The organism is Lentzea waywayandensis (assembly GCF_900115955.1).
Taxonomy (GTDB): domain Bacteria; phylum Actinomycetota; class Actinomycetes; order Mycobacteriales; family Pseudonocardiaceae; genus Lentzea; species Lentzea waywayandensis.
Genome location: NZ_FOYL01000002.1, coordinates 111469 through 168581, shown reverse-complemented (window position 1 = coordinate 168581; position 57113 = coordinate 111469). Strand labels below are relative to the sequence as shown.

56 protein-coding genes (2 of these 56 only partly in view) are annotated in these 57113 nt (G+C 69.6%); 34 read left to right on the top strand and 22 right to left on the bottom strand.

The genetic code is table 11. The annotated features are described in order from the left end of the window. The 5 genes in view from BM417_RS05710 to BM417_RS05690 are tightly spaced (at most 17 nt apart) and all read left to right on the top strand, a layout consistent with a single transcriptional unit that may run on beyond the window. On the top strand, positions 1 to 345 hold the 3' end of the coding sequence (locus BM417_RS05710; RefSeq protein ID WP_093588733.1) for a carbohydrate ABC transporter permease. 447 nt of this gene lie to the left of the window's left edge; only the last 345 of its 792 coding nucleotides appear in the window; its start codon lies beyond the left edge, outside the window; the stop codon is at positions 343 to 345. Between the two features lie 17 nt (positions 346 to 362). Beyond that, positions 363 to 1184: a hypothetical protein gene (locus BM417_RS05705; RefSeq protein WP_093588732.1), complete on the top strand. Its 822-nt coding sequence runs from the start codon at positions 363 to 365 to the stop codon at positions 1182 to 1184. Between the two features lie 3 nt (positions 1185 to 1187). Continuing rightward, complete coding sequence (locus BM417_RS05700) at positions 1188 to 3620, top strand: glycoside hydrolase family 127 protein (protein WP_093588731.1); 2433 nt, start codon at positions 1188 to 1190, stop codon at positions 3618 to 3620. 11 nt (positions 3621 to 3631) lie between these two features. Further along, positions 3632 to 5044, top strand: a complete 1413-nt coding sequence (locus BM417_RS05695; RefSeq protein WP_093588730.1) for a glycoside hydrolase family 43 protein — start codon at positions 3632 to 3634, stop codon at positions 5042 to 5044. Beyond that, positions 5023 to 7836 (top strand): discoidin domain-containing protein, encoded by a 2814-nt coding sequence (locus BM417_RS05690; RefSeq protein WP_093588729.1) that lies wholly within the window; start codon positions 5023 to 5025, stop codon positions 7834 to 7836. Before BM417_RS05695 ends, BM417_RS05690 begins: the two co-directional genes overlap by 22 nt. Here the strand turns inward: BM417_RS05690 and BM417_RS47610 are convergent, their stop codons facing one another. Further along, a complete protein-coding gene (locus tag BM417_RS47610; protein WP_093588728.1) occupies positions 7837 to 9384 on the bottom strand; it encodes a hypothetical protein in 1548 nt (515 codons plus the stop codon). It abuts the gene before it with no gap. 281 nt (positions 9385 to 9665) lie between these two features. Between BM417_RS47610 and BM417_RS05680 the strand changes: the two genes are divergently transcribed. Then, the gene (locus BM417_RS05680; protein ID WP_093588727.1) at positions 9666 to 10226 is read left to right on the top strand and encodes a CBS domain-containing protein; all 561 of its coding nucleotides are present in this window, start codon (positions 9666 to 9668) and stop codon (positions 10224 to 10226) included. A 364-nt stretch (positions 10227 to 10590) separates the two neighbouring features. Here the strand turns inward: BM417_RS05680 and hypF are convergent, their stop codons facing one another. From hypF to BM417_RS05650, 6 genes are read right to left on the bottom strand one after another with little or no spacing between them, the layout of a single operon-like run. Further along, positions 10591 to 12789 (bottom strand): carbamoyltransferase HypF, encoded by a 2199-nt coding sequence (hypF, locus tag BM417_RS05675; RefSeq protein ID WP_093588726.1) that lies wholly within the window; start codon positions 12787 to 12789, stop codon positions 10591 to 10593. Then, entirely contained in the window at positions 12786 to 13418 is a 633-nt protein-coding gene (locus BM417_RS05670; protein ID WP_093588725.1) for a DUF6084 family protein, read from the bottom strand. The genes hypF and BM417_RS05670 overlap by 4 nt, the downstream gene beginning before the upstream one ends. Next, the gene (locus BM417_RS05665; RefSeq protein ID WP_245821723.1) at positions 13418 to 14065 is read right to left on the bottom strand and encodes a DUF5947 family protein; all 648 of its coding nucleotides are present in this window, start codon (positions 14063 to 14065) and stop codon (positions 13418 to 13420) included. The genes BM417_RS05670 and BM417_RS05665 overlap by 1 nt, the downstream gene beginning before the upstream one ends. Continuing rightward, a complete protein-coding gene (locus BM417_RS05660; protein WP_093588723.1) occupies positions 14062 to 14568 on the bottom strand; it encodes a hypothetical protein in 507 nt (168 codons plus the stop codon). Before BM417_RS05660 ends, BM417_RS05665 begins: the two co-directional genes overlap by 4 nt. Then, on the bottom strand, positions 14565 to 16328 hold the full coding sequence (locus BM417_RS05655) for a nickel-dependent hydrogenase large subunit (protein WP_093588722.1): 1764 nt from the start codon (positions 16326 to 16328) through the stop codon (positions 14565 to 14567). Before BM417_RS05655 ends, BM417_RS05660 begins: the two co-directional genes overlap by 4 nt. Next, the gene (locus BM417_RS05650) at positions 16325 to 17338 is read right to left on the bottom strand and encodes an NADH-quinone oxidoreductase subunit B family protein (protein ID WP_093588721.1); all 1014 of its coding nucleotides are present in this window, start codon (positions 17336 to 17338) and stop codon (positions 16325 to 16327) included. Before BM417_RS05650 ends, BM417_RS05655 begins: the two co-directional genes overlap by 4 nt. Before the next feature lie 198 nt (positions 17339 to 17536). Between BM417_RS05650 and BM417_RS05645 the strand changes: the two genes are divergently transcribed. The 11 genes from BM417_RS05645 (at position 17537) to hypB (ending at position 24897) form a co-directional block, all read left to right on the top strand. Further along, entirely contained in the window at positions 17537 to 18067 is a 531-nt protein-coding gene (locus BM417_RS05645) for a helix-turn-helix domain-containing protein (RefSeq protein ID WP_245821722.1), read from the top strand. A gap of 160 nt (positions 18068 to 18227) precedes the next feature. Next, on the top strand, positions 18228 to 18836 hold the full coding sequence (locus BM417_RS05640; protein ID WP_093588720.1) for a D-sedoheptulose-7-phosphate isomerase: 609 nt from the start codon (positions 18228 to 18230) through the stop codon (positions 18834 to 18836). Next, on the top strand, positions 18833 to 19051 hold the full coding sequence (locus BM417_RS05635; protein WP_093588719.1) for a HypC/HybG/HupF family hydrogenase formation chaperone: 219 nt from the start codon (positions 18833 to 18835) through the stop codon (positions 19049 to 19051). The genes BM417_RS05640 and BM417_RS05635 overlap by 4 nt, the downstream gene beginning before the upstream one ends. After that, positions 19048 to 19674: a D-sedoheptulose-7-phosphate isomerase gene (locus BM417_RS05630; RefSeq protein ID WP_093588718.1), complete on the top strand. Its 627-nt coding sequence runs from the start codon at positions 19048 to 19050 to the stop codon at positions 19672 to 19674. Before BM417_RS05635 ends, BM417_RS05630 begins: the two co-directional genes overlap by 4 nt. Further along, complete coding sequence (locus BM417_RS05625; RefSeq protein WP_093588717.1) at positions 19671 to 20918, top strand: hypothetical protein; 1248 nt, start codon at positions 19671 to 19673, stop codon at positions 20916 to 20918. The genes BM417_RS05630 and BM417_RS05625 overlap by 4 nt, the downstream gene beginning before the upstream one ends. After that, entirely contained in the window at positions 20915 to 21403 is a 489-nt protein-coding gene (locus tag BM417_RS05620) for a hydrogenase maturation protease (RefSeq protein WP_093588716.1), read from the top strand. The genes BM417_RS05625 and BM417_RS05620 overlap by 4 nt, the downstream gene beginning before the upstream one ends. A gap of 9 nt (positions 21404 to 21412) precedes the next feature. Next, complete coding sequence (locus tag BM417_RS05615) at positions 21413 to 21685, top strand: HypC/HybG/HupF family hydrogenase formation chaperone (protein WP_093588715.1); 273 nt, start codon at positions 21413 to 21415, stop codon at positions 21683 to 21685. Positions 21686 to 21698: 13 nt separating this feature from the next. Then, positions 21699 to 22817: a hydrogenase formation protein HypD gene (hypD, locus tag BM417_RS05610; protein WP_093588714.1), complete on the top strand. Its 1119-nt coding sequence runs from the start codon at positions 21699 to 21701 to the stop codon at positions 22815 to 22817. Further along, positions 22814 to 23893, top strand: coding sequence for a hydrogenase expression/formation protein HypE (gene hypE, locus BM417_RS05605; RefSeq protein WP_093588713.1), 1080 nt, complete (start codon positions 22814 to 22816; stop codon positions 23891 to 23893). The genes hypD and hypE overlap by 4 nt, the downstream gene beginning before the upstream one ends. Next, the gene (locus tag BM417_RS05600; protein WP_093588712.1) at positions 23894 to 24259 is read left to right on the top strand and encodes a hydrogenase maturation nickel metallochaperone HypA/HybF; all 366 of its coding nucleotides are present in this window, start codon (positions 23894 to 23896) and stop codon (positions 24257 to 24259) included. Next, on the top strand, positions 24229 to 24897 hold the full coding sequence (hypB, locus tag BM417_RS05595) for a hydrogenase nickel incorporation protein HypB (RefSeq protein WP_093588711.1): 669 nt from the start codon (positions 24229 to 24231) through the stop codon (positions 24895 to 24897). The genes BM417_RS05600 and hypB overlap by 31 nt, the downstream gene beginning before the upstream one ends. A 1-nt stretch (position 24898) precedes the next feature. Here hypB and BM417_RS05590 read toward each other — a convergent pair whose 3' ends face one another. Further along, the gene (locus BM417_RS05590; protein WP_093588710.1) at positions 24899 to 25876 is read right to left on the bottom strand and encodes an MEDS domain-containing protein; all 978 of its coding nucleotides are present in this window, start codon (positions 25874 to 25876) and stop codon (positions 24899 to 24901) included. Positions 25877 to 26322: 446 nt separating this feature from the next. Between BM417_RS05590 and BM417_RS05585 the strand changes: the two genes are divergently transcribed. After that, positions 26323 to 27438 (top strand): lycopene cyclase family protein, encoded by a 1116-nt coding sequence (locus tag BM417_RS05585; protein ID WP_093590696.1) that lies wholly within the window; start codon positions 26323 to 26325, stop codon positions 27436 to 27438. A gap of 112 nt (positions 27439 to 27550) precedes the next feature. Here the strand turns inward: BM417_RS05585 and BM417_RS05580 are convergent, their stop codons facing one another. Genes BM417_RS05580 through BM417_RS05565 form a run of 4 tightly spaced genes read right to left on the bottom strand, consistent with a single transcriptional unit; the run spans position 27551 to position 31161 of the window. Further along, the gene (locus tag BM417_RS05580; protein WP_177320306.1) at positions 27551 to 28648 is read right to left on the bottom strand and encodes an ABC transporter permease; all 1098 of its coding nucleotides are present in this window, start codon (positions 28646 to 28648) and stop codon (positions 27551 to 27553) included. Beyond that, positions 28645 to 29814: an ABC transporter permease gene (locus tag BM417_RS05575; RefSeq protein WP_177320305.1), complete on the bottom strand. Its 1170-nt coding sequence runs from the start codon at positions 29812 to 29814 to the stop codon at positions 28645 to 28647. The genes BM417_RS05580 and BM417_RS05575 overlap by 4 nt, the downstream gene beginning before the upstream one ends. A gap of 2 nt (positions 29815 to 29816) precedes the next feature. Beyond that, positions 29817 to 30740 carry an ABC transporter ATP-binding protein gene (locus tag BM417_RS05570; RefSeq protein WP_093588707.1) on the bottom strand — a complete coding sequence of 308 codons (924 nt, stop codon included), beginning with the start codon at positions 30738 to 30740 and terminating at the stop codon, positions 29817 to 29819. After that, positions 30697 to 31161: a universal stress protein gene (locus BM417_RS05565; RefSeq protein ID WP_093588706.1), complete on the bottom strand. Its 465-nt coding sequence runs from the start codon at positions 31159 to 31161 to the stop codon at positions 30697 to 30699. Before BM417_RS05565 ends, BM417_RS05570 begins: the two co-directional genes overlap by 44 nt. A 226-nt stretch (positions 31162 to 31387) precedes the next feature. Here BM417_RS05565 and BM417_RS47605 point away from each other — a divergent pair, with 226 nt between their 5' ends. From BM417_RS47605 to BM417_RS05545, 5 genes are all read left to right on the top strand, one after another. Beyond that, entirely contained in the window at positions 31388 to 31540 is a 153-nt protein-coding gene (locus BM417_RS47605) for a hypothetical protein (RefSeq protein WP_177320304.1), read from the top strand. 98 nt (positions 31541 to 31638) lie between these two features. Beyond that, on the top strand, positions 31639 to 33012 hold the full coding sequence (locus BM417_RS05560) for an amino acid permease (RefSeq protein ID WP_245821720.1): 1374 nt from the start codon (positions 31639 to 31641) through the stop codon (positions 33010 to 33012). Further along, positions 33009 to 34253: an arginine deiminase gene (locus tag BM417_RS05555; RefSeq protein WP_093588705.1), complete on the top strand. Its 1245-nt coding sequence runs from the start codon at positions 33009 to 33011 to the stop codon at positions 34251 to 34253. The genes BM417_RS05560 and BM417_RS05555 overlap by 4 nt, the downstream gene beginning before the upstream one ends. A gap of 13 nt (positions 34254 to 34266) precedes the next feature. Continuing rightward, a complete protein-coding gene (gene argF / locus BM417_RS05550) occupies positions 34267 to 35259 on the top strand; it encodes an ornithine carbamoyltransferase (RefSeq protein WP_093588704.1) in 993 nt (330 codons plus the stop codon). Further along, entirely contained in the window at positions 35259 to 36179 is a 921-nt protein-coding gene (locus BM417_RS05545; RefSeq protein ID WP_093588703.1) for a carbamate kinase, read from the top strand. Before argF ends, BM417_RS05545 begins: the two co-directional genes overlap by 1 nt. Before the next feature lie 142 nt (positions 36180 to 36321). On the opposite strand, the gene BM417_RS05540 is transcribed toward BM417_RS05545, so the two are convergent. Then, positions 36322 to 36822, bottom strand: a complete 501-nt coding sequence (locus tag BM417_RS05540) for a MarR family winged helix-turn-helix transcriptional regulator (protein WP_245821719.1) — start codon at positions 36820 to 36822, stop codon at positions 36322 to 36324. 20 nt (positions 36823 to 36842) lie between these two features. Here BM417_RS05540 and BM417_RS05535 point away from each other — a divergent pair, with 20 nt between their 5' ends. The 9 genes from BM417_RS05535 (at position 36843) to BM417_RS05495 (ending at position 43608) form a co-directional block, all read left to right on the top strand. Further along, positions 36843 to 37529 carry an NADPH-dependent F420 reductase gene (locus BM417_RS05535; RefSeq protein WP_407656083.1) on the top strand — a complete coding sequence of 229 codons (687 nt, stop codon included), beginning with the start codon at positions 36843 to 36845 and terminating at the stop codon, positions 37527 to 37529. 38 nt (positions 37530 to 37567) lie between these two features. Beyond that, positions 37568 to 38545 (top strand): NADPH:quinone reductase, encoded by a 978-nt coding sequence (locus BM417_RS05530; RefSeq protein ID WP_093588701.1) that lies wholly within the window; start codon positions 37568 to 37570, stop codon positions 38543 to 38545. 41 nt (positions 38546 to 38586) lie between these two features. After that, a complete protein-coding gene (locus tag BM417_RS05525) occupies positions 38587 to 39027 on the top strand; it encodes a hypothetical protein (RefSeq protein WP_093588700.1) in 441 nt (146 codons plus the stop codon). A gap of 101 nt (positions 39028 to 39128) precedes the next feature. Further along, entirely contained in the window at positions 39129 to 40256 is a 1128-nt protein-coding gene (locus BM417_RS05520) for a sensor histidine kinase (protein WP_093588699.1), read from the top strand. Then, positions 40253 to 40921, top strand: coding sequence for a response regulator (locus BM417_RS05515; RefSeq protein WP_093588698.1), 669 nt, complete (start codon positions 40253 to 40255; stop codon positions 40919 to 40921). Before BM417_RS05520 ends, BM417_RS05515 begins: the two co-directional genes overlap by 4 nt. 99 nt (positions 40922 to 41020) lie before the next feature. Continuing rightward, complete coding sequence (locus tag BM417_RS05510) at positions 41021 to 41695, top strand: DUF2306 domain-containing protein (protein WP_093588697.1); 675 nt, start codon at positions 41021 to 41023, stop codon at positions 41693 to 41695. Then, positions 41692 to 42678, top strand: coding sequence for an NAD(P)-dependent alcohol dehydrogenase (locus BM417_RS05505; protein ID WP_093588696.1), 987 nt, complete (start codon positions 41692 to 41694; stop codon positions 42676 to 42678). Before BM417_RS05510 ends, BM417_RS05505 begins: the two co-directional genes overlap by 4 nt. 54 nt (positions 42679 to 42732) lie before the next feature. Beyond that, positions 42733 to 43176, top strand: a complete 444-nt coding sequence (locus tag BM417_RS05500) for a YdeI/OmpD-associated family protein (RefSeq protein WP_093590687.1) — start codon at positions 42733 to 42735, stop codon at positions 43174 to 43176. Positions 43177 to 43317: 141 nt separating this feature from the next. Continuing rightward, complete coding sequence (locus BM417_RS05495; protein WP_093588695.1) at positions 43318 to 43608, top strand: DUF4342 domain-containing protein; 291 nt, start codon at positions 43318 to 43320, stop codon at positions 43606 to 43608. 110 nt (positions 43609 to 43718) lie between these two features. Here the strand turns inward: BM417_RS05495 and BM417_RS05490 are convergent, their stop codons facing one another. After that, a complete protein-coding gene (locus tag BM417_RS05490) occupies positions 43719 to 45131 on the bottom strand; it encodes an aldehyde dehydrogenase family protein (RefSeq protein WP_093588694.1) in 1413 nt (470 codons plus the stop codon). Positions 45132 to 45193: 62 nt separating this feature from the next. Between BM417_RS05490 and BM417_RS05485 the strand changes: the two genes are divergently transcribed. Continuing rightward, positions 45194 to 45787: a TetR/AcrR family transcriptional regulator gene (locus BM417_RS05485; protein WP_093588693.1), complete on the top strand. Its 594-nt coding sequence runs from the start codon at positions 45194 to 45196 to the stop codon at positions 45785 to 45787. A gap of 2 nt (positions 45788 to 45789) precedes the next feature. On the opposite strand, the gene BM417_RS05480 is transcribed toward BM417_RS05485, so the two are convergent. The 5 genes from BM417_RS05480 to BM417_RS05460 all read right to left on the bottom strand — a co-directional run bounded on the left by BM417_RS05480 (position 45790) and on the right by BM417_RS05460 (position 51760). Beyond that, on the bottom strand, positions 45790 to 47004 hold the full coding sequence (locus BM417_RS05480) for a putative glycoside hydrolase (protein WP_093588692.1): 1215 nt from the start codon (positions 47002 to 47004) through the stop codon (positions 45790 to 45792). Between the two features lie 144 nt (positions 47005 to 47148). Continuing rightward, positions 47149 to 47859, bottom strand: a complete 711-nt coding sequence (locus BM417_RS05475) for a type 1 glutamine amidotransferase domain-containing protein (RefSeq protein WP_093588691.1) — start codon at positions 47857 to 47859, stop codon at positions 47149 to 47151. 230 nt (positions 47860 to 48089) lie between these two features. Continuing rightward, positions 48090 to 49040, bottom strand: a complete 951-nt coding sequence (ppk2, locus tag BM417_RS05470; protein WP_407656082.1) for a polyphosphate kinase 2 — start codon at positions 49038 to 49040, stop codon at positions 48090 to 48092. 82 nt (positions 49041 to 49122) lie between these two features. After that, entirely contained in the window at positions 49123 to 49926 is an 804-nt protein-coding gene (locus BM417_RS05465; RefSeq protein WP_143138524.1) for a lipoyl protein ligase domain-containing protein, read from the bottom strand. A 25-nt stretch (positions 49927 to 49951) separates the two neighbouring features. Continuing rightward, on the bottom strand, positions 49952 to 51760 hold the full coding sequence (locus BM417_RS05460; RefSeq protein ID WP_093588688.1) for a sigma-70 family RNA polymerase sigma factor: 1809 nt from the start codon (positions 51758 to 51760) through the stop codon (positions 49952 to 49954). A gap of 234 nt (positions 51761 to 51994) precedes the next feature. Between BM417_RS05460 and BM417_RS05455 the strand changes: the two genes are divergently transcribed. After that, positions 51995 to 54778 (top strand): AfsR/SARP family transcriptional regulator, encoded by a 2784-nt coding sequence (locus BM417_RS05455; protein ID WP_245821718.1) that lies wholly within the window; start codon positions 51995 to 51997, stop codon positions 54776 to 54778. Here the strand turns inward: BM417_RS05455 and BM417_RS05450 are convergent. The 3 genes from BM417_RS05450 to BM417_RS05440 all read right to left on the bottom strand — a co-directional run. Continuing rightward, on the bottom strand, positions 54756 to 55166 hold the full coding sequence (locus BM417_RS05450) for a Calx-beta domain-containing protein (RefSeq protein ID WP_093588687.1): 411 nt from the start codon (positions 55164 to 55166) through the stop codon (positions 54756 to 54758). The genes BM417_RS05455 and BM417_RS05450 overlap by 23 nt on opposite strands. 61 nt (positions 55167 to 55227) lie before the next feature. Next, positions 55228 to 56169: a hypothetical protein gene (locus BM417_RS05445; RefSeq protein WP_143138523.1), complete on the bottom strand. Its 942-nt coding sequence runs from the start codon at positions 56167 to 56169 to the stop codon at positions 55228 to 55230. Between the two features lie 84 nt (positions 56170 to 56253). Then, positions 56254 to 57113: the 3' portion of a DUF6891 domain-containing protein gene (locus BM417_RS05440; protein WP_093588685.1), read on the bottom strand. Its footprint extends 58 nt past the window's final position; 860 of the gene's 918 nt are visible here — the last part of the coding sequence; its start codon lies beyond the right edge, outside the window — the gene reads right to left on this strand; it ends in the stop codon at positions 56254 to 56256.

Below are 57113 nucleotides of genomic sequence, written 5' to 3'. Positions count from 1 at the left end.
CCGATCGAACTGGAGGAGTCCGCGCGGGTCGACGGCTGCACGAGCTTCGGCACACTGGTTCGCATCATGCTCCCGGCGGTCCGGCCGGGTCTGGTCACCGTGGGCCTGTTCGCGTTTCTCACCTCGTGGAGCGAGTTCTTCGCCCCTCTGATCCTGCTGAACTCCACCGGCAAGTTCACCGCGATCCTCGCCGTGGTCAACATGCGCACCGCGAGCCACGGCTCGATCGACTACGCCGCGCTGGAGGCCGGTGTGGTCTTCATGGCGGTGCCCTGCCTGGTGCTCTTCGCCTTCCTGCAACGAAGTTACGTGCGCGGATTCACTTCCGGCGCATTGAAGGGCTGACGAAAGGAGAGACAAGGATGTCTCGATTGTGGAAGGGGCTCGTGGCCGCGATCTTCGCGGCGGTGATGGCGGCGAGCGTGGCGGCTCCGGCGAGAGCGGACACGTGGAACCCGCCCGCGAACCTCGTGACCCCGCTGAACCAGGTGTGGCAGCACGTGGAGTCCACGTACGGCGACCTCTACGGCTTCCGCAACTACGGGTGGGACCAGGTCTTCGTCAACGGCGGTTACCTGAACTTCTGCGTGCGCTGGGACTCGCCCGCCTCGGTGACGGCGGCGCAGCGCGACGCTATCCACGCCCAGCTGTCCCGTCAGTACAAGAAGTGGATGGACGTGATGGCGGGCCACAACAACTGGCCGTACGCCACGGTACCCATCAAGGTCGTCGGCTGGGCCGTGCGCGACCGGGCCCAGCTGAAGTGGACCGACAACTCCGTCGACATCTACGTCAACGACATCAGGGAGAACGCGCCGCAGTGCTCGGAAGGGTGCGGCAGGTTCTTCAACCGCAACGGGTCCTATCCGCGCTGCCCCGGTGGCGTCGCGCGGCACTACGACCAGTCGTTGTGGCTCACGGCCGGCTTCGGCGGCGGCGCCGGCGGTGACTGGGGTCAGCGGATAGGCAGCGAGTACTACCTGGGCAACCTGAACTCGTCGGACGTGCACATCCTGCTGCACGAGATAGGCCACACGTTCGGCCTGGACGACTTCTACGACTGGACACCGAGCGGTGTCGGCGGGTTCATCATGAAGGCCGGTAGCTCCACGGTGATCACCGAGTTCGACAGGTGGATGCTGCGCGACTGGTGGCGGCACCTCAAGAACCGTTACGGGCGCTGAACCATGATCACTCCTTCTCGGCGCACGGTTCTGCGTGCGGGCGCGTTCGCCGTTGCGGCGGCGGCGTTGCCCGCACGCGCGGTCGCCGCGGCACGCCCCGACTTCGGGGTGTCCGCCGAACTGTTCGGACTCGGGGCGGTGTCCCTGCTGCCGGGACCGTTCCGCGACAACACCACCCGCACCCACGCCTATCTGAAGTTCCTCGACCCCGATCGCCTCCTGCACACGTTCCGCCGCAACGTCTCGCTGTCGTCCGGTGTGGTCCCCTGTGGAGGGTGGGAGTCACCCACCACGGAACTGCGCGGCCATTCCACCGGGCACGTGCTGACCGCACTGGCACAGGCGTTCGCCGCGACCGGTGACACGGCGTTCGCGACGAAGGCGAACTACCTGGTCGAACAGCTGGCGATCTGCCAGGACCGGGCCCGGGCCGCGGGGTTCAGCTCCGGCTACCTCTCAGCGTTCCCGGAGTCGTTCATCGGCAGGGTCGAGGCACGGGAACAGGTCTGGGCGCCCTACTACACCCTGCACAAGATCATGGCGGGCCTGCTCGACGTGCACCTGCTGATCGGCAACGCGCAGGCGCTGACCGTGCTCACCGGCATGGCGGCGTGGGCGGCCTGGCGCAACGGCAGGCTGACCCAGGCCCAGCGGCAGAACATGCTCGACACCGAGTTCGGCGGCATGAACGAGGTGCTCGCGAACCTCTACCAGGTCACCGGCGATCCGCAGCACCTCACGACCGCCCAGTACTTCGACCACGCGGAGATCTTCGACCCGCTGGCGCAGAACCGCGACGCGCTGAACGGTTACCACGCCAACACCCAGATCCCGAAGGCGATCGGCGCGATCCGCGAGTACCACGCCACGGGCACGGCCCGGTATCGGGACATCGCGAGCAACTTCTGGGAGATCGTCACCGGCGCGCACAGCTACGCGATCGGCGGCAACTCCAACGGCGAGTACTTCAAGGCACCCGGCCGGATCGCCGCCGAGCTCTCGGACACCACGTGCGAGTCCTGCAACTCCTACAACATGCTGAAGCTCACCGCGCAGCTGTTCCGCGGCAACCCCGCGGACGCGCGGTACTTCGACTTCTACGAGAAGACCCTCTACAACCACCTGCTGGGCGCGCAGAACCCGAACTCGGACCACGGCCACCACAGCTACTACACACCGCTGCGACCAGGTGGCATCCGCACGTACAGCAACGACTACGACGACTTCACCTGCTGCCACGGCACCGGGATGGAGACCGACACCTGCCACACAGGACGCGTCTACGCCCACTCCGGAACCACGCTCTACGTCAACCTCTTCATCGCCTCGACGGTGACCTGGCGCGGTTTCACCGTGCGGCAGGAGACCTCGTTCCCGGAGACCGGCGGCACGAGGCTCGTCGTCACCGGTTCCGGAACGATCGACCTGCGAGTGCGGATCCCGTCCTGGGCGTCCGGCGCGCAGCTGCGCGTCAACGGCGTACCGCAGGATTCGGTCAGTCCGGGAACCTACGCGCGCATCAACCGCACCTGGTCGAGCGGTGACGTCGTCGAGGTCGGCCTTCCGATGACCCTGAACCGGGAGTCCACTCCGGACAACCGGGCGGTGCAGGCGGTCAGGCACGGACCGATCGTGCTGGCGGGCGCCTACGGCACGAACAACCTGCAGACGATGCCCGCACTGCAACCCTCCACCATCAAGACGACATCCACACCGTTGCAGTACACGGCTTCCGCGAGCACCGGCCAGGTGACGTTGCTGCCGTTCTACAAAGTCCACGGCCAGCGATACACGGTCTACTGGACCGTCGCCGCGGAGACTCCGCCGTTCATCGCCCACTATCCGTTCGACGGCAACGCCAACGACGTCACGGGCAACGGCCTGAACGCCGTTCTCGCGGGTGGCGCGGCGTGGACGGCCGGGCGCACCGGGCAGGCGGCCGACCTGTCCGGCTCCGGTGCGCACGTGCAACTGCCCGCCGGTCTCCTCGCCGGCGCGGCGGCGTTCAGCATCGCCACCTGGGTACGGCTGGACTCGGTCACGACCTGGTCGCGGGTGTTCGACTTCGGCAGCGGAACCGGTGCCTACGCCTTCCTCACCCCGCTCAGCTCGGCGGGCGGAGCGAGGTTCGCGATCACCGCCGGAGGTGCGGGTGCGGAGCAACGCATCGACGCGGCGGCACCTCTGTCACAGGGTGTGTGGACACATGTGGCGGTGACGCAGAACGGCGACCTCGGTGTCCTTTACCTCAACGGTGCCGAGGTCGCCCGGAACACCGCACTCACCCTGCGCCCTGGGAACACCACGCAGAACTGGATCGGACGCTCCCAGTACGCGAACGACCCGTATCTCGACGGCGCCGTGGACTCGTTCCGGGTCTACGGCCGCGCCCTCAGCGCCTCCGAGGTCGCGAACCTCCACTCCACCGGTACGTAGAAGGAGGATCGATGCGCGCCACCCTGCTGGGCGCCGCGATCGCACTCGTCGCGGGCGTTGCCGTCGCAACGCCCGCGCACGCGGCCAACCCGATCATCACCTCGATCTACACCGCCGACCCGGCCCCGCTGGTCGTCGGCGACACGATGTACATCTACGCCGGACGCGACGAAGCGGCGTCCGGCGGGTCGAACTTCCTCATGCGCGAGTGGCGGGTGCTGTCGTCGACCGACGCGGCGAACTGGACCGATCGCGGCGTCAAGGCGAACACCGGCACGTTCCGCTGGGCCGGCGCGGACGCCTGGGCCAGTGAGGTCGAGCCCCGGGGCGGCAAGTACTACTGGTACACCTCCGTCAACGGCAACGGTGCCGGCTGGATGGACATCGGCGTCGCGGTCGGCGACAGCCCGCTCGGGCCGTTCACCGACGCCAAGGGCGGGCCGCTGGTCAGCGACAGCACGCCGAACTCCTCTGGGCTCAACATCGACCCCACCGTCTTCACCGACGACGACGGCCAGGCCTACCTGTACTGGGGCGGCTACTGGGGTGTGCGGGCGGCGAAGCTCAAGCCGAACATGATCGAGCTGGACGGCCCGGTCGTGACTCCGCAGGGGCTCGCGAACTACTGGGAGGCGCCGTTCCTGTTCAAGCGCAACGGCCTCTACTACATGATCTACGCGGCCAACGACACCAACGGCTGCGTCACGTCGTCCAGCTACGCGTGCCAGCGCTATGCCACCGCCACCAACCCGATGGGGCCGTGGACGCACAGGGGAGTGGTGCTCGGGCAGGTCTCGTCGACCACCAACCACGCGGGCGTCGCCCAGTTCAACGGCCAGTGGTACATGGTCTACCACAACGCGAACGCGCCGGGCGGCGGCAACTTCCGCCGGTCCGTGGCGGTGGACCTGTTGCGCTTCAACGCCGACGGCACCATGCAGCGGGTCACCCAGACCACCGCCGGTCCGCCGCCGAACCCAGGTACCGGTACAGGCGGCAACATCGCCGTCGGTGCGACAGCCGCAACGTCTTACGTATCGCCGTGGGAGACGCTCTCCGCGGTCAACGACGGCGGAACACCCGCGAGTTCGGCGGACCGCTCGAGTCCGGTGTACGGCAACTGGCCCGAGCAGGGCACGCAGTGGCTCGAGTACACCTGGCCGTCCGCGAGATCGGTCAACCGCACGGCCGTCTACTGGTTCGACGACGACCAGGGGATCGACCTGCCGGCGTCGTGCCGCGTCCAGTATTGGACCGGCAGCGCCTACGCCGACGTGCCCGGCCAGTCGTCCTGCTCGACGGCGGCGAACACCTTCAACACCGTCACGTTCCCCACCGTGTCCACGACCCGGTTGCGGTTGGACATCACCGCCAGGGCCGATCATTCGACGGGAGTCCTGGAATGGCAAGCCTTCGCCGCCTGACGGCACCCGCGCTGGCGCTGGCGCTGATCGCGGGGCAGACCGTGCCCGCCTCGGCCGCACAGCCCATCGGTTATCCGACGTTCACGGGTCCGTCCATCCCCGCGCCGCCGGTCGGGTACAGCACCGGCAGCACCATGCGCGCGATCTACGACGCGGAGAGCGCGGGCACCGACTTCTGGATGGACCGGCTGCTCGCCCGGCCCGGCAACGACCCGGCGGGCAACTTCCTGATGACCCGCGGCCGCGGGTTGTTCATGTACACCCACAACCCCGGCGTGATCGGGTTCGGCGGCAGGTCCGCCTACTGGGACGACCTGAGCGGCCAGAACGCGTACTCCGTCGCGGTGTCGCCGGGCAACTTCACCGAGCAGTCCGGCAGCCGGGTCCAGAAACCCAGTCACTACAGGGGTGTCTTCACCAGCGGGTCGATCCGGGTGGAGATGACGAAGTTCATCACGCACAACAACGTCGCCGTCACGAACCTGGCGATCGTCAACACGGGTGGTGCGGCCGCGACGGTGCAGTTGCGCGCGACCTCGCCCTACGCGACCACGGCGAGCGGCAGCGAGCTCACGGGCAGCAGGCCGGTGAAGAACAACCTCACCATGATCCGGCCACGCCTGTCCGGTGACGGGTTCGGCGTGAACAACGGCGGCCTGGACCGCTCGGTCACGGTCGGCGCCGGGCAGACCGTCACCACCAAGGTCGCCATGGGTTTCCTGACCACCGAGATCCCGGAGTCGTCGACCGAGTACCAGGCGTATCGCGGCTACTCGCCCGAAACCGCGTTCGCCACCCACGTGCGTGCCTACAACCGTTGGTGGGCAGACAACATCCCGTACATCGACGTGCCGGATGCCGCGATCAAGAAGAACATCTACTACCGCTGGTGGCTGATGCGCTTCAACCACCTCGACGTCGACATCCCCGGCCAGGACTACCAGTTCCCGATCTCCGTCGAGGGAGCCACGGGATACAACAACGCGATCGTGCTGACCCAGCCTATGCACATCGACGACCTCAAGTACCTGCGAGATCCCGTCTACTCCTACGGGCCGTGGCTCTCGGCCGGGCAGACGTCCCGTGGTGGCCGGTTCATGGACAACCCCGGCGACCCGGAGAACTGGTCTAATTCCTACACGCAGTACATCTCCGAGGCCGCGTGGCGCAGCTACCAGATCCACGGCGGCCAGCCGTCGATCGCCGCCCTGCTCGCCCGGTACGCGGAAGGCGACGCCAAGGGCCAGCTCTCGTTCTACGACACCAACAACAACGGAGTCATCGAGTACGACTGGGGCGCGCTCACCGGCAACGACGCCGACGCGGTGTCGTTCGACTGGAGGGCGGGCCGGCTCGACCGCGCGGAGACGGCGTACGTGTGGAGCGGAGCCGTTGCCGCACAACAGGCCTACGCGCTGGTCGGCAACACCGCCAAGGCCTCCGAGATGCAGGCGCTGGCCGACCGCATCCGTTCCGGCGTGATCACCACGCTGTGGAACCCGTCCAGGCAGCTGCTGGAGCACAAGCACGTCGCCACCAACACGCACGTCCCGTGGAAGGAGATCAACAACTACTATCCGTTCTCGGTCGGCCTGATGCCGAACACCGATCAGTACAAGCAGGCGCTGCGGCTCTTCGCGGACGCCGCCGAGTACCCGGTGTTCCCGTTCTACACCGCCAACCAGCGTGACAAGGCGGCGGCAGCGGCGGCTGGCCACCCCGGCTCGAACAACTTCTCCACGATCAACTCGACCGTGCAGTTCCGGCTCTACTCGTCGGTGCTGCGCAACTACCCGAACCAGTGGATGTCCGCGGACGACTACAAGAAGCTGCTGTACTGGAACGTCTGGGCGCAGTACATCGGCGGCAACACGCAGTGGCCCGACGCCAACGAGTTCTGGGCCGACTGGAACGGCAGCACGATCCAGTACCGGTCGTGGATCCACCACAACATCCTCGGCAGCGGAAACTGGACCGTGATCGAGGACGCCGCCGGTCTGCGGCCGCGCACCGACGGGCTGATCGAGCTGTCGCCGATCAACATCGGCTGGTCGCACTTCGCGGTCAACAACGTGCGGCACCGCAACGCGGACCTGAGCGTCGTGTGGGACGACCCCGCGGACGGCGTGACGCGCTACAACGGTGTTCCGCAGGGCTATTCCGTCTACCTCAACGGAACGCGTGCCTTCACCGTGGACCGCCTCACCCGCGTGCTCTACAACCCGGCGACGGGTCAGGTCACCCTGCCGTCCGGCGGCTCGGTGGTGTTCCAGACGGCGGTCGGGGGTGTGCAGGCTCCGCGCGACGTAGTCCAGAGCAGCGCACGGATGGTCGACGTGTTCGCCAAGGCAGGCGTCGACCTGACCTCCACGCGGCCGAACCTGGCCCAGGGCGCGGCGGTGTCGGCCTCCTACACCGCGTCAGGCACCTCGACGGGGGCGGCCGTGGACGGCTTCCCGATCAACGATCCGATCTGGGGCAGTTCCGGCTCGCCCAACGGCACGGACTGGTTCGAGGTCAACCTCGGACAGCAGCGCACGACCGGTGAGGTGCGGCTGTACTTCCGCGACGACCGGGCCGGCAACCGCTACCGGGCGCCCTCGTCCTACCAGGTCCAGTACTGGAACGGCAGCGCGTGGGCCGACGTGCCCGGGCTGGCCAGGACGCCGGCCTCGCCGCGGGCCAACTACAACCTCGCCCAGTTCAGCCCGATCAGCACACAACGGCTGCGAGTGGTGATGACCCACGCCTCCGGATTCCGGACCGGCCTGACGGAGATCAAGGTCCACTGATCACCTGGCGGAACCCCGGTGTTCACCCGCCGGGGTTCCGGCGATCGCCGGGTCGCGGCCGGCCCACCAGCCGGCCGCGACGACCAGGACCAGGCAGCCCGCCGCGAGGATCAGACCGAGTTGGATCGCGGTCCCGCGTTCGGGAGGCAGGCCCAGGGTCCAGCCGAAGAAAGGTCCGAGGAACGCCAGGCCGGTCAGCACGGCGGCGGCGTCGACCACCGCCGCGCGTGACCGGCGCACCGCTCCCTGCGCCATCGTGAGACTGATGCCGATGCCGGTCAGACACAGCGGGAGCAGCAGTTTGGGCATGGTCGACGTCCCGGAGCCGGAGGTGAAGAACACCACCGCGCCCGTGATCGGGATGGCTGCCAGAAAGAGGAAGACGAGCGGTAGCACCACGACGAGCACGTGTCCGAGCCTGGCGCGGGTCCGGCGGGCCGCGACCGACATCCCGATCAGCAGGGCGAGCAGGGTGATCATTCCGGCGTCGATCAGGTCGTCTCCGATCACCTGACCGAACCCGGTGAGCGGCGCGGGACGGATGTCCAGCCCGGTCGCCGCGATCACGACCGGCACGCGTCGCCACACGCCGTCGGCGCCGCGAACCGCGAGCCCTTCGACACCGTTGGCCACGATCACTTCGTGTCCACCTGGGACGGCGCGGACCAGGACGTCCACGCTGGCGATCTTGGACACCCGGTCCACCCCGCCAGGAAACGGGTGCTGGCGCTTGACGAACTCCCACCGGGCGGCCGGCACTTCCCAGGCAGTGCGCCAGGTCCGACCGGCGTCGGTCGTTTCGTCGACGCCCAGTAGCCGTCCGCCGCGTGGTGTCCCTTCAACGAGGTCGAGGTCACCGCCGCCGTGCACCTGATAGCAATGTGCGGCGTCATCGGGTACGCAGGCTTCAAGCTGCTGCCGCTCCGGCAACTGTCCGGACGGCGTCTCCGGCAGCGGCGTCCAGTCGCCGACACCGGAGTCGGAACCGTAGAACCGCTCGCCCACCTCGATGATCACCTGCCCGCCCACGATCTGGACGGAGTCCACCGACGGAAGCGTGTCGGAGGGCGCGGAAGTCGCGGCGACCGCCAGCACCGCGAACGGCATTGCGAGCACCACCCGCAACCGGTGAGCCGGGTGGTCCGGCAGTGGCGGGGCCGCCGCCGCCCGCCGCCAGGCCCACCAGGCGAGGCCCAGCGCGGGCAGCGCGACCAGGTCGCTCGGGTCGGCCAGAACGACCGAAGGTCCGTTGACGACAGACCACGCCGCCGACGCGACCTCGGCTCCCGTGCTGGTCAGCTTGACCCACGCGAATCCGGCTCCCGTCAGCAGCGTCGCCGCAGCGGCGCCGACCTGGCCGGCGCGGAACAGGCCGAACAACAGCCCCAGCACCGCCGGCGCCACCACCAGTCCGGCGAAGTCACTGAGTTTGCCGGTGACCAGGCCCGGCCACGCCTGTTTGAACACGTGGTCGTTGAGCAGCAGGACCGCAGTGGCCCCCATGGTCAGCGGATGCGCCACCCAGCGCAGGAGAACCCCAGCTCGCATGAGGCCAGCCTGCGTTGCCGTGATCACGGCAACGACTCAGCCCGGCGCCAGATCGGCCTAGGTGACCTCTCGGAGCAGACGTCGTCGTCGGCGGCGCGGAACTGTGCCGCTGCCTCGTCCGTGGCGGCGCTTCTGACAGGAATCGCTCTGCCGGGCAGAGCGTCGAAGTGTGCCCGCGCGGGTGCTGCGCGCCGACTGGCGGTGAAGCGAGGACCTATGTCACCGCGGAGGCGTGGCCAACCGCTCTGCCACGGCGCACTCAGAGGACAGAGTCTCGACGTATGAACGCAGCAGATGTGATGACCAGCCCGGCGGTCGTCGTGAACCCCGCAACAGCCGTCCGTTCGGCCAGCGCCGTACTCGGTGAGCACGGGTTCTCCGCCCTGCCGGTGGTGGACGACGAAGGCAGACTGGTCGGGATCGTGTCCGGTGCCGACCTTCTGCTGGCGGGCACGACGCCCGCGATGGCGAACGGGCCTGTCTCCCGGGTGATGCGCCGGCCGGTGATCAGCGCGTCGACCACGGCCACTCCCTCGGAACTGACCGCGACGATGCTCTCGCAGCGATTGCGGTGCCTGCCGATCGTGACGAACGGACAAACGCTCGTGGGCGTCGTCAGCCGCAGCGACCTGCTGCGCATCCTCACCCCGGAAGACGCGGTACTCGCGGCACGGGTCGAGATCGCCCTGCGGGCTTACAGCGGCGCTCCACGATGGACGGTGGAGGTCGACGACGGGGACGTGAACGTGTCCGGTCCGTTCGCGGACGAGGCCGAACGGAAGATCGTGGAAGCGCTGGTGCGGACGGTGCCCGGAGTGCGGAAGTCGGCCGTCGCGTCCTGACGACGGTGGGACGAAGATCCTGTGGTCCGCAGGGTTGCGGACGCTGCCAACCGCGACGCCGAACTCCATGAGCGAATCGACGTGGTCTCCGTGCGGCAAATGGGCGGGCACCAGGCGAGCTGTCCCGTCGTGGTCGTGAAGGCGGCAGAGCAGGCGACTCGAGGTAGAGGCGCGGACGATGGCGCCCCCAAGCACATGCCGACGGCTTCGACACCGCCGTTGTTCCACGGTCTCAAGGTCCAGCACGTGCGCGACGACGAGTTCAGGTGGGTCCAGCGCAGAATCGTGAGAGCCCGCATCGGCGCTCTGGCAGATGTTTCCTCACTCGCACACCATCGCCGAGTCAGCGAGGCGAGGCCGCCGCTCACCCGCCTGTGCGGCGGGCGGCGACGACGGCCTGGCCCAGGCTGATGCCACCGTCGTTCGCCGGCACCCGCTGATGAGTCAGGACGCGGAACCCGCGCCGGCGCAACCCGGCTGCGGTTCTCCGCAGCAGCAGCGCGTTCTGGAAGACGCCACCCGACAGTGCGACCGTCTGCAAGCCGGTGTGCTCCCGCAGCCGCGCGCAGCAGGTCACGACGGCATCGGCGAGGCCGTTGTGGAACCGTGCCGCGATCACCGCGCGATCGACTCCCGCGTGCAGGTCGGCCACGATCGCGTGCAGCAGATCCTCGCCGTGCACCACCAGGTCGTGGACCGCCGCCGGATAACCCTCCGAAGTGGACGGATCCGCGCACTGCTCCAGTTCGATCGCCGCCTGGCCCTCGTAGGTGATCTCGTCTCGCACGTCCAGCAGCGCGGCGGCGGCGTCGAACAACCGGCCGGCGCTGGACGTCAGTGGCGCGTTCACTCCGTTGCGGGCCATCGCCACTACTGCGGCCCATTGCGTCTTGTGGCGTCGTGTTACCGGTAGGTCTGCGTTCGGCAGGTATGCGGCTGCCATCCGCCACGGTTGCCTGACCGCCGCATCGCCGCCCGGCAGGGGGACGGGGCGCAGGTGTCCTGCCCGCTCGTACCCGGACAGGTCGGCGACCAGGAACTCGCCGCCCCAGATCGTGCCGTCGGGTCCGTAGCCGGTGCCGTCGAACGCCACTCCGATGACCGGGCCCGTTTCGCCGTTGTCCGCGAGGCAGGACGCGATGTGGGCGTGGTGGTGCTGGACACCGATCAGGTCGACGTCGTCCAGTTCACCGGCGTATCTGGTGGAGAGGTAGTCGGGGTGCAGATCGTGCGCCACGACCCGCGGGGTGATGCCGAACAGGCGCTGGAAGTGCTGGACGCTCTCGGTGAACGACACGTATGTCTCGTGATCGGTGAGGTCGCCGATGTGCTGAGACAGGAACGCGTGCGAACCCTTGGTGAGGCAGAACGTGTTCTTGAGTTCCGCGCCGCAGGCCAGCACCGGCTGGGGACAGGACAGCGGCAGCACGAGCGGTTCGGGTGCGTAGCCTCTGGAACGGCGCAGCACCGTGCCCGCGCGCACGACCGAGTCGTCGGCGCGGATGTGGATGGGGCGGTTGTGGGTCAGCACCGCGTCGGCGATGCCTGCCAGCCGGTCCGCATCGCGGTAGGCGATGGGTTCGTCCGAGATGTTGCCGCTGGTGAGCACGATGGGCTCGCCCAGGTCGCGCAGCAGCAGGTGGTGCAGCGGGGTGTAGGGCAGCATCAGCCCGAGTTCGCTCGTGGCGGGAGCCACCGCGGCGGAGATCCGTGCGTCGGCACGGCGTGGCAGCAGGACGATCGGACGGCGAGGGCCGGTCAGCTCGCGTTCGCCGATCTCGTCCACCTCGCAGAGTTCGGTCGCCTGTCGCAGGTCGGCGACCATCACCGCGAACGGTTTGTCCGCACGGTGTTTGCGGGCGCGCAACACCGCGGGGGCCGTGGGGTGTGCCGCGAGCACCGCGAGATGGAAGCCACCCAGCCCCTTGATCGCGAGCACCTGCCCGTCGGCGAGCCGGGCGACGGCGTCGCCCACCGGGTCGGTGCTGCCCCCGAGTTCGAGGCGAGGCCCGCAATCGGGGCAGCACGTCGGCTCGGCGTGGAACCGCCGGTCGGTGGGATCGGTGTACTCGGCCCCGCACGCCGCGCACATCGGGAAGTCCGCCATGGTGGTCCGCGGCCGGTCGTACGGCACCTCGCGGACGATGGTGAACCGCGGTCCGCAGTGCGTGCAGTTGACGAACGGGTACCGGTAGCGGCGATCTGCGGGGTCGAACAACTCGCGCAGGCAGTCCGCGCACGTGGCGAAGTCCGCTGACACCAGGGCGCCGTGCGCACCGCCGTCCCGGCTGGCGGCGATCTCAAACCCGTCGGCTCCGCGGGCCGCGCAGGCCGTGACGTGGACTCGGTCGATCCGCGCCAGCGGAGGGGGGTCGCGGGGGAGTGCGGACAGGAACTCGGTCACGTTCTCCTGTGTGCCCTCGATCTCGATGAACACCCCGGCGACGTCGTTGCCGACGCGGCCGGACAGCCGCAGCCCGGTGGCGAGCCGGTGCACGTACGGGCGGAAGCCGACTCCCTGGACGACGCCGGCGACCCGGAGATCCCTGCCGACGCGGCTCACCCGTCGGTGGCCGCGAGCATGGCGGTCATCGCGTCGTCCCAGGTGGCGAAGGCGTGCTCGGATCTGAAGCGCTGCAGGGCGTCCATCGTGTCGCGCCGGACCCGCAGCCACGCGCTGCCGGGGAAGTGCAGGTCGACGGTTTCCCGCCACACGCTGACCGGCAGTGCGAAGGAGGCCTCGTTGCTCCACGGCACCTGCCACACCCGCAGGTTGCCGTTCTGGCTGCCGAACACCGTGCCGCTGAACAACAACAGCAGCGGGATCTGGCCGTTGTCGAGCGCGTTGAAGTACTTGGTCGACGCGACCTCGAGGTCGTAGGTGCACGGCACGTCGAGGTCGACGAACGTGCTTCCGGTGAAGCCCGGCACCATGGTCGAGAGAGTCGCGAACGACACCGGCTTGAGGGTCTTCGTCCAACGTCCCGTGTCCCCGAAGAGATCGCTCAGGCGTTGTGCCTCGCCCGCCGAGTACGTCCTGCGTTGCGGTTCGATGCGGATCTGGCAGCGCAACGCCACCGCCTCGACGGGTGCGCCGGACCTCTCGACGACCCGCAGCCGCAGCGTCAGCCCCGGCACGGCCGCGTACCGGGTGGGCCAGGCGCCCTCGCACTCGAAGTGCAGCATGTCCATCAGCGCGCTCCTCCCGGCAGCCCGCCCGCCTTGGCGCGGATCTCCGCGAACAGCTCGTCGATGTGGTCGCGCACCTGGTCGCCACCGTCCATTCCGGACCAGTACAGCCGGACGGTGCCGACGAGCCGGTAGCACACGTCGATCGGCACCAGGTAGCAGTCGACGTCGTTCGCCCCGCGGCGGAAGAGGATCGCCTCGACGTCGGACTCCGCGGCCGCCACCAGGGGATGCGCGGCGGCGAACTCCGTCCAGAAACCGGGGTTCAGCGGCCGTTCGGTGGCCCCGGCGGGACTGGGGTGGAACGCGGTGATCCCGGCGTCGGCGCGGAGCACGAACGCCGAGCTCACCGGGATGTCCAGCCTCTCCCATTCGACCGGGGTGACCGGTCGCAGCGGATCCGCCAGGTAGCGCTCCGGCACCGCCCGGTACCTGCTGCGCCGAGCCGCGCCCTTGGTGAACAACAGGAAGCAGGCGCGGCACGCGCACATCAGGCTGCGGCGCCTGGTGTCCACGACGTGGCCGTGGCGTGCGGCGACAGGGGTTCCGCACATCTCGCACTGTTCCAGCTGGCGCATCTGCGCGGAACGTTGCTCCAGCAGGGTTCCTGGTGGGCGGGCGAAACGCTGAAGTCCGTGGCTCCCGTTCATGACGCGACCTCCAGCCGCCACCCTGGCGGTGGCCGCATACCGATCTGCAGCAACGTGTCAGGAGCGGCGGTGACGACCTCCACCCTGGTGGCCTCCGGCACCGCGTCGAGCACCGCCTGTTCGACCGTGCGCGCCGCCGCGGACCGGTGGCAGCCGCTCGCGGTGAGCCGGATGCGGACCACCCCGTCGGCGTCGATGCCCAGATTCTCCAGCGGGCCGAGGGCACCGAGCCCGTCGAGCACCCGACGGATGCGCGCCGATGCGTCGCGCGGGTGCAGGTCGTGCAGCAACAGCAGGTCCTCCAGCAGGTCGTCCTCGGCGATCCGGGCGACCAGCGCGGGGTCGTGCTCGCGCAGGATCGCGAGAACGCGTGCGAGTCCTTCGCCGTACAGAGCCATCAGCAAACGGACGAGCTCTTCGGCGGAGTCCCTGGCCGGCCCGGACCGCAGGGTGCCGAGCAACTCCTCGATGCGGTCGCCCGCCGCGCGGACGTCGTGGTTCACGACTCACCGCTGAAGGCGTGCGGGGTGTGGATCCTGGTCAGCGTCTTGCCCGCGCCGACCGTCATGTGGACACCGCAGGGCATGCACGGGTCGAAGCTGCGGATCGCGCGCATGATGTCGATGCCCTTGAAGTTCTCCTGGGAGTTCTCCTCGAAGATCGGCGTGTTCTGCACGGCGTCCTCGAACGGGCCGGGCGTGCCGAAGCTGTCGCGCACACTGGCGTTCCACGGCGTCGGCGGATACGGCTGGTAGTTCGCGATCCTGCCGTCCTTGATCACCATGTGGTGCGACAGCCCGCCGCGCACCGCCTCGGTGAACCCGACGCTGAACGCGTCATCGGGCACGGTGAACTCCGACCACGTGTCGGTCCGGCCGCCGCGGACCTCGGCCAGCGCCCGTTCGGAGAAGTGCAGGGCCATCGCCGCCGTGTAGGCCTGGAAGTAGGTGCGGGCCCGGTTGCGCTCGATCGCGTTGCTCCACCGCGGAATCCGCCATTCGAAGGTGGTCTCGGGCTTGGTCATGGTGCGCGGCAACGTGATCTGCACGCTGTGGCCGGTCGACTTCACGTAGTCGGTCTGCACCAGGCCTGCCAGCGCGGTGGTCCAGAGCCGGGCGAGCGGGCCGCCGCCGGTGTCCAGCGGGAGGTGGTCCGTGCCGTCGAACCACCGCGGTGACATCGTCCAGGAGTACTTGTCGCCGAAGTCGCGCTTGCCCGGCTTAGGGATGGTGTGCTGGTTCCAGGGGTGCCGCGCGTCGACCGGGTTGCCGAGCTCGTCGTGCGTGACGAACCGGTCCATGCCCTCCCAGTCGTCGTAGAAGGAGGAGCCGAGCAGGATCCGCATGCCGAGGTTGATGTCGACGAGGTCGGTCGTGACGAGCTTGCCGTCCACGACGATGCCTGGGGTGATGAACATCTTGCGGCCCCACGTCGCCATGTTGCGATACGTGAAGTCGCAGTGCTCGGGATCGTTGAGGCCGCCCCAGCACGCCAGCAGCACCCGCCTCCTGCCGACCTCCTCGTAGCCGGGCAGCGCCGTGTAGACGAAGTCGAAGAGATCGTCGTGCATCGGCACGACCTTCTTCATGAACTCCACGTACCGCATCAGCCGGGTGAGGTAGTCGGTGAACAGCTGCATCGTCGCCACCGTGCCGACGCCGCCGGGGTACAAAGTGGACGGATGGACGTGCCTGCCCTCCATGAGGCAGAACATCTCCCTGGCGTGCCGGGACACCTGCAGCGCCTCGCGGTAGAACTCGCCCTCCAGCGGGTTGAGCGAGCGCATGATGTCGCCGATCGTGCGGTACCCGTGCTCACCGGCGTGTGGCGCCTCGGTGCGGTTGGCCAGGTCGAGCACGCCGGGATTGGTCTCGCGGACCATCTTCTCGCAGTAGTCCACGCCGACCAGGTTCTCCTGGAAGATGTTGTGGTCGAACATGAACTCGGCGGCCTCGCCCAGGTTGATGATCCACTCCGCGAGGTGCGGCGGCCGGACGCCGTAGGCCATGTTCTGCGCGTAGACCGAGCAGGTGGCGTGGTTGTCACCGCAGATGCCGCAGATGCGGCTGGTGATGAAGTGCGCGTCCCGCGGGTCCTTGCCCTTCATGAAGACGCTGTAGCCGCGAAAGATCGACGACGTGCTGTAGCACTCCACCACGCGCTTCTGCGCCCAGTCGATCTTCGTGTGGATGCCGAGGCTGCCCACGATCCGGGTGATCGGGTCCCAGGTCATCTCGACCAGGCCGGGTTTGTCGGAGCTCATCGCGCCACCCGGATCTCCCGCAGCACGCGGATCGCGGTGCCGGACACGGCGCGGACGGGCGCGGGCGTGTTCCCGCCGGCCGGATGTTCCATGAACGGCATGAACTTGTCCGGGAAGCCGGGCATGGTGCAGGCGATGCAGATGCCGCCGACGTTGGGGCAGCCGCCGATGCCGTTGATCCAGCCGCGCTTGGGCACGTTGCACTTGACGACCTGGCCCCAGCACCCGAGTTTCACCAGGCACTTGGGCGATCCGTGCCGTTCGGCGAACTCGTCCTGCTCGTAGTAGCCCGCGCGGTCGCACCCCTCGTGCACCGTCGTCTCGAACAGCCAGCGCGGCCGCAGCGCCTCGTCGAGGTCGATCGCGGGCGCGCGGCCGGCGACCTGGTAGAGCAGGTGCAGGATCGTCTCCGAGAGGTTGTCGGGCTGGACGGGACAGCCGGGCACCACCACGATCGGGATGCCGTCCTTGGACTTCCAGTCCCAGCCGAGGTAGTCCGGCACGCCCATCGCACCGGTCGGGTTGCCCGCCATCGCGTGGATGCCGCCGTAGCCGGCGCAGGTACCGACGGCGAGCACCGCGGTGGCCTTGGGCGCCAGGCGGTCGAGCCACTCGCTGGTCGTCACCGGCTGGCCGGTGCCGGGGTCGGTGCCGAAGCCGCACCAGTAGCCCTCGGTCTTGTTCGTCTCGTCCGGCACCGAGCCTTCGACGACGAGCACGAACGGGTCGAGCTCACCGCGGTCGGCCTTGTGCCACCACTCGATGAAGCTGTCCGCGCCGCTGTCGGGACCGCACTCGAAGTCGAGGAACGGCCAGTGCATGGCGATTCGGGGCAGTCCGGGCAACCCGCCGAGCACTATCTCCTCGATGCTGGGCTGCGTGGCCGCGGTCAACGCCACGGATTCGCCATCGCAGCCGAGGCCGCCGTTCAACCACAGCACGTGCACGACGGGTTCGGGGTCGACCGGGGCCTGTGGTCTGTCGCCGGGCTCCTGCTCGGCCCTGGTCATCTCGGTTCACCTCCGCTGGAAACGCCGCGGAGAAGCAAGAACGGTGATTTTATTCTTGCCGGGTCCGGGGCGAGGCAACGCTAGACCTTTCCGTGCATCCAGGGCAAGACTGAACTGTCATTGGACTGGACAATGCTGACCCGCTGGGGAATTCGGGCGGAGGGGTAGGCTCGTACGTCGCGGGAAGGGATTGGTGGCGTGGCTGAGTCGATCGAGATCATGCCGATCGTGGTGCTCACGCGCGTGTTCCGCGCCAGGCCGTCCTCGGTGTCGGAAATCCACGAGTTCCTGCGCGATTGTTTGGCCGAGGCGCCGTTGTCCGAGGTGGACAACCGTGAGCTGGGCAGGACGGTCCTGCGGGTGCTGCTCGAGGCCGCCGGCCCGTCCGGGCAGATCCAGGTTTCCTGCCGGACCTATCCCGACCGGGTCGAGTTCGACGTGCTGCCGTCGGAGACCGCACACCTTCACTCGGATGGCCGCCCTCCGGACGGGTCGACTACGACCAGGTCAGAAGTGTCCCGGGCGACGGATCCGGTCGCCGCGGTGGAGAGCTTCGCCGAGTGGATCACCGAGGTGCTGCGCCGCGAGGGGATGACCAGGGAGGCGGCCGCGAAGCAGCTCGGAGTGTCGGTCAAGACCGTGAGTCGCTGGGCGGGCGGCGAGACCGAACCGAGGCTGCGTGAGCTGCGCCGAGTCCAGGACAGGTTCGGCGACTTACCGTTTCGCTGAGCGCCGAAAAACGTGGCCGGTCTTTTCTGAAAGTTCTTCAGGTGTGACCAGGGGATTTCTTTGTCACCCGGAATACTGGCGCTCTTGCGTGCCCGTACGGTCGTGAAGTAGAAATCCTCCCTGCGGTTGCGGAATCCGCTCCGACATCGAAGAAGGGCTCGTGGCAAAACCTTCGACTACAGATCGTGCCGACCGATTCAACGAATTGTCACTACGTCGAACCGGTCCTCTGATCGACCTCGCCGAGCAGGCCGGTGAAATCACGCGAACCTGTCGTCGGATGGCTGAACGGTTCAGGGCCGGCGGCAAGCTCGTCGTCTTCGGCAACGGCGGCCCCAGCACAGACGCCCAGCACGTCGCGGTGGAGTTCGTCCACCCGGTGATCATGGGCAAGCGCGCCCTGCCCGCCCTCTCGCTGACTTCGGACGTCGCCACGCTCACGGGCGTCGCGGCCCGTGCCGGGTTCGCCGAGGCGTTCGCACACCAGATTCGTTGCCTGGGTGAACCTTCGGACATCGCGCTGGGGCTCTCCGCCGATGGCGAGTGCGAGAACGTGCTGCGCGCCCTGGAGGTCGCGCGGGAGGCGGGGATGCTCACCGTCGCACTGGCGGGCGGTGATGGGGGGACGATCGCCGCGACCGGAGCCGCTGATCACGTGCTGATCGCGAGGTCCGCGGACCCGTTGGTGGTGAAGGAAGTCCACGTGACCACGTACCACCTGCTGTGGGAGCTGACGCACGTGTTCCTCGAACGAGCGGGTGTGGCATGAGCACGCCAGGCTGTTCGGACGACGTCTGCGTCACGTGCTCGGACACGGCCACGCCCGCGACCGTGCTGAGTCTGCTCGACGACGAGATGGCGCTCGTGCGGTTCGAGGACGGCGAACGTGAGGTGAGCGTCGCGCTCGTGACCGCGGACGTCGGCGACCGGGTGCTCGTGCACGCGGGTGAGGCCATCTCGGTACTGCCTGGTGGTGCCGCGTGACCGAGTCGCTGTATCCCTTCCTGCACGCCCCGTCGTCCGATGTGGACGAACTGGTGGCGCAGGTGCGTGCGTCCACAGTGGCCAAGGTGCACGAGGCCGTCCGGTTGCGCGAAGAGGTGTTCGAGCGGGAACGAGAGCGCCTCGCGGTGTGCGCCCGTGCGATGGCCGAGCGGTTCGCGGCGGGTGGACGGCTGCTCGCGTTCGGCAACGGTGGCAGCTCCACCGACGCCCAGGACCTGGCGAGCCTGTTCCTCAACCCGCCGGGCGAAGCGCGGCCGTTGCCCGCGTTCGGGCTGACCAACGACATCGCGGTGATCACCGCGCTGAGCAACGACGTCGGGTTCGACGTGGTGTTCTCCCGCCAGGTCGCGGCCTTCGGCCGAAAAGGCGACATCGCGGTGGGATTGTCCACCAGCGGCAACTCGACGAACCTCCTGCCCGCCTTCGACGAGGCGCGAAGGCGCGGGCTGCTCACTGTCGGCTTCACGGGTGGAGACGGTGGCCGGATGGCCGAGTCGCCCGCCATCGACCACCTGTTCGTCGTGCCGTCCGCCTCGGTGCACCGGATCCAGGAGACGCAGACAGCGCTCTACCACGTGCTGTGGGAGCTGGTGACGTCATGACGGACGTGATGGCACAGGCGAAGGCGATCGCCGACGCCGTCCTGTACGAGGGGTACCTGCTCTACCCGTACCGCGCGTCCGCGGCCAAGAACCAGCTGCGCTGGCAGTGGGGTGTGCTCATGCCACCGTCGTACACCGGCGAGCACCACGACACGCGGGCGGAACTGCTGATGGTGCCGGCCGCGGCGGCGACCCTGCACGTGCGGCTTCGTTTCCTGCACCTGCAGTCGCGGGTGGTGGAGGTGCCCGATGGCGCCGGCCACCGCGCGGTGCCGTCCGTCACGGTCGCGGGTCTCGAGCACACCACCTGGGAGGAGGCGGTGGAGCGCGAGATCGACGTGGAGGTCGGCGTGGCCGACCTCGTCGAGCGCGGCACCCGCGTGCCGTTCGAGGTGGACGGTGGCGGAGAGGCCGAGGAGATCGTGGGAGGCGGCGGTGCGCGGGTCGTGCGCACGCGCTGGACTCTGAGGGGTGATCTGCGGCTGCGTGCGGATCCTGTTCCGGGGCGGCCCGGTGCGCTGCGACTGCGGGTGTGGGTGCGGAACACCTCCCCGTGGGCGGCCGCGGAGGTCGGCCGGCAGGACGCGCTCAAGCGGGCGTTGATCGCCACCCACACGCTGCTCCGGTTGTCGGGCGGAGGTTTCCTGTCGCTGGTGAACCCGCCGGAGTGGGCGGCCGCCGCGGTGCAGGGCTGTCGCAACGAGCGGACGTGGCCGGTGCTGGTGGGGGAGCCGGGGCGGGACGACACGGTGCTGTGCGCCCCGATCATCCTGTACGACCACCCGAGAATCGCCGAGCAGAGCCCCGGCGAGACGTTCGACGCCACCGAGATCGACGAGCTGCTCGCGTTGAGAACGATGACGCTCACACCGGAGGAGAAGCGTCAGGCGCGGGCCACCGACGTCCGAGCCGCGGAGTTGCTCGACCGGGTCGACGGTCTGCCGCCGGAACAGCTCGAACGGCTGCACGGCACCATGCGCCAGGAGCAGGTGGAGGAAGAACACCTGCTGCTCGACGGGGTGACCGTGGGCAAGGGATCCAGGGTGCGGTTGCGGCCCGTCCGCAAGGCCGACGCGCACGACATGTTCCTGGCGGGCCGCGTCGCCGTGGTGCACAAGGTCATGTCCGATGTGGACGGTGGCACCCATCTCGCGGTGACGCTGGAGGACGACCTCGGCGCGGACCTGCTCGCCGCGACCGGGCTGTACCGGTACTTCGGCCCGGAGGAGGTCGATCCGCTGTGAGCGGCCCGGCTTCCCGTCCCGGCGGTGTGCTGGTCGCCGGGATCGGCAACATCTTCCTCGGTGACGACGGGTTCGGCGTCGAGGTCGCGCGCAGGCTGGCCGGTGTCGAGCTGCCGCCGTGGGTCACGGTCGCCGACTACGGCGTGCGCGGCATGCATCTGGCCTACGACCTGGCCGCCGCGGACCACGAACTGACGATCCTGGTCGACGCGACCGAACGGGGCGACGAGGCGGGCACCGTCTACGTGATCGAGCTCGACACGTCGTCACGGACAGCGCGGCCGTGCCTGGACGCGCACGGCATGCAACCGGACGTCGTGCTCGACCTGCTGGCACTGCTCGGCCACGTGCCGAAGCGCGTGCTGCTGGTCGGCTGCGAGCCGGCGGTGGTCGACCACCGGATGGGCCTGAGCCCCGCCGTCGAGCGGGCCGTCGGTACCGCGGTGGCCGCGGTGACCGAGCTCGTCACGAACCACGACAGGTGAGGAGCGGACATGTGCCTCGGGATCCCGGGGGAGGTCGTGGAGATCCTCACCGACCGCCAGGACCTCGCGAAGGTGGACGTGTGCGGCGTGCGGCGCGCCATCAACATCGGCCTGCTGGCCGACGAGGACGTGCGTCCCGGCGACTGGGTGCTGATCCACGTCGGCTTCGCGCTCTCCAAGATCGACGAGGAGGAGGCCCAGGCGGCACTGGACTTCCTCGAAGGCCTCGGCAAGGCCTACCAGGACGAGATGGACGCACTGCGGGACTCCCGCATCGACTAGAAGGTTGCGCGACATGCGTTTCGTCGACGAGTACCGGGACGCCGGCCAGGCCAGAGCACTCGCGGCCGAGATCGCCGCGCTGTGCGAACCGGGCCGCGAGTACAAGTTCATGGAGGTCTGCGGCGGGCACACGCACACGATCTACAAGCACGGCATCGAGGACTACCTGCCGGAGAGCATCACCCTGGTGCACGGGCCGGGCTGCCCGGTCTGCGTGATCCCGATGGGGCGCGTCGACGACGCGATCCACATCGCCCGCCAGCCAGGTGTGCTGATGACCTCGTTCGGCGACATGATGCGGGTGCCCGGCAGCGGCGGGAACTTCTTCGACGCCAACGCGGAGGGCACGAACATCCGGATGGTGTACTCGCCGCTCGACGCGTTGAAGATCGCACGTGAACAGCCGGACCTGCAGGTGGTCTTCATGGCGATCGGGTTCGAGACGACCGCCCCGTCGACCGCGATGACCGTGCTGCGCGCCGCGAGGGAGGGCATCGACAACTTCGCGGTGTTCTGCAACCACGTCACGATCCTGCCCGCGATCAAGGCCATCCTCGACTCACCGGACCTGAGGCTGGACGGCTTCCTCGGGCCCGGCCACGTCTCCACGGTGATCGGCTGCGCGCCGTACGAGTTCATCTCCGGTCACTACGGGAAACCGCTCGTTGTGGCAGGTTTCGAACCGTTGGACGTGCTGCAGTCGATCTACCTGCTGATGCGTCAGCTGAAGGACGGGCGCTCGGAGGTGGAGAACCAGTACACGAGGGTCGTTCCGTGGCAGGGCAATCCGACGGCGCTGCGGGTGATCGGCGAGGTCATGGAGCTGCGTCCGTACTTCGAGTGGCGCGGCCTCGGTTTCATCTCCCACTCCGCCCTGCGGTTGCGCGCCGCGTACGCGGACTTCGACGCCGAGTTGCGGTACGAGCTGCCGGACGTGCGGGTGGCCGACCCGAAGGCGTGCCAGTGCGGTGAGGTGCTCAAGGGTGTGCTGAAACCCTGGGAGTGCAAGGTCTTCGGGACCGCCTGCACCCCGGAGACACCGATCGGCACGTGCATGGTGTCCCCGGAGGGTGCCTGCGCCGCCTACTACAACTTCGGCCGGTTCACGCGACAACGGGTGAACGCGACATGACCACCTCCGACCGTGAACGCCAAGTGCTGAACCGAATAGAGCGAACCCGCAGACGTCGGCCCAAGGTGCGGGAGGAACGGATCACCCTGGCGCACGGCGCGGGCGGCAAGGCCACGCAGACGCTGGTCGAAGCGGTGTTCCTGGAGGCGTTCCGCAACCCGGTGCTCGAACAGCTCGATGACTCGGCGGTGCTGGAGATCGGCCCTTCGCGGCTGGCGCTGACCACGGACTCGTTCGTGGTGACACCGTTGTTCTTTCCCGGTGGCGACATCGGGCACCTGGCGATCAACGGCACGGTGAACGATCTCGCCGTGTCCGGGGCCCGGCCGTTGTACCTGACCGCGGGCTTCATCATCGAGGAGGGTTTCCCGGTCGCGGACCTGATCAGGATCGCCACGTCGATGAGGGAGGCGGCCGACGCGGCGGACGTCCACGTGGTCACCGGTGACACGAAGGTGGTGCAGCGAGGCAAGGGCGACGGGTGTTACGTCACCACCGCGGGCGTCGGGGTCATCGAGCACGACCGGCGGCTCGGCCCGTCCGAGGTGCGACCGGGTGACGCGGTGATCGTGTCCGGGCCGATCGGCGATCACGGGATCACGATCATGCTGGCCCGTGGTGACCTGGGCATCGAGTCGGACCTGGTGTCGGACACCGCGTCGCTGCACGAGCTGGCGGCCGCGCTGCTGGACGCGGCGCCCGGTGTCCGGATGATGCGCGACGCCACCCGCGGCGGCGTCGCGACGGTGCTGAACGAGGTGGCGCGGGCGGCCGAGGTGGCCGTCGTGGTGGAGGAGGACGCGATCCCGGTGCGGCCTGAGGTGCGTGGTGCGGCCGAGCTCCTGGGCATCGATCCTCTTTACGTGGCCTGTGAAGGACGGTTCGTGGCCGTTGTGGACGGTGCCGAGTCGGACCGCGCGGTCGAGGCACTGCGTCGTCATCCGCTGGGCGCGCGGGCGGCGGTGATCGGTCGGGTCGGCGAGGCTCCGGCCGGACTGGTGCTGCTGAAGACGGCGTTCGGCGGAACCAGGATCTGCGACGTCCTGGTGGGCGACCCGCTGCCGAGGATCTGCTGAATGCACGAGCTGGCCGTCACGCAGGCGATCATCGACGCGATCACCGAGAAGACGGGCGAGGCCCGGATCTGCTCGGTGCGGCTGGAGATCGGCGTGTTGTCCGGCGTTTTGGTGGACGCCGTGCGGTTCTGCTTCGACCTGGTGGCGGAGGGCACGCCTGTCGAGGGCGCGGTGCTGGTGGTGGACGAGCCACCGGGACGCGTCCGCTGCCGGGACTGCGACGAGGTGTTCGGTGCCGACCACCTGATCCTGTTGTGCCCGGCGTGCGGCTCCGCGCACGCCGAAGTGTTGTCCGGCAGGGAACTGCTGATCAAGTCCGTGGAGGTGAGTCCGGCATGTGCGCCACCTGCGGGTGCTCCGGGGTGACCGTGGAGCTGGAACAGCGAGTGCTGGCCCACAACGACGACCTCGCGCACCGCAACCGCGAATGGTTCGCCGAACGCGAGGTGCTCGCGGTGAACCTGATGAGTTCGCCGGGCGCGGGCAAGACGACGTTGCTGGAACGGACGATCCGCGACCTGGACGGCGGCGTGACGGTCTCCGTGGTCGAAGGCGACCAGGAGACGGCGTTCGACGCCGAGCGGATCCGGGCGACCGGCTGCCGGGCCGTGCAGATCAACACCGGCGCGGGCTGCCACCTCGACGCGGCCATGCTGGCTCGCGCGGTGCACGAGCTCGACCCGCCCACCCGGTCGGTGGTGTTCGTCGAGAACGTCGGCAACCTCGTGTGCCCGGCGCTGTTCGACCTGGGGGAGTCCTACCGCGTGGTGATCATGTCCGCCACCGAGGGCGAGGACAAGCCGCTCAAGTACCCGCACATGTTCGGCACCGCGGACGTCGTCGTGCTCAACAAGGTGGACCTGTTGCCACATCTGGACTTCGCCGTGGACACCTTCGTCCGGTCCCTGCGTCAGGTGAACCAGCGAGCCGAGATCCTGCCGCTGTCCGCGACCACTGGTGCGGGCATCGACGCGTGGTGCGGGCAGCTGCGCGACTGGATGTGACTCAGGAGCCGAACGACAACCGGGAGTTCTCCGCCCGGCGCAGGTCGTCGGCGGCTTCCGCGGGCATGGCCAGTTCGATGGTGCACCCGGAGGCGTCGGAGGTCACGTCGAGCCATTCGCAGATCTGGTTGGTCAGCCAGAGCCCCTCACCGGGTTGCTCGATGACACCGGGAAGCCGGTAGCCGACGAACGGGTTGACGTGGTCGAGCGGTGTGTCGCTGTGCAGCGTGCACACCACCCGGCCGGCGGCGGGACGTACCCACACCGCCGCCCGGTCCACGCCCTGCCTGGCCAGGTAGGTGATGGCCTCGCCGACCGCGATGCCGAACATGCCGACGGCGTCCTCGTCCGACCGCAGCAGGGCGGTGGCCGTGTTCAGCACGTATCGCCGCACCGCCGCCAGTTCGCCCTCGAAGCGGAAGAGATCGGCCGCGATGCCCTGGGCCTGCGGGCTTGAGCGCGACCTCGCGAACTCCTCGGGCGCCATGAACTGGGACGAGGGCTCGGCCCGGCTTCCCACCACGCACTCCGGATGGGTGCGGCGGACGTCCTCGAGCACCTCGGCTTCGACCACCCTGGTGTCGTACGGGCAGATCATCCAGATCTGAGTGTCGGCCAGCACGATGTTGAGCGCCGCCTCCATCCGGTTGAACGCCTCGATCTCGCGGCCCGACCTGCCGGTCCACTCGGGCTCGGCGAGCACGCGCACGGCTCCGGCGTCCTGATGGCGGCTCCAGTAGCGGTGGACGGCGGTCGCGTGCTGCGGAGGCCGGTGGCCGAGGTGGCCGTCATCGGCGTACTCGACACCCTCGGTCTCCCGGCCGATCACCTCGCGCAGCAGCTCCTGGTTCGGCCGCGTGGTGGCCACCAGGACGGGTTCACCCCGGCGCTGCCCGTCCTGCACGAACGGGACCGCCATCGCGAGGAACTCCGCGTCGCTGCCGTAGATACAGCCCTGGTGCAGGAAGCTTTCCCTCATCGCACCTCCCGAGCGGCGTACCCGCGAGTCCTGCTGAATTCCTCGAACGCGCTGTGCACAGGGCACTTCAGGGGAATCACGCTCCCACATCGATTCGCTTCTCGACGACTTCCGCCGAGATGGCTCTCGAATCCGTTTCCGGGGATCCGGCGGATGTCGTCGCAGTTCAGGCGCAGATCCGCCGGGCATGACGGAAGCGCCGTGCTGGATGTTAACGGTGTGGCGGCAGTTGGGTAACTCCCATTTGTGACTGTGCGGAAGGGCTTGGCCGGCACGGTGCAGGACATTTGTGTCCAGGTCGGACAACTATGTCCGCAATTCCCGCGAGTGCCGGCGTCGCTCTCGACGTCGCGCGTGTTCTCGGCCAGAACGCAGAGGCGAACGTCCTCATCTGAACGGTGCTGAATGCCGTGTTCCGCGGCGTGTCACCGGCTCAGGGTGAGGTCATGACGCGCATCGTGATCGCTGGTGGAGGAGTGAGCGGGCTCAGCCTCGCCGCTCACCTCGCGGTGACCGATCACCGGCACCCGGTGGTCGTCGTCGACGACGCGAGCAAGCCGCTGGGTGACATGACGTGGGCGTCGTGGAGTGACCGGCCCGGCCTGCTGGACGCGGCGGCATCGCGGTGGTTCGAGAGGGTTCGGGTGCACGTCAACGGCCGGACCACCGTGTTGCCCCTGGGGCGCTACCGCTACCGCGTCGTGCGCGGAGATGATCTGTTGGCTGTCGTGCGGCGGTACACCGATTCGTTGCGGCACTTCACGTTCCACCATGGACATGTGGATCGTGTCGAGGACGACGGGGTGATCGTCGACGGACGACACATGAGGGCGAAGTGGGTGTTCGACAGCGTCGTCGGACCGGCGGAACAGCCGCCTGCCGATGCCGCGCTGTCCTTCCGCGGATGGCAGGTGCACAGTGAGCGAGCGGCATTCGACGTGGAGACCCCGACTCTGTTCGACTTCCGCACGCCGCAAGGACACGGTGCGAGCTTCGTGTACGTGCTGCCGGTCGATGCCCACCACGCACTGGTCGAGCACACCTCCTTCATAGCGCCCGGTGCACCGCAAGACGTTGCCGCACAACGAGAAGCGCTCGCGGAGTACCTCGCCGACGTCGTGGGTACGGGTGGTCACGACGTCGAACGCGAAGAGCATGCCGTTCTGCCGCTGCGATCGGCGCAGTCGCCTCGCAGGAACGGCAACGCGCTCACGATCGGTGTGGAGGCCGGGATGATGAAGGCCTCGACGGGATTCGCCTACCAGCGGATTCAGCGTGACAGCGCCGCGATCGCGGAGTCGTTGCGCCGGCACGGCGACCCGTTCCACCTCCCGGCGTCGCCCTCGCGGTTCCGAATGTTCGACGGCGTACTGCTCGACGTCATCAGGCGTGAGCCCGCTCAGCTGGAACAAGCGTTCGGCGCACTGTTCCGGTTCCGCACCGCGGAGCCCGCCCTGCGGTTCCTCGACGAGGCGACGTCGGTGACACAGGAGTGGCGGCTGTTCGCCGGGATGCCCGCGGCGCCCTACCTCACCGCCGCGCGGCATCGGCTGGCCAGGTAGAGGTCGAGGAAAGCAGCGGAATCGCAGGCACCGACGGCCATCGCGGGCGGACTCGTGGTGCTCGCCTGGTCGCCGCCGCCGGAGGCGAAGGAGGTGGCCCACGCGTTCGGTGTCACGCTGTCACCGCGCGCTGGAGCCGCCAGGCACCGAGCGCGAACAACGCCGCCGCGAACCCCAGCAGCACGCTCAGGTGTGGTGCCACGGTGAGGATGTCGCCGCCGCGCCGGGTGAGTGCGGCGAACCCGTCGTTGGCCCAGCCGTGCGGAGTGGCGAACGCGACGGTGCGCAACGCGGGGCTGAAGAACTCGATCGGCACCATGCACCCGCCGAACGCGGCGAGGCCCAGTCCGAGCAGGATGCCGGCGCCGGCGGTCTGTTGCTGCGTGCGGCACACCGCGCCGAGCAGAAGCCCCGCACCGCCCGACACGAGGGCGAACGCGCACAGCAGGGCCGCCGCGCCGAGCGGGTCTCCCCAGCGCACACCGAAGAGCAACGCCGAGCCGACGACGACGATCAGGCCCTGCAGCAGGGCGATCGCCACCCGGCCGAGCGCCTCGCCGGCGATGATCACGCGTGCGGGTGTGGGGGTGGCGAGCATCCGGCGCGTCACGCCGAACGAGCGAGTCTCCACCAGGGCCGCCGCCGCGGTGAGCGAGTTCAGGAACGTGAACACGATCAACTGGCTCGCCGCGCCGAGATCGAAGCCCGAGAAGTCCTCGGGGAAGAGGGCCTCGCCCGCCGTGGTCGTGCGCACCTCGACCGGCTCCACCGGCACCGAGTCCACAACGGACAGTGCGGTCGCGGCGTCGAGCCCGGTGTGCGAAGCCACGAACTCGCCCGCGGCGAGCCGGTTCGCCTCGCTGGTCAGCACTGTGGTGACGAGCATCCGCAGCTGTTGGCCGGTTCGGTCGGGTCGCACCAGCAGGCGGGGCGCCTGCCCGGCGACGCGGACGAGTCCGGCGCTCGCCTCACCGTGCTCCACGGCCGTGCGCAACGCCGCTTCGTCGGAGAAGTCCCGCACCTGCATCGCGGATTCCGCGCGCAACGCACCCGCGTCGCCCACCACTCCGAGAACTGGGCTGCCCGCGCCGCCGAACGCCGCACCGATGATGAACACGAGCATCAGCGGTAGCGCCACGAGGAAGAAGAGTCCGGTGCGGTCCCGGAGGGCACGGCGGACGTTGATCCAGCCGATCGAGAGGATCTTCACGACGGCACCACCTTCCGGAAGAGCAGCAGGGCCGCGGTGCAGGTGACCGCGGCGAACGCGGTCATGGCGGCGACCGAGGGAAGCACTGCGGCGACGTCACCACCGGCGAGGTCGGCGAGGCCGCGCAGGAACCACCGGTGCGGTGCCAGGAGGCTGAGCTTCTCCAGCAGTCCACCCGCCTGGGAGACGGGGAAGAACGCGCCACCGAGCGAGCCGAGCACGATCGCTGTCACCGCCTGCCAGCCACCCGCCTGCTCCGCCGTCTTCGCGAGGGCGGCCACCACCGCCATCGCGCCGGTGGCGGCGAGCACCCCGGACAGCACGAGCAACGCGACACCTGCGGGACTGCCCCAACGAGCACCCATCAACAGCGAGCTCGCCACGATCAGGACCGTCATGCTCAGCACGCCGATGGCCACGCTGGTCAGCAGCTTGCCCAGGAGGATCGACGACCGGCGCACCGGTGCCGCGAGCAGCCGCGCCATCGTGCCGAGCCGGCGTTCCTCCAGCAGACCGGTCACCCCCAGTTGCACGGCGAAGAACAGGAAGAACACCGCCATGCCCGCGGCGTACTGCGTCTTCGCGTCGAGCTGTCTGCTGAGGGTGGTGTCCTCGGCGACGGACACGCGGGGGAGTGCGGCGGCGGCTTCGGCGGCGAGTTCGGCGGGGGAGGTGGTCAGTCCGGAGTGGACGGTCGCGGCGACCGCCTGGCGCACCGCGGTGAGCCGGTCGGTGTAGGACTGCGCGAGCGAGCGCGCGACCTGAGTGCCGGTCGGCGCGTCCACGTCACCGACGACCTCGATCCGTGCGGCACGGCCCGCGAGCACGTCCTCGGTCAGCCCCACCGGCAGCAGAAACGCCGCCGTCGCCTCGCCCTTGTCCACCCACGAGCGGGCTTCCTGCTCGGAGGCCGCGGCGCGGATCTCGATGGCGCCGGAGCTCGCGGCACCGCGCAGGACCTCCTCGGTGAACGTTCGAGCGACGGCACCGCGGTCGGAGTCCACGACGGCGTAGCGGAAGAGCTGGCTGTCGCCGCCGACGTTGCCGAGGATGAGGGTGAAGATGCCGGCGAGCCCCAGCGGCAGCACGAGCGCGAGTACGTAGGCGGTCCGGTCGCGGGCGCGTTCTCGAAGGTCACGCGCGGCGATCAGCAATGCGTGACGCACGGTCACTCCCTCAGCGCTTTGCCGGTGAGGTGCAGGAAGACGGTCTCGAGGTTGGGTTCGGTCACCTCGGCCGACCGCACCACCACGCCGTCGGCCGAGATCGCCGACAGCACCTGGGGCAGGGTTTCCCGCGCGTCGTCCACGACCAGTTCGAGACCCTGTCCGTGTGCGGCCACGCCGTGCACGTTCCGGATCGAGCCGAGCACCGCGGCCGCGTGCGTGACGTCCCCGTCCAGCAGCAACGAGATCCGGTCCCGTTCGCCGAGCCGCTCGACGAGTTCGCGCCGGGTGCCCTCGGCGATCAGGCGGCCGGAGTCGATGACGCCGACGCGGTCGCAGAGCCGCTCCGCCTCCTCCATGTAGTGCGTGGTGTAGAGGATCGCCATGCCGTCAGCGGCGAGCGCACGCACGTTGTCCATGATCTGGTTGCGGCTCTGCGGGTCGACGCCGGCGGTGGGCTCGTCGAGCACCAGCAGCCTCGGTTCGTGCAGCAGCCCGATCGCCACGTTGAGCCGCCGCTTCATCCCGCCCGAGTACTCCCGCGCCAGGTCGCCGGCGCGGTCGGCCAGGCCGACCACGTCGAGCACGTGGTCGACGCGACTCTTCGGAGCTCCGTAGAGGCTCGCGAAGAACCTCAGGTTCTCCCGTCCGGTCAGGTCCGGGTAGAGCGCGAGCTCCTGCGGCACGTACCCGACCAGGCGCTTGGCGGCGATGGCGTGGATGGACATCGGTTCGCCCGCGACGAGCACCTCGCCCGCGTCGGGCGAGAGCACGCCGGTGATCATCGAGATCGTCGTGGTCTTGCCCGCGCCGTTCGGGCCGAGCAGCCCGTAGGTCTCGCCTTCGGTGATCGTGAACGACACGTCGTCGACCGCCAGCACGTCACCGAACCGGCGTCTCAGGCCGGAGCATGAGAGGACCGTCATGGCGCGCTCCTTCCGCTGGAATCACGACGACGGAGCAGCGGGCGTGCCGCAGGCAGTAGGTCGTGACCGAGCTCATCACCAGCACACCCGACCTGTGGTCACCGTGCCCGCCGACCACCAGGAAGGCGGCATCCGCGGAGCGCTCGACGAGCACCGGCCCAGCTTTGCCCTGCGGGGTCTCCTGGTCGATGCGCACGCCGTCGGCGGCCGTGCCGAGCGCGTCCACGGCGGCGATGAGATCGCGGCGGTGCATTTCGGCGAACGGATCGGTTCCGCCGTCCGCCGAGGGGGCGAGATGGCAGACCGACAGCGCCAGCACGGACGCGTTCGTGCGCTTGGCTTCCGCGACGGCCCAGGCGAGCGCGGCTTTCGCGGCCGGCGAACCGTCGACACCGACGACGATGTGGGACTCGGAGTTCATGTAGGGCTCCTCGCGTGGATTCACCACTCAGCGTGCTCGTAGGGGCGGTCGTGGGCGCAGGGGCTTTCGTCCCGCCCGGTCAGTGCACAACTTCTCGTGCCAGAAGGCATTTCGCGTGCGTCGACGCCTGCCTCGACCGGTGTCGTCGAACCACTGGTCGTGCCTGCGACGGGACCAACGGCCCTGGGGAGGTCTCCTTCGCGCGGCCTGGGGCAGGAGGTGGACCGTGGCCGCGAGTCGGCTGGCCCGAGTCGCCCGTCAGGCCTTTCCCCGCCGCGACCAGCTCGCCACGGCGGGCGATCGCCTCGAGGGCGTCGCGGCCGCGGTCGTCGCGATGCCGGCGATCCCCGTGGTGGGTCCCGCACGACAGGGGACCTAGTGCCCGCCGCGAGCGAGACCTGAGGAGGTGGGGGATCTCCTTCGCCTGGAGCAGGCTTCTCGCTGCTGAACAGTCCACATCGGAGTGAGGAGTGCGCCGTGACCACAGGAACCGCCGGGCCGGAGGCCACCGCGCCTCCGGAGCCGGGCGCCGACCAGCCACGACCGTCCAGATTCGGCCTGCCCACCGCGACCGCGCTGGTGGTCGGATCCGTGATCGGCACCGGAGTGTTCGGCCTGCCCTCGGCACTCGCGGCGTTCGGCCCGATCAGCCTTGTCGCGTTCGTGCTGGTCACGATCGGGGCGCTGGCACTCGCGCTGACGTTCGGTGCGCTGTCCAAGCGGATCAGCGGCTCCGGCGGCCCTTACGTCTACGCCCGTGACGCCTTCGGCGACTTCGCCGGCTTCCTCACCGCCTGGTGCTACTGGATCACGGCGTGGGCGGGCAACGCGGCGATCGTCGTCGCGCTGGTCGGGTACGTCGAGGTCTTCGTCAACACCGACCACCAGGTGGTCTGGTCGATCGCGATCGCCTTGGCGGGCCTGTGGATTCCGGCGCTGGTCAACCTGTCCGGCCTGCGGAACATGGCCGTCACCCAGATCCTCTCCGTCGTGCTGAAGTTCGTCCCGTTGCTCTTCATGGCGACCGTCGGCCTGATCTTCGTCAAGTCCGCGAACTTCGGTCCCTTCAACGCGAGCGGCACCTCTGTGTGGGGCGCCATCTCGGCCGCCGGCGCCATCGCGCTGTTCAGCTACATCGGCATCGAGACCGCCTCGGTGGCCGCCGGTCGAGTGCGCGACCCCGAACGCAACGTCAGCCGCGCCACCGTGTTCGGCACGATCGGCTGCGCCGTCGTCTACATCCTCGGCACGCTCACCGTCTTCGGCACCGTGCCGAACGCGGCACTGCGAGACACCAAGGCCCCGTTCACCGACGCCGCCAACGCCATCTTCGGCGGCCAGTGGGCCGGACAGACCATCGCCGTCGCCGCCGTCGTGTCCGGCCTCGGCTGCCTCATCGGCTGGACCCTGATCATCGGCGAGATGCCGATGGCCGCCGCGAAGGACAACCTGTTCCCGAAGGCCTTCCTGCGCACTCGCCGCGACATCCCCAGTTTCGGCATCATCAGCTCCACCGTGCTCGCCTCGGCCCTGGTGATCGTCAGCTACACCAACTTCGAGCAGGTCTTCACCACGCTCGTGCTGCTGTCGGTGTTCACCGCCGTCGTGCCGTACCTGTTCAGCGCCGCCGCCCAGCTGTACTGGCTGCTGGTCCGCGGCCGCCGCGCCGAATGGCCGCACCTCGTGCGTGACTGCACGGTCTCGGTTCTGGCTCTCGCGTTCTCCTTCTGGGCACTGGCCGGCAGCGGCTACCAGGCCGTCTACTACGGCGTCATCTGCCTGCTGCTGGGTGTGCCGCTCTACATCTGGCTCAAGGTCAGCCGCGGCGAGTACGGCGAGGTGACCTCGTGAACCTCGCGGTGGCGTCGGAAGTCGGCACGCTGCGCCAGGTCATCGTGCACCGCCCAGGTCTCGAGCTGAGCAGGCTCACCCCGCGCAACTGCGACGAGCTGCTGTTCGACGACGTGCTCTGGGCGTCGAAGGCCCAGGAGGAACACGACGTCTTCGCCTCGGTGCTGCGCGACCGCGGGATCACCGTGCATCACACCGGCACTCTGCTCGCCGAGACGCTGGACTTGCCGGAGGCACGGGCGTTCGTCCTGGACCGCGTCTGCACGCCGGAGCTGCTCGGACCTACGCTGGCCGCGCCGGTCCGCGAGTTCGCGGAGAAGGTCGACGCCCCGCAACTCGCCGAACTGCTCGTCGGCGGTGTCACGCGCGCCGACCTGTCTCCGCTCAGCGTGCCGAGCCTGCGCTGGAACAGCCTCGGACTGGACGACTTCGTCCTGCCGCCGCTGCCGAACACGCTGTTCCCGCGCGACAGTTCGGCGTGGATCTACGGCGGCGTCACCATCAACCCGATGGCGAAGGCAGCCCGTCGCCGCGAATCCCTGCACTGCCAAGCGATCTACCGTTTCCACCCGCTGTTCGCGGACGCCGTCTTCCCGACCTACTACGGCGCGGACGACGCCAACCACCAGCCCGCGACGCTGGAAGGCGGCGACATCCTCGTCCTCGGGCGCGGCACGGTGCTGATCGGCATGGGGGAGCGGACCACCCCGATGGGCGTGGAGATCCTGGCGCGGGAACTCTTCCGCACCGGCCAGGCGAGTTCTGTGATCGCCGTGCAGCTGCCCCGCTCGCACGCGCTCATGCACCTCGACACGGTCATGACGATGCTCGACCTCAACACGTTCATCCGCTATCCCGGCCTCGATCCCGAGACGCTCAGGACGTGGGTGATCACCCCTGCCGACGTGGAGGAGGTCATCGAGCGGAGCTCGGCCGGCCTGCGTGTGCAGGAACGGACCTCGGTGTTCGCCACGATCGCCGAGTTGCTCGGTGTCGACCGGCTGCGTGTGCTGTGCGCGGACGAGGACGCCCGCGCCGCCGAACGCGAACAGTGGGACGACGCCAACAACTTCCTCGCGCTCGCGCCCGGCGTCGTCGTCGGCTACGAACGCAACACCGTCACCAACACCATGCTCGCCGACCACGGCATCGAGGTCATCTCCATCCCCGGCAACGAACTCGGCCGCGGCCGAGGCGGCGCCCGCTGCATGACCTGCCCGATCCAGCGCGACGGCATCTGAAAGGACCACCTCGATGCGACACCCCGGCTCGTTGCTGAAGGAACTCGACCTCACCAAGGAGAAGTTCCTCGACCTCGTCTCCCAGGCCCGCGGTTTGAAACGCGCCAAGGCATCCGGTGTCGAGCACCCGGTCTTGACCGGCAAGAACATCGCCCTCGTTTTCGAGAAGAGCTCGACCCGCACCCGTTGCGCCTTCGAAGTCGCCGCCCACGACCAGGGCGCCCACGTCACCTACCTCGACCCGACCGGCTCGCACATGGGCCGCGAGGAGTCCATCCCGGACACCGCCAAGGTCCTCGGCCGCATGTTCGACGCCATCGAGTTCCGCGGCTTCGCCCAGGAGACGGTCGAGACGCTGGCCGAGCACGCCGGCGTGCCCGTGTGGAACGGCCTGACCGACTCCTGGCACCCCACCCAGATGCTCGCCGACGTCCTCACCATGAGGGAGCACTTCACCGGTCAGATCGAGGACGTCAAGTTCGCCTTCGTCGGCGACGGCCACAACAACGTCGCCCGCTCGTTGCTCATCACCGGCGCCCTGCTCGGCATGGACGTCCGCATCGCCGCCCCCGCCGCGCTGCAGCCGCCCGCCGACGTGATCGCCAAGGCCCACGAGCTGGCTGCCGCGAGCGGTGCCCGCGTGCTCGTCACCGACGACCCCGAACAGGCCGTCGCCGACGCCGACTTCATCTACACCGACGTCTGGGTCAGCATGGGCGACTCACCCGAGGCCTGGGACACCCGCGTACCCCTGCTGACGCCCTACCGCGTCACCGCCGAACTGATGAAGGCGACCGGCAAGTCCACCACGAAGTTCCTGCACTGCCTGCCGTCCATCCACGATCGCACCACCCAGGTCGGCCGCCGGGTCCACGAGCAGTACGGCCTTGACGGAGCCGAGGTCACCGACGAGGTGTTCTCGTCGGCCGCTTCGGTCGTCTTCGACCAGGCCGAGAACCGCCTGCACACGATCAAGGCGGTCATCGTCGCCGGGCTGGCCTCCTGATGCGCATCGTCGCGGCACTCGGTGGCAACGCCCTGCTGATGCGCGGCGAACGTGCGGACGCCTCCGTCCAGCTGCACCACGTCGAAGCAGCGGCGCGAGCCCTCGCGCCGCTTGCCGTCGAGAACGAACTCGTCATCTGTCACGGCAACGGCCCTCAGATCGGCCTGCTCGCCCTGGAAAGCGAGGCCGACCCGTCCCTCACCCGCCCGTACCCGCTCGACACCCTCGGCGCCGAAACCCAGGGCATGATCGGCTACTGGCTCGCCCAGTCACTGCGCAACGCCGGTGTTCGCAAGCCGGTACTCGCCGTCGTGACCCAGACCGTCGTCGACCCCGCAGATCCGGCGTTCGCCGCGCCGACCAAGTTCATCGGCCCGATCTACCAGCGCGACCAGGCGGACCGGCTGGCCGAGCAGAACGGCTGGACCATGGCGGCCGACGGCCCGCACTGGCGCCGCGTCGTCCCATCACCCGAGCCACTGCGGCTGGTCGAACAGGAGTCGATCGAACAGCTGGTGAGCGGCGGAACGGTCGTGGTCTGCGCAGGCGGCGGCGGTGCGCCCGTGGTCGACAACGGGCAGTTGCAGGGCGTGGAGGCGGTCGTGGACAAGGACCTAACCTCGGCCGGACTCGCGATCGCGCTGAAGGCCGACCGCCTGCTTCTGCTGACCGACGTGTCCGCTGTGATGTCCGACTTCGGCATGCCGGAAGCGGAACCCCTGCGCCACCTCGACGTGGACGAGATCGAGCACCTGACCTTTCCGGCCGGCTCGATGGGGCCGAAGATCGAGGCGTGTCGCCGGTTCGTGCGCGCGACGGGATCGATGGCGGCCATCGGCGCCCTTGCGGATGCGGAGGCGCTTCTTCGCGGCGACGCCGGTACTTCGGTTGGTCGGAAGCGGGTCGACAGCTCCCTGTGACCGCCGGACGAACGTCCTGAGCCGGCGGGGCCCTGTCCGGCAGGCGGACGGTGCTCCCCGCCGAGTTCGCGCCGGCCGGAATCGGCCTGGTGGTCGTCTTCACGCACGTTCGCGCCGGTTCACCCAGGGCCCCCCGAGCGGGTCAGGTCTCCAGCCATTCGGGCCGGGTCGAGGAAGCGGGGTCGAGCCGGTCGAGGATGCGTTCGTGGGCGGCGTGCAGCTGATCGAGCTGTACCGCGTCCAACGGGTCCACGACCAGCTCGCGGACCAGGGTGACGTGACCGGGTGCGGCCTGCTCGACGGCGGCCATGCCCGCGGCGGTGAGGACCGCGCGGCTGGCCCGGCCGTCTGCGGGGTCGGGCTCGCGGCGCAGCAGATCGCGGGCCTCGAGGCGCTTCACGACGTTCGACAGGCGTGACAACGAGGAACTGGTGAGCTGCGCGAGGCGGCTCAGGCGCAGGGCGTGGCCGGGAATCTCAGAGAGCATCGACAGCACGTGGTACTCGAAGAAGGTCAGCCCTGCGTCGCGCTCCAGCTGGGCGCCGAGGGTCGCGGGCAGCCGGGTCAGCACGCGCACCATGTCGAGCCAGGCCAGTCGTTGCTCCGCCGTCAGCCAGCGCGGTTCCTGCGAGTCCGGGGTCACACCCCCAATTTACTTGACGCTTGAACCATTCGCTCCTAGCCTCGGAGACAGAAAGTTCAAACTTGAACTATTTGGAGGCTGTCATGCGCGTCGCGATCATCGGTGCGGGCAACGTCGGATCCGGACTCGCCGGCGCTGCCGTCGCCGCGGGCCACCAGGTCACCGTCGCCGCCGCTCACGAGGAGAACGCGGTCAAGGTGGCCGAGCAGGTGGGCGGAACGTCCGCGGCGTCGGCGGCGGACGCCTCCCAGGGCGCGGACGTGGTGGTGCTGGCGGTGCCCGCCGGCGTCGCGGCCGACGTGCTCGGCGAGATCAAGGGCACCGGCGCGGTGGTCGTGGACGCGACCAACCCGCTCAACGAGACCTACAGCGACCTGACGACCAGCGGAACGAGCCACGCCGAGCAACTGGCCGCGGTCGTGCCCGGAGTGAGGCTCGTCAAGGCGTTCAACACGGTCTTCGCCTCCCGGCTGGGTGACGCGAGCGAGGCCGGCCAGCCGCTGGACGGTTACTACGCGGGTGACGACGACGCGGCCAAGCAGGTCGTGGCCGAACTGCTGACCTCGCTGGGCTTCCGGCCGATCGACGCGGGCGGCCTGCGGATGGCCCGTTCGCTGGAGGAGCTGGCCTTCCTGAACATCTCCCTCAACGCGCGCAACGGCTGGACCTGGCAGAGTGGATGGCGGCTGACCGGGCCGACTGTCTGAAAAGGACGGCTGACTTTCCTTCCGGCTTGAGGAGAACCATGTTCGCGTCCTGGTACGACCGGCAAGGTGCCGCCGCCGAGGTGCTGCACGTCGGCGAGCTGCCCGATCCCGAGCCCGGCCCCGGTGAGGTGCGGGTCGAGGTGCGACTGTCCGGAGTGAACCCCGGCGACACGAAGAAACGGCGGGGCTGGCTGGGTTCCTCGATGCCGTTCCCGAGGGTCGTTCCACACAGCGACGCCGCCGGAGTGGTGGACGCGGTCGGCGAGGGCGTGGACAAGTCCCGGCTGGGACGCCGCGTGTGGGTCTACGGCGCGCAGTCCTACCGAGCGTTCGGTACGGCCGCGCAGTACGTGGTCGTGCCCGAGCATCTGGCCGTGCCGCTGCCGGACCAGGTGACCGACGAACTGGCCGCGAGCCTGGGCATCCCCGGAATCACGGCCCACCGCACGGTGTTCGCCGACGGGCCTGTCGACGGACGGACCGTGCTGGTGCAGGGCGTGCTCGGCGGCGTCGGCTCACTCGCCGCGCAACTGGCCCGGTGGGGCGGCGCCACCGTCCTGGGAACCGTGACCAGGACCAGCGACCTCGACCTCGTCGACCCCGAGATCGTCTCGCACGCGACAGCCCTCGACACCCCCAGTGCGGCCGACGAGATTCGCGCGAACGCACCGGACGGCGTACATCGGATCGTCGAGGTGTCGTTGTCCGACAACGCGGACCTGGACATCGCCGTCTTGGCGAACGACGGCGTCATCGCCGCTTACGGCACGCGCGCCGACCGCACAGAGATCCCGTTCTGGCCATTGCTGTTCGCCAACGCCACGGTCCGGCTGTTCGGCAGCGACGACTTTCCCGCCACCGCGAAACGAGCCGCAGCCCGCGACCTCACCGCGGCGGCCGCCATGGGTGCGTTGAAGGTGAAGGTCGGGCAGTTGTTCCCGCTCGCCGAGATCGCGGCGGCGCACGAGCGGGTCGACGCGGGCGGTCGCGGCCGCGTGCTCGTCACCGTTCCTTGACCGGCTGCACCTCGAAACCCGCGGCAGGCTAGTTTGCCTCGGTGAGTCTCCTCGATGACGTGGCCGAGCGCGATGGTTGGCGCTGCTGGGTGTGCGACGAACCGGTCGACCCCGACATGTCGGTGAACGACGCGCGAGGGCCCAGCGTCGACAGCCGGACCGCCGACCGGAAGGCCAAGGTCGCCGAGCGGCTCGCGCACCGCGGGTGCAACAGCCGCAAGGGCGCGGTCAAGGTCGTCATCGCCTGGCCCGACCGCCTGCACGTGGTCGAACCCGCGCCTCTGATCACCGTGGCCGGGCGGCTGGAGCGCAAGGGCGGCCGCGAGATGGTGGCCCGCTGCCCGACCAAGCAGGACGCCCAGGAAGTCGTGGAGTGGCTGGAGGACCGGTTCTCCCGGCTCGTGCCGGGGCTGCCGGTGACCGCCTCGGTTGAGGCGGGCGGAGGCCAGTTCCTCGTCGTGCTGGCCACCGGACGTCGCTGATCGCACGCGCGGGTGCACGACTCCGCGAGATTCGCCGATGGTCGGGCCACGTCTCGTGCTTTGGACTGATTTGTCCTGGCCCGCGAACGTACGATGACGTCGTGTTCGCCTATCTGCGGTCGGTGTGGGCCGAGCCCCGTCCGGTGCGCGCGGCGGCGCGGCTGTGGTGGGACTGGGCGCTCGTCGCCGTGCTCCTGCTGGTCGCGGTGCTCGAGACGGTGCTGCGCCCGGAACTGAACTCGCGGATCGGCTCGCTGGTCGTCGCGGCGGTGCTGCTGCCGCTGTTGTTGCTGCGCCGGAGCAGGCCGCTGCTCGCGGTCGCCGTCGCGTTCGGCGTGGCCGCGGTCGCCTCGCTGGTGTTCCGGGGCGAGCCCGAGCTCAACGTGACGGTGTTCATGGTGCTCTTCCCGTTCTCCCTGTTCCGGTGGGGTTCCGGGCGGGAGGCGGTGCTCGGGCTCGCGATCATGCTCGGCAAGGTCGGGCTGTCGGTGGTGCTCGGGTTCATCAGCGTGAGCGAGGCGGTGGGCGGGAGCGCCGTGCTGGGGACGGCGTGCGCAATCGGAGCCGCGGTGCGGTATCGCGGACGGGCGCGGGCACGCGAGCTCGAGCAGGTCAAGCTGCTGGAACGGGAACGGCTGGCACGGGATCTGCACGACACGGTGGCGCACCACGTGTCGGCGATGGCGATCCGGGCCCAGGCGGGGCTCGCGACGGCGGCGTCACGGCCGGAGGCGGCGACCGAGGCACTCGGCCTGATCGAGTCGGAGGCGTCGCGGGCGCTCGCCGAGATGCGCACGATGGTGCGAGCCTTGCGCCACAACGAGTCCGCGGACCTGGCACCCAGCCCGACCGTCGCCGACGTCGCACTGCTCGCGAGCCGCGGCACGCCAGGGCCGGAAGTGGACGTGCGGATCGACGGTGCCGTCGACGACCTCCCGAAGTCGGTGGGAACCGCGATCTACCGGCTCACCCAGGAGTCGGTCACCAACGCGCGGCGGCACGCCCGGCACGCCACGCGCATCGAGGTGAGCGTGGTCGTCGGTGGCTCGTCGGTGCACCTGCGGGTGAGCGACGACGGCGACGCCCGCGGCCCTGCCGTACGCGGACACGGGTTGATCGGCATGATGGAGCGCGCCCACCTGCTCGGCGGCAGCTGCGAGGCAGGCCCGAACCCGGAACGAGGCTGGACCGTGACCGCCGTACTGCCACTCACCGGGGCGCGCGGATGAGCGTCCGGGTCATCGTCGCCGACGACCAGGAGATCGTCCGCACCGGACTCTCGATGATCCTCGACGCCCAGGAGGGCATCGAGGTCGTCGGTGCGGCGCCGGACGGACGGCAGGCCGTGGAACTGGCCCGGCGGCTGCGGCCCGACGTGTGCCTGTTCGACATCCGGATGCCTGGAATCGACGGCATCGAGGCCACCCGCCTGCTCGCCGGGCCCGGCGTCGCCGACCCGCTCGCGGTCGTCGTGATCACCACGTTCGACCTGGACGAGTACGTCTACGCCGCGCTCCGCGCGGGTGCCAGGGGCTTCCTCCTCAAGGACGCCGGCCCCGCCCTGCTCGCCCAGGCCGTTCACGCCGCGGCCTCCGGCGACGCCCTGATCGCCCCCAGCGTCACCGCCCGGCTCATCGAGGCGTTCACGGACGTCGAGCCCGCCGATCGCGTCGTGCAGCCGATCGAACCGCTCACCGAACGGGAGGAGCAGGTGCTCGCCGCCGTCGCGGGCGGGCGCACCAACAGCGAGGTCGCCAAGGAGCTCTACATCACGCTCAGCACGGTCAAGTCCCACATCGCCAGCCTGATGGCCAAGATCGGTGCGAGGAACCGGGTCGAGATGGCGATCTGGGCCTACGAGACCAAGCGCGTCCGGAGCGGATTCCGGCGGTAGTCAGCCGAAAGTACGACGACCGCGCCACACCATCGGCCGAGATGATCGCGGCCCTTCTTCCGATGAGCCGGCACCGCCTCGCGCGCCACGCTCTGGGGCATGACCTCCTCGACCAAGTGGGACAGGCTCATCCCCGCGGCGATCATCCTGTTCAGCGTCATCCCGGTGCTGGGCGGCGCTCTCCGGCTGGGTGAGCTCGGCGGCGGCGCGGAGATCACGCCGGACAACGCGCGGTTCTTCGCCTCACCCGTGCCCGTGGTGATCCACGCCATCACCTTGAGCGTGTACTGCGTCCTCGGGGCCTTCCAGTTCGCTCCCGGCCTCCGCCGCCGCAGACCGGCGTGGCACCGGGCGGCAGGGCGCCTGTTGGTCCTTTGTGGACTCTTTGGGGCGTTGTCGGGTCTGTGGATGACCGTGTTCTACCCCAAACCCGCCGACGTGGGCGTCCTGCTCACCGGCATCCGGCTGGTGTTCGGCACGGCCTGGGTGGCGTTCATCGTCCTCGGGTTCGCCGCCATCCGCCGCCGGGACGTCACCGGGCACCGCGCCTGGATGATCCGCGGTTTCGCGATCGGACTCGGCGCCGGCACCCAGGCGGTGACGCTGACCGCGTGGCTCGTGGCCGCCGGCACGCCCGACCGCCTCGAAAAGGCGTTGCTGATGCTCGCCTCCTGGATCGTCAACCTCGCCGTGGCGGAGTGGATCATCCGCCGCCAGGCGAAGCCCGTTCGCGCGGCCGCACAGGTCCGCGCCACTGTCAGGGGGACCCGATGAAGGCAGTCGTCCAGGACCGGTACGGATCGCCGGACGCGTTGGAGTTCCGCGACGTGGAGCCACCGGCGGCCTCAGGCAACGAGGTGCTCGTGCGGGTGCACGCGGCCTCGGTCAACGCCTACGACTGGCACGTCATGCGCGGAGACCCGTACCTGGCGCGACTCACCGGCGTCGGGTTCACCGGTCCCGGCAGGAAGATCCGCGGCCGCGACTTCGCGGGCAGAGTCGAGGCCGTGGGCCGGGACGTGCGGCGCTTTCGGCCCGGCGACGAGGTGTTCGGCGACCTCGGCACCGCCGACGGGGCGTTCGCCGAGTACGTGTGCGTGCCCGAGGACCTCGTCGAGACCAAGCCCGCCAACCTGACGTTCGACCAGGCCGCCGCGGTGCCGCTGGCAGGCCACACCGCGCTGAAGGGACTGCGCGACATCGGAAAGCTCCAGGCGGGCCAGCACGTCCTGGTCAACGGAGCGTCCGGAGGCGTCGGCACGTTCGCCGTGCAGATCGCGAAGTCCATGGGTGCCACCGTGACCGGCGTGTGCCGCACGAGGAACGTCGAACTGGTGGCATCGCTCGGCGCCGACCACGTCGTCGACTACACCGAGGACGACTTCACCAGGAACGGCACGCACTACGACCTGATCTTCGACCTGGTCGGCAACCACTCGCTGACCGGGCTGCGGCGCGCGCTCGCCCCCGGCGGGACGATCGTGCTGTCCGGCGGGGGAGTGTTCAGCGGCGGCAGCCTCGTCGGCCCCATGTGGCTCATGATCAGGGCGAAGCTGCAGGCCCCGTTCGTCCGAGACCGGATTCACGTCCTCACCACGACGCCGGACGGGGAGATCCTCGCGGCGCTGCGACGCCTCGCCGAGTCGGGAGCCTTCACGCCGGTCGTCGACCGCACCTACTCACTGGCCGAGGCGTCCGACGCGGTCCGCTACGTCGAGACCGAACACGCCCGCGCGAAGGTCGTCATCACCGCGTGACGAACTCCCGGGCCTACCATCCGGGTGGGACAGCCGATCTCCCGGAGGACGACCTTGACGCGCCACACGTTCACCACCCCGATCGAGCTCAACGGCAAGACCGCGACCGGGCTCCGCGTCCCGGCGGACGTGGTCGAGGCGCTCGGGCAGGGCAAGAAGCCCAGGGTGCTCGTGAGGATCGGCGCCCACACCTACCGCAGCACGGTGGCGGTGTACGGCGGCGACTTCATGCTGCCGCTCAGTGCCGCCAACCGGGAGGCCGCGGGTGTAGCCGCCGGTGACACCGTCGAGGTGACGCTCGAACCGGACCTGGCGGAACGCACCGTCGACCTGCCCGACGACCTCGCGGCGGCGCTGGACCGCCACCCCGAGGTCCGTGCCGCGTTCACCGCGCTCTCCTACAGCAACCAGCGGCAGCGGGCCGAGGCGGTCGCGGCGGCGAAGCAACCCGAGACCCGCGCGCGGCGCATCGAGAAGATCATCGCCGAACTGTCGTGACGCGCGGCACACAGGGTCTGACCAGCCACGCGAGTTCCTGAGGGGCAAATCCGGCAGGGGTCAGGGAAAACCCTGATGGCAGGGTGCCGGACCACGGGCAGGCTGGAGTCGTCAAGGGAGATCCGCAGTTCAAGGAGAGTTATGAGCGAGTCCAAGGCCGAGCCCACCCGCAACCCCGTCGACTCGGTGGTCGACGCCGTTCGGGGGCTGGTCAGCGAGGGCATCAACCGTCGCGTGGTCGTGCGGGACAGCAAGCACGACGTGGTGCTGGAGGTGCCGGTGGCTGTCGGGCTGCTGGCGGCGTTCGCCGCTCCGGTGGCCACGACGATCGGCGCCGGTGCCGCGCTCGTCGGCAAGTGCGAGATCAAGCTTGAGGACCGCCGCCGGCCCGGCAGCCAGCCGGCCACGACGGTCGACGGGGAGCAGGTCTAGTCACCGGCCACGGGTTGTCGCGGCGGCGGGGGACGTCCATTCCGTTGGGAGGCGGAGGGACGGTTGCCGGAACGCCGCGCAACCCGTCCGGAAACGGGTGACGAGGTGCGTCACCCGCGGCGCATCAGGCGCTGGGCGAGGCGCGGACCCAGTCCGGTGAACGGTGGCTGGGCCAGGCGGAGCGTGTCGAGCGCGAGCGGCTTGCGCAGCACGGGCTTGAGGTGCGAGAAGGTGCGCCAGGAGTAGGTGCCGTGATAGGCGCCGATTCCGCTGGCGCCGACCCCGCCGAACGGCAGGCCGGTCGCGGCCACGTGGATCAGGCCCGCGTCGTGGACCACCGCGCCGGACGAGGTTCGTTCCTCGAACAGGCGGCGGGTGCGGGCGGAGGAGCTGAACACGTACAGCGCGAGGGGCTTGTCCCAGTTGTTGATGACGTCGATCGCCTGGTCGGCGTGCTCGACCGCGACGACGGGCAGGATCGGACCGAAGATCTCCTCCCGCAGGACCGGGTGAGCCGCCTCCGGGCCGACGGCACGGCCTTCGGCCACGACGACGGTGGGCGCGATGTATCGCTCCGCCCGGTCGTGGTCGCCGCCGACCACGACATCTGTGCCGTCCAGCAGTGACACGAGGCGGTCGAACTGCCGCTCGTTGACGATGCGGCCGTAGTCCCCGCTCGCCCGCGGATCGGAACCCCACAGGTCCTCGATCGCCCTCCGCAACGCCTCGACGAGCGCGGGGATCCGGTCCGGCGTGGTCAGCACGTAGTCGGGGGCGACGCACGTCTGGCCGGCGTTGGTGAACTTCGCCCACACCAGGCGCCGCGCGGCCTGGTCGAGGTGGGCGTCGTCGTCGAACCAGGCCGGCGACTTGCCGCCCAGCTCCAGCGTCACCGGCGTCAGGTGCTCGGCCGCGGCCCGCATCACGATCCGGCCCACGGCGCCGCTGCCGGTGAAGACGATGTGGTCGAACCGCTGGGCCAGGAGTTCGGTGGTCTCCTCGACGCCTCCCTCGACGACGCGCACGATGCCGTCGGGGAAGTACGCGGGCACGAGCCTCGTGATCAGCGCGGACGTCTCCGGCGCGAGCTCGCTCGGCTTGAGGACGGCCGTGTTGCCCGCGGCCAGGATGCCGGCCAGCGGGTCGAGCAGGAGTTGCATCGGGTAGTTCCACGGCGCGATCACCAGCACCACGCCGAGCGGTTCGGACACCAGCCGGGCCCGCGCCGGCCACAGCGCCATCGGCACCGGGCCACGGCGGGGACGGGTCCACCTCCGCAGGTGGCGCAGCGTGTGGTTGATCTCCGCCAGCACCACGCTGATCTCGGTCAGCTGCGCCTCGCCGGCGCCCTTGTGCAGGTCGCTCCACAGGGCGGCCTCGAACGCGGGCTGGTTCTCGGTGATCATCGCGCGCAACGCACGGAGCGCGGCGGCGCGGGCGGCGCGGGAGCGGGTGGCGCCGGAGTCGAAGACCTTGCGCGCGTCGGACACGACCGCGGGGATGGCACCTGTCGTCGTGGGCATGTCCCCACCCTACCGCAATACGAAACAGATCCTTTTCGTTTCTCGACCGGTACAGTGGACGGGTGACGACGAAGGCCGCCGCGCAGGGGCGCCCGAAGGACCCGCGGGTGGACGCCGCCCTGATCACGGCCGCGATCGAGGTCCTCAACGAGGCGGGATGGGCCGCGTTCACCACCACCGAGGTCGCGCGGCGGGCCGGCGCCTCCACCGCGTCCCTCTACCGCCGCTGGCCGTCCAAGCAGGCGCTGGCCGGCGCCGTGGCCCGGCACATCGCCCAGGCCGAACTGAGCGGGATCGACACCGGCTCCCTCGAGGGCGACGTCCGGGAGCTCCTGGCGCGCAAGCGCAGGATCCTCGAAGCGGCCACCGGCCCCGCGCTGCTGTCGCTGATGGGCCAGGCCGCGCACGACCCGGAACTGCGGCAGATCCTGCACGACGACGTCTACCTCGCCGTCCGCGACCAGCTCGGCGCCCTGATCGCCCTGGCCGTCCGCCGCGGCGAACTGGCCCAGAGCATCGACGGCGCGCAGATCGACGTCCTGACGCTGGTGCTGATCGGTACCGCCCTGGCCAGGTCGGTCTTCGTGGCGACCGACGCCCCTCACGCGGCCGAAGCCGAGCTCCGCATGCTGCTCGCCGTGATCACCGGGGCCTGACCTCAGCAGTTCGCGCGCAGCAGCACGCCGGTGGTGCCGGGCAGGCCGACCGAGGTGACGGACCTGCCGTCGTGGTCCTGGTAGGTGCGGTTGAGCGAGACCGCGATCTCGGGGCTTCCGGTCGGGTTGGCGTTGACCAGCGCCATGCCGCAGGTGAAGTCCCTGCGGTAGACCTTGTCCGCGATCGTCCGGTAGGCGCCGGCGGGGTGCCCGAGGTTCCAGTCGTACTCGGCGTGCCACGGCGCCGGGCCCGCATAGCCGTCGGTCTGGGCGATCTCGGCGATCGCGGCGTGCCCGCTGGTGGTCATGAACATGCTGGCCAGCGCGTACCGGAAGGCCTTCGTGTCACCGGCGTCGAAGTGCGGCTGGACCCAGGTCATCTTGCCGCTCGTCTCGTTGGCGGCGATCTCGGCGACCTGCCTGCGCCACCCCTCCGGGTAGTCCTCCAGCAGCCTGTCGCTGGAGAACGTCAGCCACCACTCGTCGAACCCGCCGTCGAGATAGGAGCCGTAGGCGTCCCAGCCGCCCGCGTGCAGGCGGGCGTTGGTCAGGTTCGCGACCGAGAGCAGTCCCGCGGCCGTGAATCCGCTCCTGACCTCGGCGAGCATGCCTTTGTAGGCCTCCTGGAACGACGCGTTGTCCGGATACTTCGCCGGGCACACGCCGGGATGGTGGGCGTCGCACGTGTACAGGGCGTTGTCGAGGAACACGCCGTCGAATCCCGTGGACTTGGCGCTCGTCACGACGCTGCTGACCCAGGCTTTGCGGTAGCCGGGATTTCCGGCGTCCATCTGCTCGTGGCCTTCGTAGCCGGAGTAGGAGAGTTCCTCTCCGTCGGGTCCTTTGAGGAACCAGTCCGGGTTGGACTCGCGGACGGCGCAGTAGCCCAGTCCGGCGGGCAGATGTGTGTCGTCCTTGCCCTGCTTGCACGCATAGGAGCGGGTGGACGAGAGATCTTTGTAGACGTACACCCTGACCTTGGGGTTCGCGGCTTTGAGCTTGCGCAGGAGATCGCCCTCCCACGCGTTCAGCACGACGTGCGCGCGGCGCTTGGCCTCGGTGGCGATCGTGGCGTCGTCCACCGGCGTGCTGTTGAGGTGCAGCCAGAACGACTGGGTGCGTGCCACGGGGGCGACCTCGCCCGTGGGTGCGACAAGACCGGCGAGCAGTGCCACCACCGGCAGAATTCCCCGTACCTTGCCTGCTTTCTCCAGCATTGTTCCTCCGCTCGGAAGATCTGCGGGCGGAGTACCCGTTCCGAGACGTGGAGGTGTCGCTGAAGCCGGAAATCACCTGTTGCGGTGCGGCGTTGTGAAGAAATGACACCGTGCGTACGACTGTCCGACCTGGACGGGTGACCGTCAGCCGAGCAGCCCGGCGAACGTCCTCGCGAACAGGTAGGCGTCACCCGGCCAGCGCGCCGACACGTAGTGGCCGTCCCGCACCACGAACGCGGGCCCGTCGTCGGTCGCGGTACCGCGCCTGCTCAGCTCGACCGGCCCGCGCTCGAACACCGCACCTGCCGCCACGACCTCGTCCTGCACGTACGCGGGATAGGTCCGGTAGTACCGCCCGCGCAGCCACGCCGTCGAGAAGTACGCCGCCCGTTCCATGTACTTCGGCAGGCACGTGGTGCGCCGCCCGTCCAGCACCCCGGCGCGGGCGAGCACGAGCACACCGTGACAGATCGCGCCGACCGGCCGTCGCAACGCCCAGAACCGCGCGACCACCTGCTGAAGCTCCACCGAACCCAGGTACTGCCGCATGCCCGGAGCGTGCCCGCCGGGGAGCACCAGCCCGTCGAACTCCTCCGGCACCACCGACCCCCACGCCAGCGGCGCGCGGTAGGCGGGGGAGTCGAGCATGTCGCGGTAGAACGCCTTCGGCTCGGCCTCGGCGCCGAGCTTGCCGAACACGACACCGGTCAGCAGCAGCGGATCGGCCTGCGGCGCGGTGCCGCCGCGTTCGGTCGCGAAGACGACCTCGTGCCCGGCGTCGGTGAGCACCCGCCACGGCACCGCCACCTCGGTGACGTCGAAGTCCTGGTCGGGCAAGGGAAGCAGCACGCGCATGGGCTGATCCTGCCACGAAGCCCAGGCGGGCCGTGGCCGCCAGAAACCCTCCCACCGGCTCGCCGCTGCCCCGGAAGCAGACGATGATCGTCGCTACGTGGCAGGCGACGGCGAGCACCGTCACTCGCCTGAACCTGGTCAGGGCAGGCTGGAGATCACGGCGCCTTGGTGTCCTGATGATCACTGGGGTTGACCGGAGTCGTCGTGGTGGGGCTGCCCCCACGGTCCTGTCAGGGATGAAGCCCCGGCCCCGGTCCCGTGCTGGGTGCGATGGGGGTCGGGCTGAGCGCGGTGTCGTCCTCGCCGTCCTCCAGCAGCGTGGCGGCCGCGCCGACGACGCGCACGTCCGGGGTGCCGATCACGCCGTTGTCCTTGTCGTCGTAGTCGAAACGGGCGAGGACGCTGCGCATGGCCTCGATGCGGGCCCTTTTCTTGTCGTTGCTCTTGACCACGGTCCACGGTGCGATCTCGGTGTCCGTGGAGCGGAACATCGCGACCTTGGCCTCGGTGTAGTCGTCCCAGCGGTCCAGCGACCTGATGTCGTTCGGGCTGAGCTTCCACTGCCGCACCGGGTCGATCTGGCGGATGACGAACCGGGTCCGCTGTTCGGTGCGCGACACCGAGAACCACAGCTTCACCAGCAGCACGCCGTCCTCGACGAGCATCCGTTCGAACTCCGGAGCCTGCCGTATGAACAGGTCGTACTCGGCTTTGGTGCAGTACCCCATGACGTGCTCGACGACGGCGCGGTTGTACCAGGACCGGTCGAACAGAACGATCTCTCCCGCGGTGGGCAGTTCACGGACGTAGCGCTGGAAGTACCACTCGCCGCGTTCCCGTTCGCCCGGCTTGTCGAGGGCGACCGTGCGCGCGCCGCGAGGGTCGAGGTGTTCGGTGAACCGTTTGATGGTGCCGCCCTTGCCGGCGGCGTCGCGGCCCTCGAAGAGGATGACGAGGCGCTGCCCGGTCTCGGCGACCCAGTGCTGGAGTTTCAGCAACTCGATCTGCAACAGCCGCTTGAGGTGGTCGTACTCGGAGCGGGGCATCCGTTCGGTGAACGGGTAGTTCTCCCGCCAGGTGAGCACCTCCTGGCCGTTCGCGTCGAGGAGCACCGGTTCGTCGTTGTCGGGGAACTCGGCGGTGTAGCCCTCGGAGAGCAGCTCTACGCTGTCGACAGTCACGAATTCGTACATACCCGACGTAACGGCGGCGAAACCAGACGCTGCGGTGCCTCGCGGCGTACGCGGACGATCTTCACGCAGCTCAAGCCGGCAGAGGGTTCGCCCGCGTCCAGTCGTCGACGTGGAAGGGCGACGTGCCGCTCGGCATAGCGGTCGACGCGTGCGGCACGACCTCGCCCGGCAGCCGGCCGTCGGTCATGCCGAGCCGGTCGCGGTAGTCCGAGACGAACGCCTCGGCGACCTCGTCGGCGGTCAGCGCGGGGACGTAGTCGGCCAGGCCCGCGATGGAACTCTGCCGCAGGTCGTAGCCGAGCGCCTCCGACACGTCCGTGATCACGGCGCGCACCCGGTTCGAGACGACGACCTGCACGACCGTGCTGAACAGGGAACCCGTGGCGGTGACGCGCTGCGCCGAGCCCACGACCTTCGTGTCACCCCCGACGTTGATGCTGAACTCGCCGGGGCAGTACTCGCCGTCCACCTCGCCGATCCGGGCGTCGACGTCGCCGAGCCCGCGCAGCACCCGGACGTGGCTGTCGGCGTTCGCGGCGAACGTCGAGCGGCCGGCCTGGCGGATGTCCGTGGTGGCGTCGAGGTGGTCGATCACGACGGCGCCGCTGTCGTAGGCGACCATCCGCCCGCCCGGCGACCGGACCACCGGCTCGAAACCCGCCTCCCGGGCCAGTTCGGTGGCCTTGGTGATGCCGGGCGAGCGGAGGTCACGGCCGCTGAACGCGACGGTGGGGCTTCGCGGCACGTAGATGTGGACGAGCTGCGACCACGCCGGGTCGGGGGTGCGCAGCAGCAGCGCTGGGATCACCAGGTCGGTGATGGCGCCTCCGGTGCTTCCGGAGACCAGCAGGCGTGGGTGTTGAGCGGTCGGCACGCCGTGATTCTCGACCACGACCCGCTCAGCCCGCCTCGCGGTACGCCTTGCCTGCCTCGTTCGGGGTGCCGCCGGGCGCGTAGAGGCCGGTGCCGGGTTTCTCGGCGGGCAGCGCGAACCAGGCGTAGCGCTCGACGTACGGGAGGCCTTCCATCATCGTGCTGGACCCGCGGGCGAACGCCGCGAGCTGGGTCTGGGTGGGAAAGCGCGCCGTGCCGCCCGAGAAGTCGATGAGCGCGTACTCGGTGAGCCACACCGGTTTGCCGTACCGCGCGTGCACCGCGTCGAGGTAGTTCTTCAGGTGGCCGACGGCCGCGTCGCTGAAGTCGGAGCCGTACCAGTGCACCGCGATGAAGTCGACGCGCAGACCTCGCTGGGCCGCGCCGGTCATGAACCGGTCGAGCCAGCCGCCCGCCTTGTCGCCGCTGTGCGCGACGGCGGGACTGCCGAGCCGCAGGCCGGTCGCCGCGAGCTTCGGCCACAGGTCGAGCGCCTGTTCCGGGGTCATGTTCGCCTGCTCGGGGAAGTCCGGCTCGTTGAACCCGAGCAGCACCTTGCCGTTCGCCTTCGCCCTGGCCAGGGTCGCGTCGTCGGTGAACTTCGTGCCCCAGATCATCGGCACGAACTCGACGTTCGGCGGCGTCGCGATGCCGTCGGGCTGCGCGGCCCAGTTGTAGTACCAGCCCGCGCGGACGTCCGTGAGCGCCTTGCCGACACCGTCGAAGTTCCAGGTGCTGACGCCCTTCTTCACCGACGCCGTGACAGGAACCGCGGGCGGAGCGGGCTTGGTGGCCGTCGTCGTCGAGGGCGGCACCGAGGACGACACCGACGACGGCGGAACGGTCGTGGGAGGCGGTGTGGACATGCTCTGGGTGACGGCCGGGATCGCGCGCGCGACCGGTTCCTCACCCGACGGCAGCACAGCGACCACAACGCCCGTCACCAGAACCGTCGCCGCCGCGGCCGCGAGGGACTTCGCCAGCGTGCCCTTGAGGAACAGGCCGATCTTGCCGCCGGTGACCGGGCTCGCGGTGACCGGGGAGACGACCAGTGTGGACGGATCGAACACGAGCGCGGCGGGCAGCGGCACCAGCGGCAGCCGCGCGAGCAGCCCTTCGACCGACGCGAGGTCGTACCCGCACCGTTCACATCGGACGCACTCCCGGCTGTGCCGGGCGATCCGCTTGCGCCACAACGGACTGGGCTCACCGTCCCACTCGGCGACGACGTCGGCCAGTTCCGGACAGCGCGGCGTGCGCTCCAGCGTCCGCACGACGATGCGCGCGGCGTCCAGCTGGGCCTTGACCCGCTGCACCCGCACGGCGGTGTGCTGCGGGGTCAGCTCCAGCGCGTCGGCGACCTCCGTGCGGGTCAGTCGCCCGGCCGCCTCCAGCCACCACAGCGACAGCAGTTCGCGCTCGTCCTCGCTGAGCCACCGCGTGGCCGCGACGACCTCACGGCGCTGCCCGGACAGCTGGAGGCGCATGATCGTGAGGTCGACGAAGTCCGCGCCGGGATCGGCGACGTCCTGCGGCACCGGACCGGTCACCGGGACGCGGTGACGTTCGCGGTGCCGCAGGCGGATCTGGTTCATCGCGATCACGACGAGCCACGACCGGAACCCGGCGGGATCACGCAGCCCGGGCAGCCCGTGCACCGCGCGGAGCATGGTCTCCTGGACCACGTCGTCGGTGTCCGCGTGACCGCCGAGCGCGTGCCCCACGATGTTGTAGACGAGGGGCAGGTACCCGCTCACCAGGTCGTCCAACGCGCGCTGGTCGCCGTCCCGCGCGGCCACCACCGTCGCGACGCCGGGTTCCTCCGGTACTGCCATGCCCACCTCACTTGCCGGTCCAGGGTCTGCTGACCAGGAGATGTCCCCGGCGCCCGGCGATAACAGAAACTTCCTGGGCTTTGTAGCCGACGGCGGTGGTTCCGACCAGTGCCAGGTCGAGGATGTCACCCCGTCCGCCCGCCGGACCATGATCGTGCGGCCGCGGCGAATTGCCGGTTCCGTCCCACGATCAGCGCTGCCACCAGGCAATTGAGCGGGCTAACGTAACGCGATGTGCGGCGAACAGGTGGCGAGGTAAGGATCCTTGGGCCGGTCGAGGTGTGCGGCCCGCACGGCCGCGCGGTGCTGACCGGTGCCCGGCAGCGCAGCATCGTCGCGGTGCTCGCCCTGCACGCGGGCACGCCGGTCGCGGTCGACCGTCTCGTGGACGTGCTGTGGGGAGACGATCCGCCGCGCACGGCCGTGAGGTCGTTGCACAGTCATGTCGCGCGCGTGCGGCAGGCGCTCGCCGACTGCGGGATGCCCGGCGCGCTCATGACCAAGCCGGGCGGCTACCAGCTCGACGCGGCCGTCGACGCGGCGGCGTTCGAGCGAACCAGGGACCTGAGCCTGTGGCGGGGTGAGCCGCTGGAGGGCACCGAGCTGTTCGGGTGGGGCCGCGCGGAGATCGATCGGTTGCGGGAACAGCGGATCGCCGCGCTGGAGGCGTACTGGGGTGATCGGCTCGACCGCCCGAACGCGATCGAGGAGCTGGAACGGCTGGTGGTCGGCCATCCGACCAGGGAACGGCTCGTCGGCCTGCTGATGCGGGCGTTGCACCGCGACGGCAGGCACTCCGACGCCCTGGAGGTGTTCCGAAGACTCAGGGACCGGCTCGCCGACGAGCTGGGCGTCGATCCCGGGCCTGACCTCCTCGCACTGCACACCGCCATCCTGCGCCGCGATCCCGTGCTGCACAGCGCGAAACCCGCCCAGCTGCCCGCCCGTGCCGGCCACTTCACCGGTCGCGCGGCCGAGTTCGCCGCCCTCGCCGGCCTGCCACCGATCGTCGTGGTCTCCGGTGTCGCCGGGGTCGGCAAGACCACGTTCGCCGTCGAGTGGGCGCGTCGCGTCGCCGATCGCTTCCCGGACGGGCAGGTGTTCCTCGATCTGCAACGACTCACTCCGGCCCAGGCGCTGACGGAGATGCTGCACAGTCTCGGCGTTCCCGCGGACCGGGTCCCCGCCGATCCGGCCGCGCTGTACCGGACCCTGTTGCACGGCAAGCGTGTTCTCATCCTGCTCGACGACGTCCGCCGCGCGCGGGACGTGCTGCCGCTCGTGCCCGGCGACCAAGGGAACCTGCTGCTGATCACGAGTCGCGACACGCTCTCGGCGCTCGGCACGCGCCACGCCGTGCACACCGTGAGCCTCGATCTGCTCAGCGAGCCGGAGGCATGCGACCTGCTGGCCGACATCCTCGGCGAGCCCAGGGTGCGCGCAGAGTCCGACGCGACCGCCGAGCTGGTCGTCCACTGTGGACGACTGCCGCTGGCGTTGCGCATCGCGGCCGCACGGCTCGCGATCCGGCCCGGCAGGCGGATCGCCGACCTCGTGCGCGAGCTGACCCGCAACGATCCACTGGACGTGCTGACGGTCGACGGGGACGACCGCACGGTCCGCACCGTGTTCGCCAGCGCGCACCGCACGCTCAGTCCGCAGGCGGCCCGGCTGTTCCGCGTGCTCGGCGAACATCCAGGGGCGAACTTTCCCGCCGACCTCGCCGACGCGATGGGACCGGGACTCGACGAGCTCGTCGCGTCGCACCTCGTCAGCGAGACGGGCAACGGCCGGTACGCGCTGCACGACCTGATCCGGTTGTTCGCGAGGCAGAGCGGCGACATCGGTGACGGGGTGGAGCGCCTGCTCGACCGCTATCTCACCATCGCCCACGCGGCCGGTGAGGTCCTCAACCCGCGCCACGATCTCGTGACCCGGCCGCACTGCGACGACCTCCCGTTCGCCGCCGACCGCGTCGAAGTGCTTGCCTATCTCGACGCCGAACGCGACAACGTGCTGCACGTGATCCGGCTGGCGGCACGGTCCGGCCTGCATCGCGAGACGTGGCAGCTGGCGTACCTGCTCACGAGCTACTTCGAGGCCCGCGGCAACTGGGCGGCGCGCGTCGAACAGTGCGAGCACGCCGTGAAGGCCGCCCGCGCGCTCGGCGACCAGCGCGCTGAGGCCGAGATGCTGCGGGGACAGGGCATCGCGCTGCAGATGACGTCCCGCATCGCCGAAGCCATGGTGGTGCAACGGCAGGCGCTCGTCCTGGTGCGCGAGGCGGGCGACCTGCGCGGGGAAGCGCGGCTGCACAACAACATCGGCAACGCGCACTCCGAGCTGCGCGAGTTCGGCCTGGCGCTGGAGTCCTACCGCGCGGCGATGGAGGTGCACGGCGCGGCGGGTGACGAGGTGGGCGTAGCGCTGGCCCGGCGCAACCTCGGCTACACCTACGTCCGGATGGGCAAGCCGGATTTGGCGGCCTCACCGCTCTTCGCGGCGCTGGAAACGTTCCGCGCCAAGGAGAATCCGCGGCTGGAAGCGGCGACGCTGATGTCGCTGGGCAACGCCTTCCACCAGCTCGCCGACCTCGAACCGGCGCTGCGCTTCTTCGGTGACGCGCTGCGGATCAGCCGGGAGGTCACCGACCACCGCTTCGAGGCCGACGCGCTGACCGGTCTCGGGGTGACCCAGCTCGCGCTCGGAGATCCCGCCGTGGCAAGGGAATGCCTGACCGGCGCACTCGTGGTGTGCCGCGCTCTCGGTGACGGGCACCGCGAGGCCTCGACGTTGCGCGAGCTGGCCGAGGCCGACCTCGCGCTCGGCGACCTGGCCGCCGCCCGCGACCACCTCGTGGCCGCGGTGGCGGCCAGGACCCAGGCGCCGGACGAGTTCGAGCTGGCCCAGGTCCACCGCACGTTCGCCGGCCTGGAGGGCCGGTGCGGGCGGTGGACCGAGGCCGCACGGCACTGGGCTCAGGCCGTCACGCTGTTCACCTCTTGCCGCCGATCGTGAACACGGCGACGCGCTTGCCGATCTGGCCCGGCTGCACCGAGGTGATCTCCAGCGTGAACTTCTTCTGCTGCTCCGTCACGCGCAGCACCTTGTACGGCACGCCGGCCTGGCTCTGGCCCGCCTTGATGGTGACCGTTCCGCGAGGCGTGGCCTGGTAGTCCTCACCCTGTTTCGCGGTGCCGTCGACGAACCTGTAGGCCACTTCGACGTTCTGCTGCGCCGGACCGTTGCGCAGCTTCAGGATCGCTGTGTAGGAGTCCGCCGACTCGTGCACCGGCCCGTCTATCGCGTCCACGACGACCGGGCAGTCCGGCGGCTCGCACCCCGCTGCTCCGTGTGCGGGCACGATTCCCAGCAGAAGCAGCAACAACACCATGATGGTCTTCATTGACAACCCTTTCGGTGGGTCCGTCTCCGAACAACGGAGACGGACCCACCGGGGTTGATACTCAGTCCTTTTCGTTGATGAGGTATTGCGCTCCACCGAGATCCGTGCCCTGGACGTCGGTCTGGCGCACGTGCAGCTCGGCCGGTCCGGCCTCCTTGTCGGTCGCGAACGTCAGCGCCGTCTCGATCCGCTCGTCAGCCTTGAGCACCAGCCCGTCGAAGCGCGCCTTGGTGTCGACGATCTGGAACTGCGTCTCGCCGACCTGCTTCACGCCGACGGCCCTCCCGCCGGCGGCCTTCCAGCGCGCCGTGAGCTCCTGGCCGAGGTCGATCGTCGTGGTGCCGTCGAACGGCCGGTGCTGCTCGAGGATCAGGTTCTGCCGGGCGTCGACGCGCTCGGGGTTGCCGATCGTGTAAGGCACGCGGACGGGTGCGAACGGGCGCACCCGCACGGAGTCGACGTTGCGCCACGCGATGTTGTTGTTCCGCTGCGCGTTGAGCTGGGTGTTGGCGCCCTCGGCGAACGTCATCGGGTCGGCGTTCGACACCCAGCGGGCGAGCAGGCAGAAGTGCGCGGGGCCGGGGACGTTCCAGCCGGGCCAGGTGATCATGACGGTGGTGCCGCCGACCGGCACGCTCGAGCCCGCGGTGCCGATGTAGGTCCAGCCGCCCGGCCACGCCGTGCCGCCGCCGAGGTTGCTGCGGTACAGGTGAAGGTTGCCGTCGACGAAGCCGATGGCGCCCGGCTTGCGTCTCAACGTGACGAACACGTAGTTGTTCACGCCCACCACGGGGTTCTGCGACACCGCGCACAGCACCGGCGTCGAGCACACCTTGATGTCGGGGCTGTAGTAGATGCTGCCGGCGCTGGGCTCGTTGCCGATGTCGCCGACGTTGTCGCGCACGAAGACGTCACGTTGGAACGTAGTGGCGCTCACGGCCGGCGCGACGAGCGTCGCGACCGCCAGCAACCCCGCCAGCACCGTTGCCAGTTTGGCTTTCACCATGTCCTCCATCGGTTGTGGTCTGCCGATGTGAAGGAGTACCGCCGTGCTGTTGTGGCGAGGTTGTCGTGCTGTTGTCCGGGTTCAGCCGACCAGGCGACGGCGCCAGTCCAGCGGCGTGACCGTGATCGACCGGCCGGGGTCGCGGTTCCACACGACCGGGAGGCCTGCCGCTTCGAGGGCGGCCACGACCTCGTCGCCGATGGCCGTGGTCGTCTCGGACGAGCCGTCGAAGCCGCCGTAGAGGAGCGTCAGTCCGTGACCGGCCGCGGCGGACTCCGTGCACTGCGAGTGGAAGTAGACGAACCCGCGTGCGTCCGGCCCGGCCTCGCCACCGATCTCCGCCTGGCCACAGCTGCGGCAGCAGGTGAAGTTCTCGCGGGCGGTGATGCCGTTGTGCTGCAAGGCGGTGAACGCGCGGGTGAGCCGTTCGGGGTCGGTCTCGCCCTGCCAGGACCGCTGCTGCGCGACCCGTTCCAGCCACAACCGGTCGGCCAGCGCCTGCGCCTGCTCGCGTGACACCGGCCTGCGGTCCTCGGTGACCAGGTAGTCCTCCGCCAGTTCGGCGAGTTCGGCGCGGGAGCGGTACCCGCCCGCCAGCGCTTCGCGGACGCGGGTCTCCAGCTCCTCGTGCTCCTTGTCGTCGAGGTCGAGCGGCGGAACCTCGGGAGCAGGCGGGAGGTTCAGCGGCGACCAGGCCAGGCCGCTGTCCCACCCGGCCTCCTGGCGGGCCCAGCCCGTGAGCGCCGCGATCACGGCCTCCGGCCGTTCGGCCGTCGTCTCGAAATGGCGATCGGCGGCACCGTCGCGGTGCTCCACCGAGTAGTCGCCGCCGGCCTCCTGCCAGACCTGGGCGAAGACGTCTGGCAGGTCTGGCACCCGCTGGAACACCAGGAACCGGTCCCCGTCGCCGCCGATGCGCTCGACCAGCCCTGCCAGTTCGT

Coding starts and splice junctions, on each gene's coding strand:
- BM417_RS05705 (WP_093588732.1), top strand. CDS start 363: ATGTCTCGATTGTGGAAGGGGCTCGTGGCCGCGATCTTCGCGGCGGTG.
- BM417_RS05700 (WP_093588731.1), top strand. CDS start 1,188: ATGATCACTCCTTCTCGGCGCACGGTTCTGCGTGCGGGCGCGTTCGCC.
- BM417_RS05695 (WP_093588730.1), top strand. CDS start 3,632: ATGCGCGCCACCCTGCTGGGCGCCGCGATCGCACTCGTCGCGGGCGTT.
- BM417_RS05690 (WP_093588729.1), top strand. CDS start 5,023: ATGGCAAGCCTTCGCCGCCTGACGGCACCCGCGCTGGCGCTGGCGCTG.
- BM417_RS47610 (WP_093588728.1), bottom strand. CDS start 9,384: ATGCGAGCTGGGGTTCTCCTGCGCTGGGTGGCGCATCCGCTGACCATG.
- BM417_RS05680 (WP_093588727.1), top strand. CDS start 9,666: ATGAACGCAGCAGATGTGATGACCAGCCCGGCGGTCGTCGTGAACCCC.
- BM417_RS05670 (WP_093588725.1), bottom strand. CDS start 13,418: ATGGACATGCTGCACTTCGAGTGCGAGGGCGCCTGGCCCACCCGGTAC.
- BM417_RS05665 (WP_245821723.1), bottom strand. CDS start 14,065: ATGAACGGGAGCCACGGACTTCAGCGTTTCGCCCGCCCACCAGGAACC.
- BM417_RS05655 (WP_093588722.1), bottom strand. CDS start 16,328: ATGAGCTCCGACAAACCCGGCCTGGTCGAGATGACCTGGGACCCGATC.
- BM417_RS05650 (WP_093588721.1), bottom strand. CDS start 17,338: ATGACCAGGGCCGAGCAGGAGCCCGGCGACAGACCACAGGCCCCGGTC.
- BM417_RS05635 (WP_093588719.1), top strand. CDS start 18,833: ATGAGCACGCCAGGCTGTTCGGACGACGTCTGCGTCACGTGCTCGGAC.
- BM417_RS05625 (WP_093588717.1), top strand. CDS start 19,671: ATGACGGACGTGATGGCACAGGCGAAGGCGATCGCCGACGCCGTCCTG.
- BM417_RS05615 (WP_093588715.1), top strand. CDS start 21,413: ATGTGCCTCGGGATCCCGGGGGAGGTCGTGGAGATCCTCACCGACCGC.
- hypD (WP_093588714.1), top strand. CDS start 21,699: ATGCGTTTCGTCGACGAGTACCGGGACGCCGGCCAGGCCAGAGCACTC.
- hypE (WP_093588713.1), top strand. CDS start 22,814: ATGACCACCTCCGACCGTGAACGCCAAGTGCTGAACCGAATAGAGCGA.
- BM417_RS05600 (WP_093588712.1), top strand. CDS start 23,894: ATGCACGAGCTGGCCGTCACGCAGGCGATCATCGACGCGATCACCGAG.
- hypB (WP_093588711.1), top strand. CDS start 24,229: ATGTGCGCCACCTGCGGGTGCTCCGGGGTGACCGTGGAGCTGGAACAG.
- BM417_RS05590 (WP_093588710.1), bottom strand. CDS start 25,876: ATGAGGGAAAGCTTCCTGCACCAGGGCTGTATCTACGGCAGCGACGCG.
- BM417_RS05585 (WP_093590696.1), top strand. CDS start 26,323: ATGACGCGCATCGTGATCGCTGGTGGAGGAGTGAGCGGGCTCAGCCTC.
- BM417_RS05570 (WP_093588707.1), bottom strand. CDS start 30,740: ATGACGGTCCTCTCATGCTCCGGCCTGAGACGCCGGTTCGGTGACGTG.
- BM417_RS05565 (WP_093588706.1), bottom strand. CDS start 31,161: ATGAACTCCGAGTCCCACATCGTCGTCGGTGTCGACGGTTCGCCGGCC.
- argF (WP_093588704.1), top strand. CDS start 34,267: ATGCGACACCCCGGCTCGTTGCTGAAGGAACTCGACCTCACCAAGGAG.
- BM417_RS05545 (WP_093588703.1), top strand. CDS start 35,259: ATGCGCATCGTCGCGGCACTCGGTGGCAACGCCCTGCTGATGCGCGGC.
- BM417_RS05530 (WP_093588701.1), top strand. CDS start 37,568: ATGTTCGCGTCCTGGTACGACCGGCAAGGTGCCGCCGCCGAGGTGCTG.
- BM417_RS05515 (WP_093588698.1), top strand. CDS start 40,253: ATGAGCGTCCGGGTCATCGTCGCCGACGACCAGGAGATCGTCCGCACC.
- BM417_RS05510 (WP_093588697.1), top strand. CDS start 41,021: ATGACCTCCTCGACCAAGTGGGACAGGCTCATCCCCGCGGCGATCATC.
- BM417_RS05505 (WP_093588696.1), top strand. CDS start 41,692: ATGAAGGCAGTCGTCCAGGACCGGTACGGATCGCCGGACGCGTTGGAG.
- BM417_RS05495 (WP_093588695.1), top strand. CDS start 43,318: ATGAGCGAGTCCAAGGCCGAGCCCACCCGCAACCCCGTCGACTCGGTG.
- BM417_RS05490 (WP_093588694.1), bottom strand. CDS start 45,131: ATGCCCACGACGACAGGTGCCATCCCCGCGGTCGTGTCCGACGCGCGC.
- BM417_RS05480 (WP_093588692.1), bottom strand. CDS start 47,004: ATGCTGGAGAAAGCAGGCAAGGTACGGGGAATTCTGCCGGTGGTGGCA.
- BM417_RS05475 (WP_093588691.1), bottom strand. CDS start 47,859: ATGCGCGTGCTGCTTCCCTTGCCCGACCAGGACTTCGACGTCACCGAG.
- BM417_RS05460 (WP_093588688.1), bottom strand. CDS start 51,760: ATGGCAGTACCGGAGGAACCCGGCGTCGCGACGGTGGTGGCCGCGCGG.
- BM417_RS05450 (WP_093588687.1), bottom strand. CDS start 55,166: ATGAAGACCATCATGGTGTTGTTGCTGCTTCTGCTGGGAATCGTGCCC.